The 57,671-nt window shown below is 59.4% G+C and carries 47 protein-coding genes (2 of these 47 cut by a window edge); 18 read left to right on the forward strand and 29 right to left on the reverse strand.

What is annotated here, in order from left to right:
- A protein-coding gene (locus H0Z09_RS08115; protein ID WP_186689459.1) for a UvrD-helicase domain-containing protein crosses the window boundary here: on the reverse strand, positions 1-406 show its beginning. 2,054 nt of this gene lie to the left of the window's left edge; 406 of the gene's 2,460 nt are visible here — the first part of the coding sequence; its start codon is at positions 404-406; its stop codon lies off the left edge, out of view.
- Between the two features lie 219 nt (positions 407-625).
- Between H0Z09_RS08115 and H0Z09_RS08120 the strand changes: the two genes are divergently transcribed.
- A complete protein-coding gene (locus H0Z09_RS08120; RefSeq protein ID WP_186689461.1) occupies positions 626-1,321 on the forward strand; it encodes a pirin family protein in 696 nt (231 codons plus the stop codon).
- Between the two features lie 152 nt (positions 1,322-1,473).
- On the opposite strand, the gene pgm is transcribed toward H0Z09_RS08120, so the two are convergent.
- The 4 genes from pgm to H0Z09_RS08140 all read right to left on the reverse strand — a co-directional run bounded on the left by pgm (position 1,474) and on the right by H0Z09_RS08140 (position 7,764).
- The gene (gene pgm / locus H0Z09_RS08125) at positions 1,474-3,117 is read right to left on the reverse strand and encodes a phosphoglucomutase (alpha-D-glucose-1,6-bisphosphate-dependent) (RefSeq protein WP_186689468.1); all 1,644 of its coding nucleotides are present in this window, start codon (positions 3,115-3,117) and stop codon (positions 1,474-1,476) included.
- A gap of 105 nt (positions 3,118-3,222) precedes the next feature.
- Positions 3,223-4,629 (reverse strand): PLP-dependent aminotransferase family protein, encoded by a 1,407-nt coding sequence (locus tag H0Z09_RS08130; protein WP_186689470.1) that lies wholly within the window; start codon positions 4,627-4,629, stop codon positions 3,223-3,225.
- Positions 4,626-6,035 carry a hypothetical protein gene (locus tag H0Z09_RS08135; RefSeq protein WP_186689472.1) on the reverse strand — a complete coding sequence of 470 codons (1,410 nt, stop codon included), beginning with the start codon at positions 6,033-6,035 and terminating at the stop codon, positions 4,626-4,628. Before H0Z09_RS08135 ends, H0Z09_RS08130 begins: the two co-directional genes overlap by 4 nt.
- Positions 6,036-6,741: 706 nt before the next feature.
- Complete coding sequence (locus H0Z09_RS08140) at positions 6,742-7,764, reverse strand: zinc-dependent alcohol dehydrogenase family protein (protein WP_186689473.1); 1,023 nt, start codon at positions 7,762-7,764, stop codon at positions 6,742-6,744.
- 268 nt (positions 7,765-8,032) lie between these two features.
- Here H0Z09_RS08140 and H0Z09_RS08145 point away from each other — a divergent pair, with 268 nt between their 5' ends.
- Entirely contained in the window at positions 8,033-8,947 is a 915-nt protein-coding gene (locus tag H0Z09_RS08145) for a LysR family transcriptional regulator (protein ID WP_076954862.1), read from the forward strand.
- Positions 8,948-9,052: 105 nt separating this feature from the next.
- On the opposite strand, the gene H0Z09_RS08150 is transcribed toward H0Z09_RS08145, so the two are convergent.
- The 8 genes from H0Z09_RS08150 to H0Z09_RS08185 form a co-directional block, all read right to left on the reverse strand.
- Complete coding sequence (locus H0Z09_RS08150) at positions 9,053-9,553, reverse strand: hypothetical protein (protein ID WP_186689475.1); 501 nt, start codon at positions 9,551-9,553, stop codon at positions 9,053-9,055.
- A 563-nt stretch (positions 9,554-10,116) separates the two neighbouring features.
- Positions 10,117-11,607, reverse strand: a complete 1,491-nt coding sequence (locus H0Z09_RS08155) for an aldehyde dehydrogenase (RefSeq protein WP_186689477.1) — start codon at positions 11,605-11,607, stop codon at positions 10,117-10,119.
- Position 11,608: 1 nt separating this feature from the next.
- On the reverse strand, positions 11,609-12,511 hold the full coding sequence (locus H0Z09_RS08160) for a dihydrodipicolinate synthase family protein (protein WP_186689479.1): 903 nt from the start codon (positions 12,509-12,511) through the stop codon (positions 11,609-11,611).
- A 90-nt stretch (positions 12,512-12,601) separates the two neighbouring features.
- On the reverse strand, positions 12,602-13,921 hold the full coding sequence (locus H0Z09_RS08165; protein WP_186689704.1) for an FAD-dependent oxidoreductase: 1,320 nt from the start codon (positions 13,919-13,921) through the stop codon (positions 12,602-12,604).
- A gap of 140 nt (positions 13,922-14,061) precedes the next feature.
- Positions 14,062-15,135 carry a helix-turn-helix domain-containing protein gene (locus H0Z09_RS08170; RefSeq protein WP_238340207.1) on the reverse strand — a complete coding sequence of 358 codons (1,074 nt, stop codon included), beginning with the start codon at positions 15,133-15,135 and terminating at the stop codon, positions 14,062-14,064.
- A 95-nt stretch (positions 15,136-15,230) separates the two neighbouring features.
- Positions 15,231-16,256: a glycine betaine/L-proline ABC transporter substrate-binding protein ProX gene (gene proX / locus H0Z09_RS08175; protein ID WP_186689481.1), complete on the reverse strand. Its 1,026-nt coding sequence runs from the start codon at positions 16,254-16,256 to the stop codon at positions 15,231-15,233.
- 41 nt (positions 16,257-16,297) lie between these two features.
- On the reverse strand, positions 16,298-17,251 hold the full coding sequence (gene proW / locus H0Z09_RS08180; RefSeq protein WP_186689483.1) for a glycine betaine/L-proline ABC transporter permease ProW: 954 nt from the start codon (positions 17,249-17,251) through the stop codon (positions 16,298-16,300).
- 46 nt (positions 17,252-17,297) lie between these two features.
- A complete protein-coding gene (locus H0Z09_RS08185) occupies positions 17,298-18,332 on the reverse strand; it encodes a glycine betaine/L-proline ABC transporter ATP-binding protein (RefSeq protein ID WP_186689485.1) in 1,035 nt (344 codons plus the stop codon).
- A gap of 365 nt (positions 18,333-18,697) precedes the next feature.
- Between H0Z09_RS08185 and H0Z09_RS08190 the strand changes: the two genes are divergently transcribed.
- The 3 genes from H0Z09_RS08190 to H0Z09_RS08200 all read left to right on the forward strand — a co-directional run bounded on the left by H0Z09_RS08190 (position 18,698) and on the right by H0Z09_RS08200 (position 22,559).
- Positions 18,698-19,654: a LysR substrate-binding domain-containing protein gene (locus H0Z09_RS08190; RefSeq protein ID WP_186689487.1), complete on the forward strand. Its 957-nt coding sequence runs from the start codon at positions 18,698-18,700 to the stop codon at positions 19,652-19,654.
- 130 nt (positions 19,655-19,784) lie between these two features.
- On the forward strand, positions 19,785-21,131 hold the full coding sequence (locus H0Z09_RS08195) for an MmgE/PrpD family protein (protein ID WP_186689489.1): 1,347 nt from the start codon (positions 19,785-19,787) through the stop codon (positions 21,129-21,131).
- A 192-nt stretch (positions 21,132-21,323) separates the two neighbouring features.
- Positions 21,324-22,559, forward strand: a complete 1,236-nt coding sequence (locus tag H0Z09_RS08200; RefSeq protein ID WP_186689491.1) for an aromatic ring-hydroxylating dioxygenase subunit alpha — start codon at positions 21,324-21,326, stop codon at positions 22,557-22,559.
- 147 nt (positions 22,560-22,706) lie between these two features.
- On the opposite strand, the gene H0Z09_RS08205 is transcribed toward H0Z09_RS08200, so the two are convergent.
- Complete coding sequence (locus tag H0Z09_RS08205) at positions 22,707-23,606, reverse strand: glycine betaine ABC transporter substrate-binding protein (protein ID WP_186689493.1); 900 nt, start codon at positions 23,604-23,606, stop codon at positions 22,707-22,709.
- 201 nt (positions 23,607-23,807) lie between these two features.
- Here H0Z09_RS08205 and H0Z09_RS08210 point away from each other — a divergent pair, with 201 nt between their 5' ends.
- Positions 23,808-25,844: an NADH:flavin oxidoreductase gene (locus H0Z09_RS08210; RefSeq protein ID WP_186689495.1), complete on the forward strand. Its 2,037-nt coding sequence runs from the start codon at positions 23,808-23,810 to the stop codon at positions 25,842-25,844.
- 45 nt (positions 25,845-25,889) lie between these two features.
- Here H0Z09_RS08210 and H0Z09_RS08215 read toward each other — a convergent pair whose 3' ends face one another.
- From H0Z09_RS08215 to H0Z09_RS08235, 5 genes are all read right to left on the reverse strand, one after another.
- The gene (locus H0Z09_RS08215) at positions 25,890-26,678 is read right to left on the reverse strand and encodes a pyrroline-5-carboxylate reductase dimerization domain-containing protein (RefSeq protein WP_186689497.1); all 789 of its coding nucleotides are present in this window, start codon (positions 26,676-26,678) and stop codon (positions 25,890-25,892) included.
- A complete protein-coding gene (locus tag H0Z09_RS08220; protein ID WP_186689499.1) occupies positions 26,668-27,372 on the reverse strand; it encodes a TetR/AcrR family transcriptional regulator in 705 nt (234 codons plus the stop codon). Before H0Z09_RS08220 ends, H0Z09_RS08215 begins: the two co-directional genes overlap by 11 nt.
- A 175-nt stretch (positions 27,373-27,547) precedes the next feature.
- Positions 27,548-28,846: a beta-ketoacyl-ACP synthase II gene (gene fabF, locus H0Z09_RS08225; RefSeq protein ID WP_186689501.1), complete on the reverse strand. Its 1,299-nt coding sequence runs from the start codon at positions 28,844-28,846 to the stop codon at positions 27,548-27,550.
- A gap of 10 nt (positions 28,847-28,856) precedes the next feature.
- A complete protein-coding gene (locus H0Z09_RS08230) occupies positions 28,857-31,967 on the reverse strand; it encodes an efflux RND transporter permease subunit (RefSeq protein WP_186689503.1) in 3,111 nt (1,036 codons plus the stop codon).
- Positions 31,964-33,073: an efflux RND transporter periplasmic adaptor subunit gene (locus H0Z09_RS08235; RefSeq protein ID WP_186689505.1), complete on the reverse strand. Its 1,110-nt coding sequence runs from the start codon at positions 33,071-33,073 to the stop codon at positions 31,964-31,966. Before H0Z09_RS08235 ends, H0Z09_RS08230 begins: the two co-directional genes overlap by 4 nt.
- Positions 33,074-33,280: 207 nt before the next feature.
- Between H0Z09_RS08235 and H0Z09_RS08240 the strand changes: the two genes are divergently transcribed.
- Positions 33,281-34,747 carry an efflux transporter outer membrane subunit gene (locus H0Z09_RS08240; protein WP_186689507.1) on the forward strand — a complete coding sequence of 489 codons (1,467 nt, stop codon included), beginning with the start codon at positions 33,281-33,283 and terminating at the stop codon, positions 34,745-34,747.
- Positions 34,748-34,792: 45 nt separating this feature from the next.
- Here the strand turns inward: H0Z09_RS08240 and H0Z09_RS08245 are convergent, their stop codons facing one another.
- A complete protein-coding gene (locus H0Z09_RS08245; protein ID WP_186689509.1) occupies positions 34,793-35,413 on the reverse strand; it encodes a TetR/AcrR family transcriptional regulator in 621 nt (206 codons plus the stop codon).
- A gap of 298 nt (positions 35,414-35,711) precedes the next feature.
- On the opposite strand from H0Z09_RS08245, the gene H0Z09_RS08250 reads away from it, so the two are divergent.
- From H0Z09_RS08250 to H0Z09_RS08260, 3 genes are read left to right on the forward strand one after another with little or no spacing between them, the layout of a single operon-like run.
- Positions 35,712-36,527, forward strand: coding sequence for a helix-turn-helix domain-containing protein (locus H0Z09_RS08250; protein WP_186689511.1), 816 nt, complete (start codon positions 35,712-35,714; stop codon positions 36,525-36,527).
- Entirely contained in the window at positions 36,527-38,929 is a 2,403-nt protein-coding gene (locus H0Z09_RS08255) for a 7TM-DISM domain-containing protein (RefSeq protein ID WP_186689513.1), read from the forward strand. The genes H0Z09_RS08250 and H0Z09_RS08255 overlap by 1 nt, the downstream gene beginning before the upstream one ends.
- Before the next feature lies 1 nt (position 38,930).
- The gene (locus tag H0Z09_RS08260) at positions 38,931-41,282 is read left to right on the forward strand and encodes a TonB-dependent receptor (RefSeq protein WP_186689514.1); all 2,352 of its coding nucleotides are present in this window, start codon (positions 38,931-38,933) and stop codon (positions 41,280-41,282) included.
- Here H0Z09_RS08260 and H0Z09_RS08265 read toward each other — a convergent pair.
- From H0Z09_RS08265 to H0Z09_RS08290, 6 genes are all read right to left on the reverse strand, one after another.
- Positions 41,266-42,351, reverse strand: a complete 1,086-nt coding sequence (locus tag H0Z09_RS08265; RefSeq protein ID WP_186689523.1) for a diguanylate cyclase — start codon at positions 42,349-42,351, stop codon at positions 41,266-41,268. The two genes, H0Z09_RS08260 and H0Z09_RS08265, sit on opposite strands and share 17 nt — an antisense overlap.
- 131 nt (positions 42,352-42,482) lie before the next feature.
- A complete protein-coding gene (locus H0Z09_RS08270; RefSeq protein ID WP_186689525.1) occupies positions 42,483-42,878 on the reverse strand; it encodes a response regulator in 396 nt (131 codons plus the stop codon).
- Positions 42,875-44,677: a PAS domain S-box protein gene (locus tag H0Z09_RS08275; RefSeq protein WP_186689540.1), complete on the reverse strand. Its 1,803-nt coding sequence runs from the start codon at positions 44,675-44,677 to the stop codon at positions 42,875-42,877. Before H0Z09_RS08275 ends, H0Z09_RS08270 begins: the two co-directional genes overlap by 4 nt.
- 116 nt (positions 44,678-44,793) lie before the next feature.
- Entirely contained in the window at positions 44,794-45,294 is a 501-nt protein-coding gene (locus H0Z09_RS08280; RefSeq protein WP_186689542.1) for a CinA family protein, read from the reverse strand.
- Between the two features lie 23 nt (positions 45,295-45,317).
- The gene (locus H0Z09_RS08285) at positions 45,318-46,403 is read right to left on the reverse strand and encodes a M42 family peptidase (protein ID WP_186689544.1); all 1,086 of its coding nucleotides are present in this window, start codon (positions 46,401-46,403) and stop codon (positions 45,318-45,320) included.
- 131 nt (positions 46,404-46,534) lie between these two features.
- Positions 46,535-47,464 carry a ZIP family metal transporter gene (locus H0Z09_RS08290; RefSeq protein ID WP_186689546.1) on the reverse strand — a complete coding sequence of 310 codons (930 nt, stop codon included), beginning with the start codon at positions 47,462-47,464 and terminating at the stop codon, positions 46,535-46,537.
- Positions 47,465-47,816: 352 nt separating this feature from the next.
- Between H0Z09_RS08290 and H0Z09_RS08295 the strand changes: the two genes are divergently transcribed.
- From H0Z09_RS08295 to H0Z09_RS08310, 4 genes are all read left to right on the forward strand, one after another.
- Positions 47,817-47,993 carry a general stress protein gene (locus H0Z09_RS08295; protein ID WP_003174481.1) on the forward strand — a complete coding sequence of 59 codons (177 nt, stop codon included), beginning with the start codon at positions 47,817-47,819 and terminating at the stop codon, positions 47,991-47,993.
- 295 nt (positions 47,994-48,288) lie between these two features.
- Complete coding sequence (locus tag H0Z09_RS08300) at positions 48,289-48,639, forward strand: general stress protein (RefSeq protein WP_076954898.1); 351 nt, start codon at positions 48,289-48,291, stop codon at positions 48,637-48,639.
- A 53-nt stretch (positions 48,640-48,692) separates the two neighbouring features.
- Positions 48,693-49,244, forward strand: a complete 552-nt coding sequence (locus H0Z09_RS08305) for an ATP-dependent Clp protease proteolytic subunit (RefSeq protein ID WP_186689548.1) — start codon at positions 48,693-48,695, stop codon at positions 49,242-49,244.
- 30 nt (positions 49,245-49,274) lie between these two features.
- A complete protein-coding gene (locus H0Z09_RS08310) occupies positions 49,275-49,514 on the forward strand; it encodes a DUF2934 domain-containing protein (RefSeq protein WP_186689550.1) in 240 nt (79 codons plus the stop codon).
- Positions 49,515-49,950: 436 nt separating this feature from the next.
- On the opposite strand, the gene H0Z09_RS08315 is transcribed toward H0Z09_RS08310, so the two are convergent.
- The gene (locus H0Z09_RS08315) at positions 49,951-50,220 is read right to left on the reverse strand and encodes a DUF6555 family protein (protein WP_076954902.1); all 270 of its coding nucleotides are present in this window, start codon (positions 50,218-50,220) and stop codon (positions 49,951-49,953) included.
- Between the two features lie 453 nt (positions 50,221-50,673).
- On the opposite strand from H0Z09_RS08315, the gene H0Z09_RS08320 reads away from it, so the two are divergent.
- Both H0Z09_RS08320 and H0Z09_RS08325 read left to right on the forward strand, forming a co-directional pair.
- The gene (locus H0Z09_RS08320; RefSeq protein ID WP_186689552.1) at positions 50,674-51,507 is read left to right on the forward strand and encodes an SRPBCC family protein; all 834 of its coding nucleotides are present in this window, start codon (positions 50,674-50,676) and stop codon (positions 51,505-51,507) included.
- Positions 51,507-52,676, forward strand: coding sequence for a zinc-dependent alcohol dehydrogenase (locus H0Z09_RS08325; RefSeq protein ID WP_186689554.1), 1,170 nt, complete (start codon positions 51,507-51,509; stop codon positions 52,674-52,676). Before H0Z09_RS08320 ends, H0Z09_RS08325 begins: the two co-directional genes overlap by 1 nt.
- Before the next feature lie 282 nt (positions 52,677-52,958).
- On the opposite strand, the gene H0Z09_RS08330 is transcribed toward H0Z09_RS08325, so the two are convergent.
- Together H0Z09_RS08330 and H0Z09_RS08335 are read right to left on the reverse strand one after the other, a co-directional pair.
- Positions 52,959-54,299 carry an APC family permease gene (locus H0Z09_RS08330; protein WP_238340208.1) on the reverse strand — a complete coding sequence of 447 codons (1,341 nt, stop codon included), beginning with the start codon at positions 54,297-54,299 and terminating at the stop codon, positions 52,959-52,961.
- A gap of 131 nt (positions 54,300-54,430) precedes the next feature.
- Entirely contained in the window at positions 54,431-54,745 is a 315-nt protein-coding gene (locus tag H0Z09_RS08335; RefSeq protein WP_186689556.1) for a hypothetical protein, read from the reverse strand.
- Between the two features lie 418 nt (positions 54,746-55,163).
- On the opposite strand from H0Z09_RS08335, the gene cyoA reads away from it, so the two are divergent.
- Positions 55,164-56,108, forward strand: coding sequence for a ubiquinol oxidase subunit II (gene cyoA / locus H0Z09_RS08340; RefSeq protein ID WP_076954908.1), 945 nt, complete (start codon positions 55,164-55,166; stop codon positions 56,106-56,108).
- A 2-nt stretch (positions 56,109-56,110) separates the two neighbouring features.
- On the forward strand, positions 56,111-57,671 hold the 5' portion of the coding sequence (gene cyoB, locus H0Z09_RS08345) for a cytochrome o ubiquinol oxidase subunit I (RefSeq protein WP_076954909.1). It continues 413 nt past the right edge of the window; the window shows 1,561 of its 1,974 coding nt (coding positions 1-1,561); its start codon is at positions 56,111-56,113; its stop codon lies beyond the right edge, outside the window.

Genomic DNA, 57,671 nt, shown 5'->3' on the forward strand with positions numbered 1-57,671 from the left:
GCGCCGTGCTCGGCTGAGCGTGGGCGGGCAGCAAGCGCGCGACATCCGCCTTGATACGCTTCTTCAACTCGGCGGTAAGCGGCAGGCGCCAATCATCGAACAAATTGTCGTCGATACCCGGCGCACGGTGCTCATCCGGGCGCAAATCGCGGATCAGCAGAACCTGCCGGCCTTCCTCGATGCCCTCGGCCTTGCCCTCGCGATAGCCGTACTCGACGCCCGCTTCATGCCCGCTGCGAAAGCCATCGGCTTGCCCATGCAGCCAGGAAAACCGGTGCTGGGCGCGCAAACGCGTGAGGCCATGGCCAAACAGGCGTGCGGCCAGGCGTTTGAGCCAAGGCATTTCAGCCAGCGGGCGCAGCTCAACGGGAAGATCAGTGGGCAAATCAGGCGGTTGTAGCGACACGCGGACTCCTGCGGTGAGTGTGATGCTGACACAGGCGCCATGGTCGCCGGAATCGACGCTCAATTCCAGCCAATTGCTTTGCGTTCATGCAGTTAGGCGATGAACTGAAAGTCAAAACGCCAGCAACCAATCTAATAGACTGATAGGAATCAGGCAGTTTTTACGCTTTTTATCGATCATCAGCTGCAGGATCATAACTGCCATCCACAGGAGACGATCATGCTTGAACTTCGACCTTTCAATTCCCTGGGCGGCGCCCATCATGGCTGGCTTGACGCCCATCACCACTTCTCGTTTGCCGAGTACCACGACCCCAAGCGCATGCACTGGGGCAACCTGCGGGTCTGGAACGACGACATCATCGCGCCAGGCACCGGCTTCCCGCAGCACTCGCATCGCGACATGGAGATCATTACCTATGTGCGTGAAGGTGCGATCAGCCATGCCGACAACCTCGGTAACAAGGGCCGCACCGAGGCAGGCGATGTACAGGTGATGAGCGCGGGCACCGGGATCGCCCACAGCGAGTACAACCTGGAAGACACGCCGACGAAGATTTTCCAGATCTGGATTATTCCCAACGAAGCCGGTCTGCCGCCGTCGTGGGGCGCCAAGCCGTTTCCCAAAGGCGGTCTGGAAGGCTTTGTGACACTCGCCAGTGGCAAGGCGGGAGACAGCGAGAGCCTGCGCATCCGTGCTGATGCACGCTTGGTGGCGGCGAACCTGAAGGCTGGGGAAAGTGCCGAATATCGACTTGAGAGTGGGCGTCGCGCCTACCTTGTACCTGCGACGGGAGTGATTGAAGTCAACGGCTTACGTGCACAAGCTCGAGACGGTGTCGCGGTTGAAGATGAGCAGGTGTTGCAGGTGACCGCGCTTGAAGACAGCGAGATCGTGCTGGTGGATCTGGCCTGAAACTGTAGTGGGCGGGCTCGCCCCGCGCTGGGGGGCGAAGCCGCCCTAAAACCAGGCACCGCGTTCTGTCTGACAGAACGCGGTACTTTATTGGGGCGGCTTCGCCCCCCCAGCGCGGGGCGAGCCCGCTCACTACACCTTGTATTTCAGCGTTATTGGGTGATGGCGCCGTCCACCAGCACCTGCGCCTCTTCCACCAACTGCTTGAGGTGATCTTCACCGATAAAGCTCTCGGCGTAGATCTTGTAGATGTCCTCGGTACCCGATGGCCGCGCGGCGAACCAGCCGTTTTCGGTCATCACCTTCAGCCCGCCGATCGCCTGGTTGTTGCCCGGTGCGTGGCTGAGAATCTGCTGGATGCTTTCGCCGGCCAACTCGGTGGAGGTCACCTGGTCGGGCGACAACTTGCCCAGCAAGGCTTTCTGCGCCGGAGTGGCCTTGGCATCCACGCGAATCGCGAACGGCTCGCCCAGGGCGTCGGTCAGGCCGCGGTAGATCTGGCTGGGGTCCTGGCCTTTGCGCGAGGTCATCTCCGCCGCCAGCAGCGCGGGGATCAAACCGTCCTTATCCGTGCTCCAGACCGTACCGTCCTTGCGCAGGAACGACGCGCCGGCGCTTTCTTCGCCGCCGAACCCCAAGGAACCTTCGAACAAGCCGTCGGCGAACCATTTGAAGCCCACCGGTACTTCGTACAGGCGACGGCCGATACGCGCGGCCACGCGGTCGATCAGGCCGCTGCTGACCACGGTCTTGCCCACGGCCGCGTCGGCGCGCCACTCGGGACGGTTCTGGAACAGGTAGTCGATGGACACCGCCAGGTAATTGTTGGGTGCCAACAGGCCACCGGACGGGGTGACGATGCCGTGGCGGTCGTGGTCCGGGTCGCAGGCGAAGGCCACGTCAAAGCCTTCCTTGAGGCCGATAAGGCCTTGCATGGCGTAGCTGGAGGACGGGTCCATGCGGATCTGGCCGTCCCAATCGACGCTCATGAAGCGGAACGTGGCGTCGACTTCAGTGTTCACCACCTCCAGATTCAACCGGTAGTGCTCGGCAATCGCCGACCAGTAGCGCACGCCGGCGCCACCCAACGGGTCCACGCCCAGGCGCAGGTCTGCGCTGCGGATGGCGTCCATATCGATCACATTGACCAGGTCAGCCACGTAGCTGTTGAGGTAATCATGGCGATGGGTGGTATCGGCCTTGAGTGCCTGGGCATGGGGCATGCGCTTGACCCCGGCCAGTTGATTGGCCAGCAGTTCATTGGCCTTGGCTTCGATCCACTTGGTCACGTGGGTATCGGCCGGGCCGCCGTTGGGCGGGTTGTATTTGTAGCCGCCACTCTGCGGTGGGTTGTGCGACGGCGTGATCACGATGCCGTCGGCCAAGCCGCTGGTACGGCCACGGTTGTAGCAAATGATTGCGTGGGAAATGGCCGGGGTCGGCGTGTATTCATCGCCTTCGGCCAGCATCACGTGCACACCGTTGGCGGCGAGCACTTCCAGGGCGCTGGCACCGGCAGGCGTGGACAGCGCGTGGGTGTCCAGGCCAACAAACAGAGGGCCGTTGATGCCCTGGGCTTCGCGGTACAGGCAGATTGCCTGGCTGATGGCCAGTACATGCCACTCGTTGAAGCTCAAATCGAACGAGCTGCCACGGTGCCCCGAGGTACCGAAAGCGACCCGTTGGGTTGAGATTGCTGCATCAGGCCGGCCGGTGTAATAGGCCGTGACCAGTCGCGGGAGATCCACCAGCAACTGGGCTGGTGCCGGCTTGCCCGCAAAAGGACTGATTGTCATGCATGGACCTCGCAAAGAAGAATTCGGAAATGAAGGCAGTTTACTGAGAGTTCGACTGCTGCGCGACGTTATCGATCCTACAAAATTAAGAGAAACTTCGCGCAATCATTCCGTCTGTGCCTGACGCAGCGCTTGGCTTATCGCCGCAAGGGCAATATCCAGGTTGGGCTGCCCGTGGAAGGTGTGGCTCAGGCGCAAATGCTGTTGATGCAGGCCGCTGACGCTGAACAGCTCGCCCGGTGCGATCACCACCTGCTGGGCGAGTAGACGCTGGAACACCTGGCGCATATCCACTGGCCTTGTGGAGCCCAACCAGAACGTCGCCCCGGCAGCCGGCGCGCGGTAGGCCACCTGGTCGCCCAGGTGCTGATCGAGGCGTTGCTGCATCTCCTGCGCCTGCTGGCATAGCTGCAGGCGCAGCGCGCGCAGGTGCTGGTCGATGCGCCCGCTTTGATACAGGCGGGCAATCGCGCGCTGGCGGATCGACGACAGACGGAAGGAGCGCAGCAAAAACTGGCGCTGCAACTCGCTGCTCATGCGCCGAGACAGCAGATAACCATAAGGCGCTTCCGACCCCAGCACTTTCTCGAACGAAGAAAACACCATCAATCGCTCAGGGTTCACCAGCTCATGCAGCGCCGCCTGCGGTTCCTTGAAGCCCAATTCGCCAAAGGTGTCGTTTTCCAGCAGCCAGCAACCGTACTGATCGAGCATCTGCGCGACGGCAAGGCGGTCCTGGGTCGGCATGGCTGCCCCTGCCGGCAGGCTGACTTTGGAGGACAGCAACACCAGATGCACCGATTCATCGCACAGCAATTGATCCAGCATCACCAGGTCCAAGCGGCCCTGGGGCGTCCAGGGCAGCTCGATAATACGCACCCCGGCATCCTGGAGCAGGCGCAACACCAGCCAGTCGCACGGTGATTCGACAATCACCGTGGTGCCCTTCAGGCTCAGGACTTCGATGAGGATGTCCAGCACGCCCCGCAAGTCGGCACCGATGTAGACGTCATCGGCATGCCAGCAGCGCGTGGGCGACGAGGTATAACGCGCCGCCAGCGCCGCGCGCAGCTCCCACACACCGCAAGGCTGGGCCCAGGGTTGCAGTCGCTGCGGGTATTGGCGCACCAGCTCGCGTTCCAGGCGCAGCAAGTTGCTGTCCAGCGATGCCAGCAGCGAAGGGTCGTCGCCACTGAGCACCACCATGCCAGGGCGCCGCGCCGCTGCGTAGAGCCGGTCAAGCAGATCCCCCCCTGCCCCCGCCAGCGGGTTTGCCGACAGAGGCCAGGCGTAATAACCCGACTTGGCCACTGAATAGACCCTGCCTTCCTTCTCAAGCAACGAGTAGGCGTACTGGACCGTCGAGATCGATACGTTCAGGCGCCCCGCCAACTGCCGAAGGGATGGCAGCTTTACCCGCGCATCGGTACTGACGTCATTGATCAGGTTGATCATGTAGCGGTAAACCGCCTGATACGCAAAATCCACCCGCCGTTCGCCGCGCAGCGTCATCGCCCGGACAATTGACAGGCCTGCCCGCTGCCAGGGGCAGTGACGCCGGCACTGCGCAATTTGCCGCCCGCATTGGCCAGCGGCCGCTTGCGATACAGGTGCTGCAACAAGGGCAACGGCAAGCCGCTGGTGTCAGTGGCCCATTGTTGCAGCATGTCGGCGGATAGCTGGCCCTGCAGGACCTTGTGCAGCTCAGGCAAAGCAACCAGCATGCCCGGATGACATTGGCGCAAATAACCTTCCAGTCGTTCACCGTGGTGGATAAACGGCGAAAACAGCAGGCAGATCAATTGAGTCTCGTCCAAGCCAAAAAACTGCTGGGCATAGGCGCTGGATTCGACCCGCCCTTCACGGGTTCCTGCCTGCGCGAGAAACGCCTGCGGCAAATGCCTGGCCGACTGCTGGATAAAACCCTGCACCCCTTCTTCGTAGGTCAGGTCTCGCAGGCACTCGGCCTGGAGCCCGCGAAGATGAGCCATCAGCCGCGGGCTGGAATAGCCTGGATGGCTGAAGTGAAACCCCATCGGGTCAGGGGCAAAGGCCATGAACTCGGTGAGCATGGTCGAGGTTCGCAGGTCTACGTCGTCCAGCAAGTCGGCGACGCTGATATAGGCCAGGTGGCGATGGCTGGTTTTGCTGGGCCGTTCACTCTCGACATAATGTTCGCCGTATACATCGCGGTAATAACCTGTACTCCATTCGTCCATGCGGGCAAACAGCCCAGTGAGCGAAGACGGCCACGCATCAGGCATGGCCACACCCGCACCGCTTGCCATGTTCTTGAGCCAGGCAAGAAAATGACTTTGCTTGCGCGGTGAGTCACCACTGACCAATGCATGCACCCCGCCATGCCAGCAGGTGACACGCTGGTAAAAGTCCCCCAGCGCCAGGTAGGTGTCGCTGCACAATGTGGCGCGGCAGTCGCCGGAACTCAGGTGCCCCATCATCAGCATGTTGCGCTGGCTGATTTCCCGGCCGATGGTTGAAGCGGGCCGCAAATGGTTGAAGGGCAATACTTCCTGGTTTTCCACCATCAGCAACTCAACCCTTGGATCGTCGTGCAGAAACAGGCGGCCATAGCCCTGATTGAGGCCGTCGAGGGTGCTCTCGGTCATTCCCGCATGCCTCAATGTCGCGACCCGCAAGTGGAAGGTGCGCGGGGCTCGGCCAGCGATGCTCAACTGCGCGGCACGCAACAGCGCCAATGTGTAGTTGCTCACTTCGCCGCCGCCGTGGGCCACCAGCACTTTGTACCCGCCTACTTGCTCCATGCCTCCGGCCGCGACAATGATTCGCTGGACCAACAACTGCAGGGCCGTTCGCTCTTCGCGAGTAAAATGCCCGATCAGACGTTGCAGAACTTGCTGATAAACATAAGTCATTGCCTGCTCGTGAATAGTGCTCATCATTCGATTACCTGAGTTCAAATATCAATTCCAAGCAACTGCTGACAGTATTTGCTCGACCTGTTACGCGTGTAAGAAATGTGCACGCAGCCTTGTGCGCCGATGACTAGACACTAGCACCCCACAACACACCGGCATGGATGCCTTGCGTGCAGAGCCGCCCCCGCAAAAATGCCGCTATGCGCCGTTTTTACTGGGCTTGAATGAGCCCGCATCTAGTCCTAGGATCTTTCCGACCCACTCTTACACACCGTTAACCAACTATTAAAAGAAGCGTCTTACAAGTAACCACGACAAACTTTCCCACTTATTGTATTGACGCCGTTCACGAGCTCGCCTATTTCCCAGGCGCCCAGTAACATCGCAACATTAATTTCATACGCTCGTGACGCAAGTGTCAGACAGTCGATCATTGCTCAGTCCTTGAGATGAAAGTGAAGGCGCAATTATCGGTGCTGGAATAATGATTAATAGATACAGAACCCTGCCGAAAACCCATGCAGATGAATAACGTCCGCTCGGTAAATCACGCGCACACAAAGACGCCGCGCTGGAATTCAGGGCGGCGTCAGTGAAAAACTCAGGATTCAGGGGTTAAAGTGCCAGCTTGGCACCTGATGGGCACTCTAAGTTAAGCCCTGTCATATGGCGCATTTGCCCCCTGTGCCAGCGACGAGGAATGCTCATTTGAGAACATTCCTACGCCCTAAACAGCTTCAACCTGCAAGGCAACACGCTCGCGACACGGGCATTCGTCCATATAGCGGTGCGCTTCGACGAACTGATTGAAGGGGAACACGGTGGTTTTCAGCGGCACCAGCACGCGGTCGGCTGTCAGTTGGTTGATATCCTGCAGGGCCCGCTGCAAGGCCACTTGGTCCTGAACGATGCCGAGCTCCGGTTTGCCGGTGAAATTACCGATGCAGTGCACGAAGAACTGAATATTCTTCTGAAACGCCGCACAGGCGGGGAATGGCGTGTGGTTGCCGCCTTGCAAGCCATACAGCACCAGGCTGCCGCGCGGCGCCAGTACATCGCCGAGTAACGACATCTGTGGGCCACCCAAGCCATCGAACACCACATCGACACCGCGGTTGTCGGTGAACTTGTTGATTTGCATCAGCAGGTCCTGCTCTTCGGTGACGATGACTTTTTCGGCACCCAGCGACAGCAGGTAATCGCGCTCGGCGCTGTCCTTGGTGGCGGCAATCACCCGCGCCCCCAAGGCCTTGCCCAATTGCACAAAGGACGGACCGGCGCAGTGGCTGGCGTCAGTTACCAAGGCAAATTGCCCGGGCTTGACCCGTGCCAGGTCCATGTACGCGAAGTAGGCAATCAGCAGCGGCGTGTAATGCACGCTCGCCTCGATGGGGCTCAAGACATCCGGGTAACGGGTCAAGGCCGAACGGGGCAGAACGATCTGCTCGCCATACACCGGATAATCATTGGGGCTTTCGGCCGGAAAACTGGCCACTTTATCGCCCACGGCCAGGTCATCCACACCGTCGCCGACAGCGACTACGACCCCGGCCATCTCATGGCCAAGGCCGGACGGCAAGCGAGCATGGGACGACGCCAGGTTCTGGCGCCACAAAATGTCATACCAACTGATGCCTATCGCCTCGACACGCACCTGCACTTCGCCCGGTGCGGGCTGCGCGGCTGCATGCTCTTCGCATTTGAGCACCTCGGCCGGACCAAACTTGTGAAAACGAATCGTGCGGGACATCGCAAACCTCGTCAAAGTAACTTCTAATGCCATGAACTCTATCTGGGCTTTGCGGGTAAGACCACCGGTCGCCGTTAATAGTCAACATGTCCATCATTGATTCCGCCTCTGCGGAATAGCCTTCATGTATCGTAGGAAAACTCAATTTTCCGGTGCAGAGTAACAGCCTTTCCCCGTAAGATTCATGCCGGTCATGCTTCCAGATGGAATCTCCGGGGTTCTTATATGATCGCTTTCGTCAAGTCAGCTGACTCCTCCAGGACACAAGATGAACCGTAACGACCTGCGTCGTGTCGACCTAAACCTGTTGATCGTATTCGAAACCTTGATGCATGAGCGCAGCGTGACCCGCGCCGCCGAGAAACTGTTCCTCGGCCAGCCGGCCATCAGCGCGGCGTTATCACGCCTGCGCGGGCTGTTTGATGACCCGCTGTTCGTGCGCACCGGCCGCAGCATGGAACCGTCGGCCCGGGCGGTGGAAATCTTCGCCCTGCTCTCCCCGGCCCTGGACTCGATTTCCACCGCCGTCAGCCGCGCCGCCGAATTCGACCCTGCCACCAGCACGGCCGTGTTCCGCATCGGCCTGTCCGATGACGTCGAATTCGCCCTGCTGCCCCCGCTGCTCAAACGCCTGCGCGCCGAATCCCCCGGCATCGTGCTGGTGGTGCGCCGCGTCAACTACATCCTGATGCCCGGCCTGCTCGCCTCCGGCGAAATCTCCATCGGCGTGAGCTACACCGCCGACCTCCCGGCCAACGCCAAGCGCAAAGTGCTGCGCCGCAGCCTGCCCAAACTGCTGCGCGCCGACAGCGTGCCGGGCTCCCTGAGCCTGGACGACTTCTGCGCCCGCCCCCACGCGCTGGTTTCGTTTGCCGGTGACCTGAGCGGGTTCATCGATGAGGAACTGGAAAAGCTCGGCCGCAAACGCCACGTGGTATTGGCCGTGCCGCAGTTCAACGGCCTGGGTACGTTGCTGGCGGGCACCGATATCCTGGCGACCGTGCCGGATTACGCGGCGCAGGCATTGACCTCGGCCGGTGGCCTGCGAGCGGAAGACCCGCCGTTGCCGGTGCGCAGTTTCGAACTGCACATGGCGTGGCGTGGGTCGCAGGATAATGATCCGGGCGAGCGGTGGTTGCGGTCGCGGATTCAGATGTTTTTTGGGGACCCCGAGAGCTTATGATCCGAACGTCGAGACCATAAATGTTATGTATTTAAATCAGTCGCTCTCGACAATCAAAACTGAATGATGAATGTCGTCCCCCTTTGGCGGCAGATCTTCGAAGAGCTATTTACTGGCTGCTGCTAGCTTTGGGTCTTTCAAAGTTTCTTCGCCCAACGCCATCATCACGCTAAGTAAAGTGAGACTGAAAACCATGACAAGCGTACGAATTACATTCTCAGCGCTCAACGAGTCCGGTTCGACCCAGTGCCAAACCGTCAAAAATCCCAGTATCGCTCCTAGACCCGTTCTGCCTGCGGTCAAAAAACTTCCACCAATGTCACCTAAAAAAAGATGCACAGCGTCGAGCCAACGCTGATACCGAGCGGACATGAACCTCCACTTGTATTTAACAATTGCAGCCACCGCGAATGCTAAACACAGCCATGCGTAGTAGCCCATCAAAAAAGGTGCCGCGAGTAAAAGGTCCAGCATTGCCTTGAACTGTGCTGACGACTCTGAATTTAACAGAACTGGCACTCCTCCCAACGCGAAGGCGAGTGCCAGCTCCCGGGATGCCCTCACAACAACGTGCAACTTTGGACGTGTTTTTTTAACCTTGAACATATAAACCCTCATCGTGCGTAGTCGTTGGATCTGCGCTGGCTTTGCTCGGAGCGGCAACGATTAATGAAGACAACGAAAGCAGGCAACGGAGCTTACCGGGTTCATAACTGATATGTTCTGCCGAAATAGCCAAGCCGGCAGCCGTAAGCAACTGATCTATCGATCTCTCCCCTTCTCAAAAGCCCACCTCCAGCCAGGACATAGCTCTTGCCAAGCAGACGAACGACATGGTTTTTAGATTCGCAGAGCGGTGGGTCATCCGCGGTTAGGCTCCACGTAAGATCCGCTCAAGCAAGCGCAAGTCCAAAGACGTGGTCGCCCACCCTTTCCGCAGGCCGTGCACGAACACGCTTGCGAAGGTCTTGCTGTTGGCGCTGGCGTCGAATTGACCCATTGGCCAATGCCATGATGTTCCAACAGCAATCCGCAAAAAACCAGCATTGGTAACGGTTCATAAGGTAGAAGCTTGGATCAGTAAGAAGCCTTTAAAACCCGCCGTTTGGCGGGTTTTTTCGTTTGTGGCCTTATCTTCCTTCTGGTGCAGCCCAACGCTCGCCCAGTACTCAGGAGGCGTCGATCCAGATGGTTTTCAGCTCGGTGTACTGGTCGTGTGCCCAGATGGACTTGTCCCGGCCGCCGAAACCCGACTCTTTGTAGCCGCCGAAAGGCGTGGATGCGTCACCCTCGCCAAAGCAGTTCACCGTCACGATGCCGGCACGGATGCCGCGCGACAGCTTCAGTGCGTTGCGCAGGTTGCCGGTATAGGCCGATGCCGCCAGGCCGTAGGCGGTATCGTTGGCCAACTCGATGGCTTCGTCGATCGAGCTGAACGTGGTGACGCTGAGGACCGGGCCGAAAATTTCCTCCTGGAACAAACGACTGTCACGCCCTACTCCATCCAGGATGGTCGGTTCGACGAAAATATCGTCGATGGTATTGCCGCCCGCCAGCACAGCCAGATTTTCATCCTTCGCATGCTCGATATACGAGCGGACCTTCTCAAAATGCGCCTTGCTGATCATCGAGCCCAGGCGATTGTCCGGGTCGAGGGGGTCACCCATTTTCCAGTCCTTCAGATGCACCTGGATACGCTCGAGCAACGCTTCCTTGATGTCGGCATGGACGATCAGCCGCGAGGACGCCGAGCAGTTTTCGCCCATGTTCCAGAAGGCACCGTTCACGACGTGCTGCGCAACCTGGTCAATGTCTTCGGCATCGTTCATCACCACTGCCGGGTTTTTACCACCGCACTCCAGCACGATGCGCTTGAGGTTTGATTCGCTGGAATACTTGAGGAAGAGCCGCCCGGTGTCGGTCGAACCGGTAAAGCTGACCATCGCAACATCACCATGCCGGCCCAATGGCTCGCCAGCCTCCTTGCCACCACCCGGCACCACGTTGAACACGCCGGCGGGAATACCGGCCTGATACGCCAGCTCGGCGACACGCAGCGCGCTCAGGGTCGTTTCCTTCGCTGGCTTGACCACGATTGAGCAACCCGCGGCCAACGATGGGCCGATTTTCCAGGCGAGCATCAACAGCGGGAAATTCCACGGCAGCACCAGGCCGACCACACCGATAGGCTCACGCACGACCATTGTCACTGCACCCGAACCGACCGGCGCGGTGGCGTCGTAGATCTTGTCGATCAGCTCGGCGTGCCAACGCAATGTGTTGATCGTTTCCGGCACATCAACGGTCTGGCACTCGCGGATAGGCTTGCCGCTATCCAGGCTTTCGAGCACGGCCAGTTCATGCGCGTTGTCTTCCAGTAGCTCGGTAAAACGCAGCAGGATACTTTTACGTGCGGCCGGTGAAAGGCCTTGCCAGCGTGCATCTTCAAACGCGGCCTTGGCCGCAGCCACAGCCTCGTCTACATCCTGGGCGTCACACGCGGCAATCTCAGCCAGCACGTCGCCAGTGGCCGGGTTGGTCGTGGTGAATGTGCGACCGGATCTGGCGGCCCGAAACTCGCCGTTGATAAATGCCTGGGTGCGAAATTCAAGCGTGCGAGCCAATACACGGTAGGCTTCTTTACTCAGCAAGTCGGCCATTTCATGCTCCTCCAACGATGTGCGCAACGTTTTGCTTGAGCGTCTGGATCACCGCCTTGAGCTCATGCTTTTCAGATTCTTCCAACGCCTGCAAGGGCGCACGTACGCCACCGCTGCGCAAGCCGCTCAGCTCACTGCCATGCTTGATCGATTGCACAAACTTGCCGCCTTCGAGGAAGTCCATCAGCGGCAGCAGGGCCGCCATGATGCGGCGTCCTTTGTCGAAGTCTTTTTCAATCACGCAGGCTTCATACAGCGCGACGTGCTCGCGGGGAATGAAGTTGGAACCGGCACACACCCAGCTGCGCGCGCCCCAGGCGAAGAACTCCAGGGCCTGGTCATCCCAGCCGCACGAAATCTGGATCGAAGGATGCGCGCTGGCCAGGCGATGCAGGCGATTCATTTGCCCCGAGCTTTCCTTGATCGCTTCGATATTCTTGCATTGCGAAATCGCTTCGAAGAACTCATCGCCCATGGCAACGCCCATACGCGCCGGGTAGTTGTAGAGCATGATCGGCAGGCCCGCAGCCTTATCCACGGCCAGCACATGCGCGGCGATTTCTTTCTGGGTCGGCAACGCGTAAGGCGGCGAACCTACCAGGATCGCGTCCGCTTTGATGGCCTTGGCATGCTCGGCGAAATAGACCGAATCCTCAGTCCTGATACCGCCCGTGCCGACTACCAGTGGCAGACGATTGTGCAGGACGCTCTTTGCACGCTCCGCCACGGCCAAGCGCTCTGCAGGCGTATGGGCGTAATACTCGCCCGTGGAGCCGCCAATAATGACGCCATGCACCTTGGACTCGACCAGGTACTCAAGCACTTCATCAAAGGCCGAATAATCTATTTGGCCATCCAAAGAAAGCGGAGTAATTGCGGGGGTAAAGATGCCGTCAAAGTTCATGGTTCGTTCTCCAGTGGTTCCAATGTTAGTGCTAGTGCCTGTTAAACAACGCACTCAATCGCGGTTAATGACACGCCTGTCTGATTGAAGTCAGCTCTCTCGCCCAGCACGAAACTGCCCCCATTTGAGGTTCGCATTGACACCCAAAGAGAGAAACGGCTCAGGCGGATTGCTGTTAGGTCCGGGGGCGTTCAATAGAAAGTCAATAGATTCCCGGCGTTGACCTGCGAGCCAATCGGCAATTAATTGCCCGGTGACTGTGCCGCGGGTCACACCCAGCCCATTGCAACCCAGGGCGCCATAAACGTTAGGCGCCAATTCGCCAAAGAAGCCGTTGTGGTTGCGGGTCATGGCCAGTGCGCCGCCCCATGTATATTCGAACTTCACATGGGGCAGCATAGGGAAGCGTTTATCAAACGACGCTCTATGACGTCGTTCGAAGCGGTCGTTATAGCGGCAGTCACTGCGTCCGTCCGGATTGAAACTGAAGCTGTTTCTAATGAGTATGCGGTTATCTGGAGTACGCCTTACGGTGGTACCAAACGGGTCCGCCGGGATGGCGCCCCAAAAAGGTTTACCGCCCAGTTGTGCCTGCTCTTCTTGCGTCAGTTGTCGGGTGATACTGCCGTAGGTATAGATGGGGAGCATACGGCCCTGAAGAAAACCAAAACGCATGCCGAAGGAGTTGTTGGCCAGGATCAGCTTGTCGGCGGTAATACTTCCGTTGGCATGTTTCAATACGGTTTTTGCGCCGTATTCCACCTCCAGAATCGGCGTGCGCTCATACAAGGTCACATTCGCCGGCAAATGGTCGGCGAGCCCCTTTACCAGCGCCGAGGGCTGAAGCAAAACGGCGCCCGGCGTGAATAAGGCCTTGCGGTAAAAGTGCGTACCTAAATGACTGGGCAGTTCATCCTGCTCAATCATCTGATAGGGCTGATCCAACTTATCCAACCCACGCCGATAGGCGTCAAGCACCGCGATACCCCGGTCTTCCACCGCTGCCTGGTACTTGCCGCAGGCTTTCATCTGGCAATCGATGCCGTGTTGATCGACCAGTTCGCGCAGGATGGATTGCCCTGCCAGATTCAGTTTCAGGCTGGTTTTGGCGAGGCTGATATCACCGATGTAGTCCTCAGCGCCGATATCATGGGGAAGGTCAATGGCAAAGCCGGCGTTTCTGCCGGATGGCCCCAGCCCTACTTCCTGCGCCTCAACCAGTACGACCTCGTCATGCGGAAAATTCAACGCAAGTTGCCGCGCAGCAGCCAGCCCGGTAAATCCCGCGCCTATAACTACCCAACGGGCGGTACGGTGGCCCTGGTGGGCAGGTCTGGGTTCACGAGGCCGGCTTAAATGAAACCAGCCACAGCTATTATCGTCGGCAGGTAACGAGGTAACTTTCATAATAGTATGACCGTAAAGTTAAACATCCAAGCGAACCCAATACACACCTGGCACAGGCGTGTTATTAACTCGAAAACTAACAAAGCGAAACGGTGGGCGCGGTGCGATAGCAATCCTGTCTAACTCAAGTTTTTAAACCCGGCTCAAAAACCTGCTGCAATGGCATAGCGTTCCGAACCGCCGAAATCGCTGGAGTAATAGTTATCCCTGAATGCCATTGGCGGTAGGCCAAACAAATCCTTGAAGCGCTTATAAAAATGCGGGTAGCTGACAAAACCCGTGGCCAATGCCACGTCTGTCAACGATCGATTACTTTGAATAATCAATTGCCTGGCGCGGGTAAGGCGAAGTTCCAAGTAATAACGGTTGGGTGCCGCATTCAAGTAGCGCGCAAAACGTCTTTCCAGTTGTCGACGCGAAACCCCTACATGGCTGGCGATCTCGTCGATTTCCAAGGGTTCCTCGATGTGATTTTCCATCAGCGAAACCGCTAGGTTGAGCGGACGAGGAATCGGCCTGGGCAGGATCGTCGGCCCAGGCGGCACATCATTGACCTGCAGACTCTTGGGTTGATGTACCCGTCTGATTTCATCGACCAAGTCAGCATCGCGCCGGGTACTCAGGTTTTGCATGATCGCCAGCACCATGTCCAACGCAGAAGAAGCCCCAGCGCACGTTGCGCGGCGATGGGCGAAGGTGTGCTCAGCCTCCACCGTTTTAACCTGGGGGAAGTATTCGTTCATCAACGCACAACTGTCGGTATGGCAGGCGCAGTCCTGGTCGTCGAGCAAGCCCGCATCCGCCAGATAAAACGCCGCATTCCACACGCCAGCGACGATGCCTTTGCCACCTGCCGTTTTCTTTAACGCGCGTCGAACGGTCGGGTGGCTGGACAGCCTTACGCGTTGGCCACCGACCACCACCACGGCATCGTGATTGATGGTCTCAACGTTCAAACGCTGCGATGACAGCGGTATGCCAATATCACTTTCAACCAGGCCGCCCAACAGCGAATACGTTGATACTTTGTAGACGGTATTACTGTTGATCAGGTTGCCGGTGGCCAGCGCGTCCATCGCTGTTGACAGTGCAGTCAAGGAAAAGTGATCAAGCAAAATGAACGCGACGCGCACTATTTTTTCATTACCGGTCGAGTCGGTAGTTTGCCGAAATCCGATGTTCTGGAACTTCAATGCGCTTTGGAAGGTATCCATCATCTTCGCCACCTGATCACGCTATTACATAAAACACATGCAGCCGGCCCCGTGTACGGCCAACTTCAATCGAAGCTGACCGTACGTTTGCTCATTACTTATTGCTTGGCGGCGGCGCGGGCATCGCTCAACCAGCCATCGTATTGCGCCTGGTGAGCCTTGATCCATTCGGCCGCATGACGCTTGATGTCAGCCAGTGATTTTTCACCCTTTTGCATGCGCAGGTTCTGTGCACTTTCGTCATCGGTGGTGATACTGACTTCTGACAGGAACTTGCGAGCCACCGGGTTTTCCTCGGCGAACTCTTTATTCATCACAGCGTTGACGGTGTCCACTGGGAAGCCCAGGTTTTTGCCTTGATAAAAAGTGTCTTTACTGTCCTTGCCATCGGGCAACGAGGTGAACGGGACTGGCAGCCAAACCACATCGCGCCCTTCCACCAGCACGCTGGAAATCCATTGCGGTACCCAAGTGAAATACAGCACAGGTTTACCTTGCTGGAACCTGGCGATGGTATCGGCCATCAACGCAAAGTAGGAGCCTCGGTTATCCACCACGGTCGGGCCCAAGCCGTACGCCTTCATGTGGTGCTCAACCATCACTTCACACCCCCAGCCCGGGTTACAGCCGGTCATGTCCGCCTTGCCATCGCCATTGGCATCGAACAGCTTGGCGATCTCCGGTTTCTTCAAGTCCGAGAGATCCTTGATGTTGTAGGCCTCGGCTGTCTTCTTGTCGATCATGTAGCCTTGCAGCACACCCTTCATGACCGGCCCGACTTTCACCATCGTGTCGTCGCCACCGGCTTTCTGGTAGAACGCAGCGTGCAGGTTTTCCCATTCGTGCACGGTGAAATCCGCGTCGCCGTAGGAGAGCGCCAGGAACATTGCCGGGTAATCCACTTCCTTGGGCGCCTTTACGTCGTAGCCAAGGTCCTTCAACCCTGCAATCGCCACCTCGCCTCGAAAACGCTCTTCGGCAATGGTCGGAAAAATAGGCGTGATGGAAACACCGTCACCCGGCTTGTTTGCATCAGCGGCATACGCTGCCGAACACGCAGTCGCGCCCAACAAAGACGCGATCAAAGTTGCAACTACGGTGTGCTTAAGGTTTGCAAGTTTCATATTTCACCACGCTTGATTTTATAGTAGGTGAGCAGACGTGCTTAATGAGTCACTGGGTGTACTACGTTCTTGTTCTTTTTGAGTTTCAACACCAGCCCAACGGGCCCGGTTTCGTACCAGCGCTGGCCTGTCGCCAGATCACTGCTGCGTTCACCCATCGCTTGCGTCAAGCGATCAAGGAAGACCGCCAGGAGTACCAGGCCCGCGCCGCCGACGCTGGCCAGGCCCATGTCCAACCGGCCGATGCCGCTCAACACCATCAAGCCAAGCCCGCCGACAGAGATCATCGACGCGACGACCACCATTGAAAGGGACAGCATCAGCGTCTGGTTCAAGCCGGCCATCATGGTCGGCGCGGCCAGGGGCAACTGGACCTTTAAAAGCATCTGGGTAGCCGTGCAGCCAAACGCGCGCGCGGCCTCGACTTTATCTGCCGGTACTTGGCGGATGCCCAAGTTGGTCAGGCGCACCAATGGCGCCACCGAGAAAATAATCGTCACAATGACGCCGGGGACGTTACCGATGCCAAACAACATCACCACCGGCACTAAATAGACAAAGGCCGGCAGTGTTTGCATTGCATCCAGCACCGGGCGAACGATCACTTCCATCCGGTCGCTTCGGGCACAAAGGATGCCCAAGGGAATACCGATGACGGCACAAAACAGCAGCGATGTGAGCACCAGGGCCAGGGTGACCATGGCATCGGCCCACACGCCGATCAGGCCTAAACCGGTCAGCGTAGCGAGGCTGAAGATTGCAATGCGTTTACCGCCTATCTGCCAACTGATCAATCCGGCAATAATAATGAACACTGTCGGGGGCACGGAAAGCAGGCCCCACTGAATACCATCCAGTACTTGGTCAACTGGCCACCGAATCGAACGAAAGACTTCCCGAAAGTTATGCACCAAGTAAGTAAGCGCGCCTTCGACCCAAGCACCCAATGGAACAGTGAAACTCTGGAACGGGTCCAGATAATTAAAGTCCGACATGATGTTTCCTCACCCTCAGAACTTGAGACTGCTCTGATTATTAAAATTAACTATTATTCAGGCAGCTCAGAAGATGGCCTTGGGAAATCGAGCCTTTGTACAGGCCAACCTCATCCACCACCGGCATAGGCGTCACCGACGCGGCAACGATATGAAGAATTTCCCTGAGCGAAGCTTCTGCTTTTAGAGGGGTGTGACGACCTGGCTCATAAACGATGCTGGCGTCTTGTTGAGCAATATCGCCGGCCTTGAGGATTCGACTGGTATCAAAGCCGTTGAAGAAGTCGCGGACGTAGTTATTGATGGGGTTACACAACAACTCACGGGGCGTGCCAATCTGCACCACCCGTCCGCCTTCCATGATGGCAATGCGATGCCCGATCCGGACAGCTTCTTCAATATCGTGGGAAATAAAGATGATGGTGCGGTTTTGCTCGGCTTGCAGCTTGATCAACTCGCCCTGCATCTCGCTGCGAATCATCGGGTCAAGTGCGGAAAACGCCTCGTCCATCAGCAGGATCGCGGGATCATTGGCCAGGGCTCTGGCCAGCCCGACACGTTGTTGCATACCGCCGGACAGTTGATGGGGAAAGCTGAACTCCTGGCCTGCAAGCCCAACCTGCGCCAATGCGCCCATGGCGCGGCAGTAACGCTCTTTTTCGGCGACGCCGCTGATTTCCAGGCCAAAGCTGACGTTGTCGATGACGCTCATGTGCGGCATCAGGGCAAAAGATTGAAAGACCATACCCATGTCTTTCCTGCGCACTTGCAGGAGGTCTTTGTCCGCCAACCCGGTAATTTCCTTGCCATTGAGGAAGATCGAGCCGCTGGTGGGCTCGATCAGGCGATTGAACAAACGCACCATGGTGGATTTACCGGATCCCGACAGGCCCATGATCACAAAGATCTCGCCACAGCGGACCGAGAAGTTCGCATCAAAGACGCCAATGGCTTGCCCGGTCTTTTTAAATACTTCCTCTTTAGAGGCGCCCTCACCCAGCATCTTCATCGCAAGATCCGGCTGAGTACCGAATAGCTTATAGACATTCTTGACGGAAATGATTTCGTCGAAATTAGTCATACCTTGCCCCTTCGTGTTCAGCACGATTCGCATTAAGCGATGCGCAAACGATCGAAATTAGTTTTAAACGGCAGTGGTTATGAATAGAGAGTTTCACGACGGGTTTCCTTTTATTATTTTTGGCCCCTAGGAAAGAGGGACGTTTCAAATTTATTAGTAAGCCCCTGTCAAAGCCAACTACATTTACAGGGCGCATTGGATAACGTCGGGTTATGGATTGCGTAAAAATGCCCGCATTTGTCCCCGCGTCAACCAGGTGCGACCCGTTATGTCTCAAAAACGACCCCGGCAGCGCTGTTACCGCTTGGCTTCAGGTACCCTCGCGTCGCTTCGCCGGGCAGCGGCTGCATTAGGAGAAGGTAAGGATGTCAAAGCACGTCGACCCTGACAGCATTCTGCTGAAAATGCCGTCCTTGAGGGCTGTGAAGGCTTTCGTCGCGGCCGCCAAGTACGAAAGTTTCACCCTCGGCGCCGAGGCGCTGTGTGTGTCGCAGGCGGCTATCAGCCGGCAAATTCGCGAGCTGGAAGGCTATCTGGGCGCCCAACTGTTCACCCGTGCCGGGCGTACGGTCGAACTGACGCCCGCCGGCGCGGTGTTCTTTGATGCCGCACAACTGTCGTTCGTGAACATCGCACAGGCGGCCGAAAGAATCCGCAGCACCCAGTCGCCGAAAAAAATGCTGACCATCTGCTGCTCGCCTGCATTCTCCGCACTGTGGCTGTCGGCCCACTTGCCAGAGTTCATCCAACAATACCCCGGCATCGAGCTGAACCTGGTCACGACGCAGAACTTCCTGACCATGGAGCCTGGGGTTCAACCGGATATTTTCATTACCAAGATGGCCCGCATCCGGGACGATTATAAAAGTTACCCGCTGTGCCATGACGTTATTTACCCGGTTTGCAGCCCGCAGTTCCTGGAGCAACACCCCGAAATCTCGACCCTTGAAGGCCTCAGAAACTCGACCCTGCTTAACCTCAGCCCCTACGGCCGGTCGCAGGTGGCGGAGCATGTGGACTGGGGCGTCTGGTTTGCCTTCCAGTCGGTGGACATTGACGATCGCCCTAAAGACAGCCCGCAGATCTTCAATGCCAATGACTACAACTTGCTGATCAGCATGGTGCTGACCCACCAAGGCATCGCCCTGGGATGGAACCATCTGGTGGTGCGCCTGGTGGAGCGCGGGGTGCTGGTGCGGCCGATCCAACAGCAGGTACAGCTGCGCAATAGTTCGCACTACCTCAGTTGCCGGGAGAACGCCGAGAACGAACACGAGCTGCGCCAGTTTCGTGAGTGGCTCTTGTCCAAGTTCCCCCGCTGACACGGCCTGCCTCGGCAGCGCGATTGCTATTTTTGTTATCGATTGCCCTACGAAAATGTTGCTGGAGCGGTAAGCCCTCGCTGGGTCATCGTGCAGCGACACAATAATGATTTCGCAGGGAATACCCAGGATGTCACTGTTCGAATTTTGTCGTGATTTCGAGTTCCAGCAAGCCCCCGCCCACACCCGGTCAATACTTAAAAACAGTCTGTTGGATATCGTCGGGGTCATGGCAGGTGCAGCCTGCAACGACACCAGCAAAACGATGCGACGTTTCGCCCTGCTGCACTATCCCGGCGGTACCTACACCAGCCGACTCCCGTTCGATGGCCAGCGCGTCAGTGTGCTCGGCGCAGCCTGGGCCGGCGGGTTTTGCGCAGACAGCCTGGACGCCCATGAAGGCCACTTCAAATCCAAGGGGCACGCCGGCGCAACCGTCGTTCCGGCTTTGTTGGCTTTGGCCGACGCGCTGCACCATAACGGCCAGCCGATCAGCGGGCGCACGTTTCTGACGGCCCTGTGCATTGGCTATGAAACCGCCCTGCGCGCCGGCACTGCATTGATGGCGACCTCACCCACTTATCATGCCTCCGGCGGTTTTTCCGCGATTGGCGTGGTGTGCGCCGGTGCCCGGCTGCTCGGGTTCGATGAGCCGACATTTCGCCACGCGTTGGGCATTGCCGAGTATTTCAGCGCACGTTGCCCAATGATGCGCGTGGTGCTGTCACCCACAATGTTGCGTGATGCCCATGGCGCTGGCGCCTACGTTGGCTTGAACGCACTGTTGATGGCACAGGCGGGCATGACCGGCGCACCTGCAGAAACAGTGGAGGACCACAGCGTGGCAGTGCACTGGGCCGACATTGGCCAGCGCTGGGAAATAGACAGCCAGTACTTCAAGCCGTGGCCTGTGTGCCGATGGGCGCAGCCCGCCTTGACCGCGATGCTGGAAATACAACGCCAGCATCCACAACTCAACGCTGACGCGATCGAAACGATCCGCGTGGAAACGTTCTACGAATCTATGTGCCTGCAGGGCCATGCACCCCGCAACGCGGACGAAGCCCAATACGCCTTGGCGTTTCCACTGGCGGCACTCATTGTCAGGGGCAAGCTGGGGCCTGCCGAAGTCACAGGTGATTCAATCACCGCGCCGGATATTCTGTCACTCAGTGCGCGCATCGAAATCCACGAAGCGGCGGATATTTCTGCGCGTTTCCCTGAGGAAATTCTGTCCAGGCTTACCCTCACTTTGAAAGAGGGCACCCGCATCGTCAGCCCGATCACCGCCGCGAAAGGCGATCCGGAAACCGCAATGACGGCAGATGAGCTGGACAGGAAATTTGATCTGTTCTGTACGCAACTGGGCGTTGAAAGAAGTCGCGCTGTAAAACAGGCGATTCATTCGCTTGAACATTCGTCCTCAGCCATCGCGACGCTGGCGCCGATATTTTCAACCGGCTCATCTGATGGATAACCTGAAATTATCGATTGCCCCTAGCAAATGTCGTTTGCGAGCGCTGCATCAGCCCCTATAGGCTGTCATCTATCTAAAAAGAATATGAAATTGCCGCACTTCTTAAGCTGCACACCGATGCCGAACATCTGCGCCCTATATAAAGTCACCGTTAAAGGTGAGCGCTCACGTTAGTTATCCTGGGAGGATAAGATGGATAATAAAGAAACCGTTTTTGACCTGATTGCGCAACGCAAACCATGGCACTCACTCCCAGGGGCGCTGTACAGCAACGAAGGTGTATACCGCCAGGATCTTGAGCAAATCTGGCACAAGGACTGGATTTTCGCCGGGCATACCTTTGAACTGGAAAAGCCTGGCCAATACTTCACGCTGCAAGTGGGTGACTATCCCGTGGCGGTGGTACGTGGCAAAGACGGTCAGGTACGCGCCTTTCACAATGCCTGCCGCCACCGTGGCGCAAAAATCTGCGAAGCCGACCACGGCAAAGTCGCCAAGATGGTCTGCCCTTACCACAAATGGACCTACGAGCTGGACGGCAACCTGCTGTTCGCCGGGAACATGGGGCAGGACTTCGACAAGTCCGAATACACCCTCAAGAGCGTCCATTGCGAAATCGTGAATACCTTCATCTATGTGTGTGTCGCGAGCAAGGCACCCGACTTCGAGGCCTTTCGCAACGCCGTAACGCCCTTTCTCGCCCCGCACAACCTGGATGACTGCAAAGTGGCCTTCGAATCCAACATCGTCGAGAAAGGCAACTGGAAATTGGTCTTCGAAAACAACCGTGAGTGCTACCACTGCGACGGTTCCCACCCTGAACTGCTGCAATCGTTCGTGGACAACCTGTCGGTAGGTGGCACCAGCGGCGATGACGACCCGGAGCTTTCCGCCTACTGGAACAAATGCGAAAAAGCCGGCTTGCCAAGCCGCCTGGTAATGGATATCAAAGGTCAGTTCCGCATGACCCGCATTCCATTGTCCAAGGGTGCGGTGAGCTACACCATGGACGGCAAACCAGCGGTCAACGGCCGCCTGGATACCACTGGCGAAGCGGATATTGGCGCACTGCTGTATTTCAACTACCCCTCTACCTGGAACCACTTCCTGGGCGATCACGCCTTGAGCTTTCGAGTGCTGCCGATCAGCGCGACAGAAACCTTGGTCACCACCAAATGGCTGGTACTCAAGACCGCTGTGGAAGGCGTGGATTACGACATCGATCGCCTGACCAAAGTATGGATCGCCACCAACGATCAGGACCGCATCCTTGTGGAGGGCACGCAGCGCGGTGTGACCTCACCGTCTTATGAGCCAGGCCCGTACTCCGAAACCGCCGAGACCGGCGTCTGCCAGTTCGATGATTGGTATTGCGCCACCATGATGGAAAGGATCAAAGGACCTATTCCGTTGAAGTCTGTGGGCTGAGAACGCAGTTCACCCGGTCGACCGCTCAATCCAGGGAAAAGCGACGATGGCTGTGGTCATCAAGGGTATCGCCTGAATAGGCGTTCGATGCGTCCGACGCCCGTATAAAGGGCACCAGACGGCAACGCAACTAGCGGATAAGGGTTATTACTGGGCCGGTGTCGCGGAGCCGGCCTGGCTGCCGAACATCGCTTCGAAACGGGGCTTGTTGGCAGCGTAATACTCTGCAACGACCTTGTCCGCCGAACTGTCACGGGCGGACGCCATCAGCTTCTCAAGGTCAGCCTTGGGAATCTTGAAGTTGGAGAAGAACCGGGCGACATCGGGGTGTTCGGCACTGAAGCCTTTGCGAGCAATCGCGTGAATTTGCTCGGCCCCACCGAAAACCTGCTTCGGATCATCCAGGTAGCGCAACGGCCATTTGGCGAACATCCAGTGTGGGCTCCAAGCGTTGACCAACGACCATTTGTCACGCTTGAGGTTGCGATCCAGCTCGCTCAACATGCCGGACTCTGAAGAGGCGACCATCTTGTAGCCGTCGAGCTTGTAATCCTTGATGGCCTTTTCCGTCAGTTTGTACTGACCATTGCCCACTTCCGAAGTCAGGATCTTGCCGCCAAGCTTTTCCCGCACTTCGGGCTTGTTGAGGTCTTCGACACTGGCGATCTCGCTCACGGGAATGGAGGTTGGCACGGCCATGCCGATCCGGCCTTCATACAGCACGCCGAGGTCTTCGAGCTTGTCTTTGTATTTGTCGTAGAACGACTTGTGTGTGCTTGGCAGCCAGACCATTGGGATCAGGTCGATATTGCCGTTAGCCAAGGCCTGGAACTGAATGCCAATGTCGGCCAGCACCAATTTGACCGGTTGCTTCAAGTGGTCGCGCAATGCCGTATCCGCCAGCTTTACAGCGATTTCGGTATCCGACCAATTCACCCATCCGATACGGATAGGCGTGGGTTCCTCGGCGTGGGCCATCAGGCTACCGGCAGTCATCGCCAGGCCTGCAAGCCAACCGATACACGTCTTACTGGACAACGTTGTCATGGTGCATCTCCGCGTACTGTATGAATAGTTATTGGCAGGGCAGCAGAAGAGTAAATGTCCGATCTTAAAGCAGGGTAATCCCGGGTTTTCCGTCACGCAAGAAAAATGTACACCTATGTCTCAATCATTGACATGTATGAACATTGAACCTACCGTTATGTCGAAACCAAGCCTGATGTTCTGTTCCCGGAGCGCAACACCATGTCCAGCGATCCCCTGCTGCAGCCCTATAAGATCAAACACCTGACCCTCAAGAACCGGATCATGACCACCTCCCATGAGCCTGCTTATCCGGTCGACGGCATGCCGAAGGATCTTTACCGCGCCTATCACGTAGAACGTGCCAAGGCAGGTGTGGCGTTGACTATGACGGCAGGCTCGGCCGCGGTTTCCCGCGACAGCCCGCCGGTGTTCAACAATGTGCTGGCGTACAAGGACGAAGTGGTCAAATGGATGAAGGACCTGACTGACGAATGCCACGAGCACGGCGCGGCGGTGATGATCCAACTGACTCACCTGGGGCGCCGCACGCGCTGGGACAAGGCTGACTGGCTGCCGGTCGTATCGTCGTCCCATCGGCGTGAAGCGTCCCACCGGGCCTTTCCGAAAAAGCTTGAAGAATGGGACATCGACCGGATCATCAAGGATTACGTGGACGCCGCCGAACGCATGAAGGCCGCCGGTCTCGATGGCCTGGAACTGCAGGCCTACGGGCACCTCATGGATCAATTCTGGTCACCGCTGACCAACGACCTCGACGGGCCCTACGGCGGGTCGCTGGAAAACCGGATGCGCTTCACCTTCGACGTCCTGCGCGGCATCCGCCAACGTTGTGGCGAAGATTTTTTGCTCGGGGTTCGCTACACCGGCGACGAAGACCTGCCCGGCGGCTTCGGTGCCAGCGACGGCCTGCAGATCTCCCACATGCTCAAGGACAGTGGGCTGGTGGACTTCCTCAACGTCGTGCGCGGGCACATCGATACCGATGCCGGCCTCACCGACGTGATTCCGATCCAAGGCATGCGCAACTCGCCGCACCTGGATTTTGCCGGCGAGATCCGCTCGGCCACCGGTTTCCCGACGTTCCATGCGGCCAAGATTCCGGATGTGGCCACGGCGCGACACGCCATCGCCTCCGGCAAGGTGGACATGGTCGGCATGACCCGGGCGCACATGACCGACCCGCATATCGTGCGCAAGATCATCGAAAAGCGTGAAGAGGACATTCGCCCCTGCGTCGGCGCCAACTATTGCCTGGACCGTATCTATCAGGGCGGCGCCGCGTATTGCATCCACAACGCCGCCACCGGCCGCGAAACCACCATGCCTCACGAGATCCCCAAGGCCGCGGTCAAGCGCAAGGTGGTGGTGGTCGGCACGGGCCCGGCGGGCCTGGAAGCGGCACGGGTGGCTGGTGAGCGCGGCCACGCTGTTACGGTGTTTGAAATCGCCGATCAGCCAGGCGGGCAGATCCGCTTGACGGCACTGAGCGAGCGGCGTCGCGAGATGATCAGCATCATCGATTGGCGCATGGCGCAATGCGAACGCCTGGGCGTCAAGTTCCACTTCAACACCTGGGCCGAAGCCGACACCGTCATGGCCGAGGCACCGGACGTCGTGATCGTTGCCACCGGCGGCTTGCCCCACACCGAAGTACTCAAGCACGGCAACGAGCTGGTGGTATCGACCTGGGACATCATTTCCGGCGACGTCAAGCCCGGCCGGAACGTGCTGATCTTCGATGACGCGGGTGACCACGCGGCGCTACAGGCGGCTGAGGTCATCGCCAGAAGCGGCGCACAACTGGAGATCGTCACGCCGGACCGCTCGTTTGCGCCAGAGGTGATGGCCATGAACCTGGTGCCTTACATGCGCAGCCTGCAAGACCTGAATGTCACCTTCACGGTCACGTACCGGGTCGAATCCGTAGAAAAGCGCGACGGTCAGTTGGTGGCCAGCTTCGGCAGCGATTACGGCCAGGTGCACAAACAGCGCGTGGTCGATCAGGTGGTGGTCAACCACGGCACCCTGCCCCTGGAAGACCTTTACTTTGAACTGCGCCCGCACTCGAGCAATAACGGCGCGGTCGAACAGCACGACCTGATCGCCGGGAAAACCCAGAACATCGTGACCAACCCCGAGGGCCGTTTCCAGCTGTTCCGGATCGGCGACGCGGTGTCGGCGCGCAACACCCACGCCGCCATCTACGATGCGCTGCGGTTGCTCAAGGACATCTGACCGCATGCGTGCCCTCCCCGACGCCCCTGTGAAGGGGCTTTCGGTTCATCCGGCTTGAAGCCCTCGACGGGCAACGGCAGCACCCTCTCGCAGCGCCTCGCCGATCTGCTCCTCGAATTGCCCATGGATCATCACTTTCAAGGCAGCGGCCGTTACCCCACGGTAGGCTACCAAGGCGTCGATCATCTGCTGAGCATCTTGACTGGCCAGCAACTGGCTGCTGTTGACCACCACACTTTTAGCGGCACGTTGCGCGATATCGGCGGGAATGCCGGCTGCCATCGCCTGATTGGCCAGCGCCGTCATCAACAAGGCAGGGAAAGCCGGGCCCGTGCCAGAGAGCGCCGACAGGTAGTCGATGCAGTCTTCCTGCTGTACCTCTGCGGCCGTGCCCACGCATTCGAACACGCTCTGCACGAAGCGTTTCGTCGTAGCCGCGACCTCTGCAAAACAATACCAAGGCGTAAAGGATTGCCCGATCTCCACCGCCGCGTTGGGCATCGCCCGCACCACTGCCGAAGCCGAGATCTGCGCGACAATCGTCTGTGCGCTAATCCCGGCCATCAGGGAAATAACGGTCTTACCCGTCGCGTTGATATTCAGGCTGGCGAAATGCTCGGGGCGCACCGCGATGATCACCACGTCGCTGCGATCCACCAACGCCTGGTTGTCCGTGACCAGGCGAGCGCCCTGCTCAGCCAACGGGTGATTGCCCGAGCGATTGGAAATGATCAGGTTTGCCGCCGGCACCAGCCCCTTCGCCAAGACCGCCCTGGCAATCGCGCCGCCCAACCAGCCGGTGCCGCCAATAATCCCCAGGGTTTTATTGATCATCGCCATTGCCTTCGAAAGTCTCCGCCAACGGAACAAAGAGCCCGGGCTCTTTTTCGGCATAGCCGAACTTCCCGTAGAAACGATCCAGCTCACGCTGCTTGGGGACTTTGCCGGTGAAGATGCTCACGTAATGAGGGATGCGCTCAAAGCGCACAGTGATCAACTCCGTCGTGTTCATGGTGATGTAGCCGATCTGCGTCAGATAGATCGTTCGGGCCCGAGCATCAGCGCCCTGGCTGTCATAGCCGAAGCGCTTGAACATGTTCGCCAGGGCATTCATACGCTGCTCGTCAACCACAGCGACTTGCTGGGCCACTTCAGCGGACTGAAGCGCCCAACTGCGCACGGCAAACTCGAATTGCGAGTCGAACAATTGCGGGTTCAGCCAGCACTCGAACACATTCAGGATCGCCTCGGAAATGCTTTCGGCATAACTTTCACTTTGCCGTATCAGCCCCCCTGTATTGGTCTCGCGCCAACGCGACAGCAACGCCGCCAGCAGTTGCTCGCGGTCCTCGAAAAACCAGTAGAAGCTGGTGCGTGACAAGCCCAGGCGCTTGGCCAGCGGCATGACCCGCACGGCATCGATGCCCGACTCCTTCAGGGCCTCATAGGCCGCTTCCAGCCAGCCGTCCGGCGAGCCGCGCCAGCCCGCGTCCTTGGCCTTGCCACGTGCCTTTTTTAACTCGGGCATCCCGTTTACCTTCTATCAATAATGCGTAGCCCGAATGTACGTGGATGACCGCTGGATGTACACCGAGGTACATTTACCTGCGAAAGACCTGCCGCCGGTAAATCAGAGTGCGCGTCGCATCTGCCTTGCTGCCTTTACAGCGACTCCTCTGCTGCCTCCTGGGTACAACCTGCCATTACCCTTCAGACTCAGGCGCCCAGCGACGGAACAGCACGCTCGCGTTAACGCCGCCAAAACCGAAGCCATTTGACAGTGCGTGCGTGATCGCCATCTCTCGGGACTTGAGGCTGACCAGGTCAAGCCCGGCAGCCGCCTCATCGGCATGATTCAGGTTGAGCGTGGGCGGCACGACCTGGTCACGAAGCGCCAAGACGGTAAAGATCGCCTCGATGCCTCCGGCCGCCCCCAAGAGATGCCCGGTGGCAGACTTGGTCGAACTGATTGCCACGCCAGAACCGCTGCCGAACACCGCGCGAATGGCGGCCAGCTCGCCCTTGTCACCGACCTGGGTGGAGGTCGCGTGTGCGTTGATGTGCTGAACATCCAGGGGGCTGACAGCAGCCTGACGCAGTGCCTGCTCCATGGCGCGGCGTGCGCCGCTGCCGTCCTCGGGGCCTGCGGTCAGGTGATAGGCATCCGCGCTGGTGCCATAACCCACCAGCTCGGCCAGTGGCGTGGCGCCACGCGCGAGGGCGTGCTCCAGTGACTCGATCACCAGCAAACCCGCGCCTTCGGACATCACGAAGCCATCGCGATCCCGATCAAACGGCCGTGAAGCCTGCTGCGGGTGCTCGGCAAAACCGGTGGACAGCGCACGGGCCGCGGCAAAACACCCCAGGGTCACACGGTCGATCGCCGCTTCGGTACCGCCGCACAGGGCGATATCAGCCTCGCCACTTCTGATGATTCTGGCCGCATCGCCGATGGCCTGGACGCCGGCGGCACAGGCCGTTACCGGGGCGCCGAGCGGCCCTTTGAAACCGTGCCGGATGGAAACGTGCCCCGCCGCCATGTTGGCCAGAAAAGACGGCGCGGTGAAGGGCGACAATCTGCGCGGGCCACGTGTGTCGGTGGTCCGCACAGCATCGGCAATCACACCAAACCCGCCCACGCCGGATGCAATAATCGTCGCGGTCCTTTCCTGATCTGCCTCCTCGGTCGGGTGCCAGCCTGCCTGCTCAAGCGCCTCATGCGCCGCCACAAGGGCAAACTCGATGAAGCGATCCATCTTCTTGCGGTCCTTGGCCGAAATGACGCGCTCCGGGTCGTACCCCGCGATGGCGTCTTCTTCCAGTGACGGCACCTGGCCGCCGACTGCAACACCCGTTCCCTCGGTAACCTCGGCCGGTAATTGGCGGATGCCCGAACGCCCAGCCAACAAGCGCTTCCAGACCTCCTCAACGCCGCACCCCAGAGGCCCGACCATGCCGACGCCCGTGACGACGATTCGCTTTTGACCGTTGAGATTATTCATTGAGCCCTCTTCATTTATCAGTCGAAAGTGCTTGGGTGGGTTTCGCCGTATGCGTGCTGCTTTCAGACTCAGGACGGATCTTGAACCAAATGGAATACATCGCGGGCAGGAATACCAGCGTCACAATGGTTCCGACAAACGTGCCTCCGATCAAGGTGTAGGCCAGCGTCCCCCAGAAGACGGAATGGGTCAGCGGGATGAACGCCAGGATTGCCGCCATCGCTGTCAGCAAGACCGGTCGGGCCCGCTGTACCGTGGCTTCGACCACCGCATGGAAAGGGTCCAGCCCTTCTTGTTCGTTGTGGTGGATTTGCCCGATCAGAATCAGCGTATTGCGCATCAGGATGCCCGAGAGCGCAATCAGCCCGACCAGCGCGTTGATACCAAAGGGTTGTTGAAACAGTAGCAAGGTCGGCACCACGCCCATCAACCCCAGCGGTGAGGTGAGAAACACCATGATCATCGCGGAGATTGAGCGGACCTGCAAAATGATGACCAGCAGCGTCATGGCGATCATGATCGGGAACAGCGGCAACATCGCCGTACCGGCCTTGCCCGACTCCTCGATTGCACCCGCTTGCTCGATCCGATAGCCGTCCGGCAGTTTGTCGATGATCGGCTGGAGCTCCTTCACAATCACACTCGACACATCCGGCGGCTGCAAATCCTCGGCAATGTCGCCGCGTACGGTGATGGTCGGCGTACGGTCACGACGGCGAAGGATCGGGTCCTCCATGCGTACATCGACTTCCCCTACCTGAGACAATGGAATCCGCTGACCCGCCGTGCCGACCAGGGTAAAGCCTTCGATTTTGGCGGGATCAAGGCGGATATCACCTGCCGCGCGCCCGACCACCTGCACCGAACGAATGTCCTCGCGCACCGCCGTGATCGGTACGCCGGCCAGCAGGAACTGCAGTTGCTGTGCTACCGCGCTTGAGGTCAAACCCACGGCCTGCAAACGATCCTGGTCCAGCGTGAAATGCAAGGTCGGCGTCAGCGGGCCCCAGTCGGTGTTGACGGTTCTCATCATCGGACTGGCCTGCAACACGTCCTGCACCTGACCGGCAATTTCGCGAAGTTTCACCGGGTCAGGCCCCATCACCCGGTAGGCGACCGGGAACGGCGAGTACGGACCAAACACCAGTTGCGTGACCCGGACCCGCGCTTCTGGCGCAAGGCCTTCGGCAGCCGCCTCGCGCAGACGCAACTTGAGGGTTTCACGGGCCTCCTGGCTGTCCGTCAGCACCACGATTTTGGCGAATGACGGATCCGGCAGTTCCGGTGCCATCGCCAGATAAAAACGCGGCGCACCTTGCCCGATATAGGCCGTGACGATTTTTGCCTCCGCCTGCTGTTGCAGCCAGGCTTCTATCTTGGCGCTGGTGGCGCTGGTCTGCTCGATGGAGGTTCCATAGGGCATTTGCACTTCAATCAGCACCTCGGGACGGTCCGAGGTTGGGAAGAACTGCTTCTTGACCAGGCCCATGCCGAGGATCGACACCACAAACAAAACGATGACGGTGCCGGCCACCAGCCATTTGCGCGCAATGACCTGCGTCAACACCCGACGGAAGCGGTTGTAGTGACGGGTGTTGTAGATGGCGGCGTGGCCACCTTCGACTGTCTTGATGTTCGGTAGCATCTTCACGCCCAGATACGGGGTGAAGACCACGGCAACCACCCATGAGGCAATGAGCGCGATGCCGACAATCCAGAACATGTTGCTGGTGTACTCGCCGGCGGTCGATTGCGCGAAGCCATTGGGCATAAAGCCGATCGCCGTCACCAGGGTACCGGACAGCATCGGCGCCGCCGTATGACTCCAGGCGTACGCGGACGCCTTGATGCGGTCGTAGCCCTCTTCCATTTTCACCACCATCATTTCGATAGCGATGATGGCGTCGTCCACCAGCAGGCCAAGCGCCAGGATCAATGAGCCGAGGGTAATGCGGTCAAAGTTCTTCCCCGTGGCCTCCATCACCACAAACACCACGGCCAGTGTCAACGGCACAGCGGCCGCCACCACAACGCCGACACGCCAGCCCATGCTGAGAAAGCACACCAGCATCACCACGAGCAGTGCGACGAAGAACTTGACCATGAACTCGCCGACGGCCGAATCGATATTCACCGCTTGATCGGTGACTTTGGTAAGCGCCATGCCCAGCGGCATGCCTTGGTTGATCTTGACCGTCTCCGCATCCAGCGCCTTGCCAAGGTCCAGCCCGTTCCAGCCCTCGCGCATCACGATCCCCAGCAGCAACGCATCTTCACCGTTGTTACGCACGAGAAAGGTTTTGGGATCTTCGTAACCGCGTTCGATCGTCGCCACATCAGAGAGCTTGAGCGTGCGTCCCTGGAGCGTAATAGGTGTGTCGCGAATTTTCTGCAGCTTATCGAAGGCGCCATCCAGGCGCAGGAAGACTTCGGGGCCTTGGGTTTCAATGGAACCTGCGGGCGTGAGCACATTTTGATTGTTCAGCGCGGCAAAAATGTCCTGGGGCGATACGCCCAGGGTGGCCAGGCGATCATGGGAAAACGAGACAAAGATACGTTCGGGCTGCTCCCCGATAATATTGACCTTTTTCACACCCGGCACATGCAGCAGGCGCTGGCGCAACGACTCGGCATCGCGCACCAACAGGCGCTGTGGCTCGCCTTTGGCCTTCAGGGCAAACAGGGCGAATGTCACGTCCGAGAATTCGTCGTTGACCATCGGCCCGATGACACCGGCCGGTAGCTTGATGGCCTCATCATCGAGCTTTTTACGCGCCTGGTAGAACTCCTCCTGCACCTGCGACGGCGGCGTGCTATCGAGCAATGACAGCATCGTGAACGCCAGGCCTGGGCGGGTATAGGTTTCCGAGCGGTCGTACCACTTCAGTTCCTGCAGGCGTTTTTCAAGCGGCTCTGCCACCTGGTCCTGCATCTCCTGGGCCGTCGCCCCCGGCCACGCGGTGATGACCGTCAACTGCTTGACCGTAAAGGGAGGATCCTCCGCGCGCCCCAACTGGAAGAACGACAGGATGCCCGCAACGGCGATCAGGAAGATCAAGAACACCGTGATCGAGCGCTCGCGCACGGCGAGCGCCGAAAGATTGAAACGACCCTCGCTCATGGATGAGTCCCCGCAACCTTGGCGTCACCCTGTTGAGCCAGCCGCACCGCTTCGCCATCGCGCAGCAGGTGTGCGCCCAAGGCGACGACAGGCTCGCCTTCCTTGAGGTCGCCTGCGACGCGTGCCGAGTCGTCGCTTAAACCCAGGACCTGCACGGGCCGCCAGCTCACTTTCGCCGGTGTACCGACGATGACCCACACCCCCGTCCCCTTGCCGGGGTCATAAACCGCTGCGATGGGTACTTGCAACACCGGGCCCTGCGCCGCACCGTCTGCAATCCTGAGTGTGACGGTCGAACCCAGTGGCGCATTCGCCAGTGCGCCCTCCAGCACATACCGCGCCTCGAAGGTGCGAGTCATACGGTCCGCCGAATCCGACAGCAGCCTGAGCTTTGCGCTGACAGCACCGCTGGTGCTGCCATAAAGTGTCGCTTGCGCGGAAGACCCGACTGCCGGGCGCACGGTCTCGGGCAGGTGCACGATAGCCTCACGCTGCCCTGCCCTCGCCAGGCGAACCACCGGCTGCCCCGGGCTGACGACTTGCCCAGGCTCAGCGAGCGTCTCCACCACGACGCCGTCGGTATCCGCCACCAGCACCGCATAACCCGACGCATTGCGTGCCACGTCTGCCTGCGCTTGCGCGGCGCCCAGTTGTGCCTTGGCGGTATCCGCCGCTGCTTTGATCTGGTCATAGGCCGATGCGGAGACCGCGCCTGCAGCGACCAGGTCACGGTAGCGCGCCTCGTCATCCGCGGTCTGCTTGGCTCGGGCCCGAGCGGCTGTGACCGACTCTTGCTGTGCCCGCGCCTGCAAACCCAGGTCAACCGGGTCGAGGCGCATGAGCGGCTGGCCACGCTTTACGGTCTGGCCGGTGTCAACCAGACGCTCAAGGATCTTGCCGGACACTCGAAAGCCCAAATCGCCCTGAGTACGGGCAGCGACCACCCCGGTAAATGAACGCGAGATCGCGGAGGACCCCTGAACGGCTGCAGACCTCACCAGCGGGGCTTGCGTGCGCGGATCTTGAGCGGTGGATGACTCGCCACAGGCCGTCAGGACAAGAGGCAACAAGCAAGCGGCAATAGGGACAGGTCGAAGCCGGCGCATAGATTCCCTTGATTCAATAATAGGATGGAAATCATATTTTTAGACCTGTGACCATATTTGTCAACGGTCACAATCTTGGTACTTCAGTCTGAAACCAGCACACGTGCTTGTTATCGGTCGCTCTGGCCGCGACTCAATAGTGCCAATTGACAGATAGTGACCATGTCGTAATATGGTCACACACAATATTCGATTCAAGGAATCTCAATGCCCTCCCTTCGCCCCCTCGCTCTCTTAGTGAGCGCCAGCCTGATAGCGGGTTGCGCGGTCGGTCCGGACTATCAGCGTCCTGACGCGCCGCTTTCCGGTGGATACATGGGCCAGGCCGCCGTTGAACAACGGCCTGGTGCGCCGCGGGCAAGTCTTGTCGCGTGGTGGGAAGGCTTTGGTGATCCACAGTTGGCCGACTTCGTCGCTAAAGCGCTTGCGCAGAACCTGGACCTGGCACAAGCGACGGCGCGCGTTACGCAAGCGCGCGCAGGACTGGGCGCCGCCAATGCCGCTTTGCTGCCCTCGGGAAACATCAGTGGCCAGGCTGCGCGTTCCTATCAGTCAATCGAGACGCCACTGGGCCAAGTGTTGAATTCAACCCCTGGCTTTGATCGATACGGAAGTTCCTACGAGCTCAACCTTGATGCGAGCTGGGAGGTGGATGTGTTTGGCGGCCTGCGACGCGGGCGCGAGGCCGCACTGGCCGAGTACCAGGCCTCGGAGGCTGGCGCTGCCGCCACACGCCTGGCCATCGCTGCGCAGACGGCTGATATCTACATCACGGTTCGTGGATTGCAGGCCCGGCTGGACATCGCCAACCGACAAGTCAAAACGCAGGAGCAACTGTTGGAAAAAGTCCAACTGCTGTATGGCAAAGGCCTCGCCGCCAGCTATGAGGTTCGCCAGACGGAGGGTGCGCTGTCGCAGGTGCAGGCGACAGTACCGGCCTTGCAAACCGGCCTGGATGCCGCCATGAACGCGCTCGATGTGATTCTCGGCACCCCCCCAGGCACGCATCGAACGCAATTGGCGAGTCAGGGCACGATTCCTCTGGCGCCACGATTGAATGACACAGGAACACCCGCCGATTTGCTGCGCCGCCGGCCAGATCTGATTGTGGCTGAGCGCCGGCTTGCGGCCTCCAACGCGCGCATCGGGGAGGCCACCGCCGAGTACTACCCGAAGTTTTCACTGAGCGCATTGCTCGGCAGCGCCACGGCCGTATCCGGCGGCAACCTGTTTACCGGCGGTGCCAGCCAGTCGGCAGGCGTCTTGGGCCTGCGCTGGAGGCTCTTCGACTTCGGTCGCATAAACGCGCAGATTGACCAGGCAAAGGGGCAGGAAGCCGAAGCCCTGGCCGCTTACCGCCAATCTGTATTGCGCGCCACCGAGGATGTCGAAAACGCCTTCTCCGCCCTGGTGAACCGGGAAGCGCAGGCAACCACCCTCACCACAGGCGAGGACGCCCTGACACAGGCCCGCCAATCGTCGTTCACGGCCTATGAAAAGGGCACGGCCAGCCTGATCGATGTGCTGCACGCCGACGAAACCCTGCTGCGAGCTTCCGATGCTCGCGCGCAAGCTCGAACAGAATCGGCACGGGCGGCGGTCGCCGCCTTCAGAGCGCTCGGCGGTGGCTGGCAAGCGCCTGAACCACAGCCTGTTGCGACTAGTGACCAATAATATTGATAGTCACATAAGGATTGACCGCGAGGCCTCAGCCAGCACTCATGGCATGAGGCTACGCAATATCAGGTTTGAAGTGAGGGTGGGCGCCGTCTCAACGAAGTCAAGATTGTATTGAAGCAGCAAAGGATTGACGAAAGGCCGCAACGCAAAATGGATGGAATCTACCGTTTCATCCAACGGCGTCTTGCGTTCAAATTCTCCGCTTTCCCGCCCTTCACGCACGATTTGCAGGACGAAGCGCTTGATCTGCGCGTCGTATACCTGTGAACTCGGCCAGCTTTCCGACGCCGAAAACGCGGCAATATCGTAGAGCTTCCGGTCATTGAAAAACAGGCTTGCACCGGTGGAAATCAAGGTTTTGACCAAGCGCCGAAAGCGCTCTGTCGCCGAAATACCCTCGACACCAATGGCCTGTTCAACAGCCGCAACGATTTCAGCCAGGCAGTTCGCGCAGATCGCTTCGCCGATCGCCTGCTTGGAATCAAAAAACTTGTAGATGTATGCCTTGGAAAAACCGATGGCCTTGGCCAGGTCGGAAACGGTTGTCTTGCTGTAGCCGTACTGGCTGAAATGCTCGTTGGCCGCCGCGACGATCTGATCCCGAATGTCATGTTCGGCAGGACCCCGAACGCCGGGCGAGGAATTTGATGGCTGGTTCATGTCGGTAGCTTACGCATCCCCCTTACGGTTGACAACTTGTGACCACTTAAATGAACGGTCACAACTTCTTAGAATAAAATTCAGCAGCCCGACATTATGCCTTCTTGACGCCGGTATTCCCGGAAACCACGGACGAGACCCGATTTTACCGCCCATTGCAAATTTGGGCGCTTCAGTTCTCGCTTCATCTGCCGCTATTGCTGTATCAATTTGTCGCCGGCCCGCGACCTGACTTAATCTTTGCAAAAGTGTCTATCCCGGCGAAGACTTGGCGACACGCAATGAGAGAACCTGGCGAATGAACAATGGACACTACGAAGGGCATGCAGCGACCGTGGGCGGCGGCGAGTCCGACGCGTTGCCGCATATCCTGCTGATCGACGATGTCCCTGAAGATATCCGCGCCACGCTCATGCTGTTGAAGACCCAGCCCTGGCGCCTTTCGGTGGCCAGCGACGCCCATCAGGGCTATCAACGGGCACTCGCGCTGCGTCCGGATCTGATCGTGCTGGATGTTCATATGCCGCACATGGATGGCTTCAGCCTGTGCAGGCTGTTGCGCGAGGCGCCGGCCACCCGGCATACGCCGATCCTGTTCCTGTCGTCGGCAAACACGTCATTGGAACGCCTCGAAGGGCTGGCCGTGGGCGCGGTGGACTACATCCCCAAATCCTACGCGCCCGAGGAAGTGCTGGCGCGCATCCGAATTCATCTGCAATTGACCTGGCGAGCGCCGCCACCCGATGAGGACCGCCTGGCCGAACCATTACCACAGGGCGATGAAATCGTGTTGAGGGCGGCCATGCGATTGATTGAACACCAGCTGGACGATATACCCTCCCTGCCCTGCCTTGCCCAAAAAGTCGGCACCCATGAAAAACGCCTCTCCGCCATTTTCCGTGAGCATTTGGGGCTGACCGTATTCGCCTACATTCGCGATGCCCGACTGCGTCGTGGCCAGGCATTGCTCTGCGAAAGCACCCTGAGCGTGCAGGACGTCGCCGAACTGGTGGGCTTTCGCAATGCATGCAACTTCGCCACCGCCTTCCGCCAGCGAATCGGCATGACGCCCAGTCAGTTTCGCCAGCAATCCCTGGGCATCGAGCACGCCTGATGCGGCTTCTACAGTTCCTGTTGCTGATGATGGCCGTGTTATCCGCAGGCCTGCTGCGCGCTGCCCCCGTGGAAATCTGCCAGGTTGAGCACCTGGATCTGATGCCCGCGATACATATTTTCGAGGACCCCCAGGCCCGCTTGAGCCTGGAAGACGTTGCTCAGTTGCCCGAAGCGCGTTTCAACACCATGACCCCAGGCTGGCCGACCCAAGGCTATAGCCGCTCCGCGTTCTGGTTGAAAGTGCAGCTCACCAATTCGAGCGACGTGGCGTGCTCGCGCCTGCTGGTCGTCGGGGCGCCGCGTCTGGAGGATATCCGCGTCTACCAACACACCGACGGACGCTGGCGCGCGGCGCACGCCGGCAGCGCCCATCCCTTGACCGAATGGCCCCAGCCCCCCACGCGTCAGCCTGCGTTCCCGGTCTCGCTGGCCGCTCGGGAAAGCGTCACCGTATTTGTCCGAGTGACGAGCCATTTCCAAATGCTGCTGGAGCCGCAACTGTGGTCCGAACCTGCGCTGCTGCGCAGTCAGCAACAGACCTACCTGAGCGACGGGCTCACCCTGGGCATTGTCCTGCTGGTCGTGCCGTTCGGCCTGATCGTTGGCTGGATCCTGCGCTCCCGATTGCTGACCGTGAACGCCGGCGCGGTCCTCAGCTACATCCTGCTGACCTGCATCCTCAACGGCTACCTGGTCTACTGGCCCGCCACGCTGGGCTGGACGCGCGAGTGGCTGACCTGCGCCAGCGCGGTCTCGTTCGTCCTGTTCCTGGCCTACATGCGCGTGCTGCTGCAGGTATCCCGCCTGCCCAAAACCATTGGCTGGAGCTACTGGGTGCCCCTGTCGGGCTGCATCCTGGGCCGACTCTGGTGGCTGAACGTCGACTCCGTCCAGGGTGCGCAAATAGTCCAGGTGTCGCTGATGAGTTTCTACGCAGTGCTGCTTGCCACGTTATTCATGGCCTGGCGCAAACGCCTGAGTTACAGCGCGATGGCCTGGCTGGTGCCGGGGCTTTTGCTGGGCCAACTGTTGATGCGGATGTTTTTCCCGCAGGAAGAGTTGCCCTGGCAGTCACCGCAAAGCAAATACAGCTTATCGTCCACCCTGGCGGGCGTGGCGCTGCTGGTGTGCACCCTGATCATGGAAGTCGCCCGCAGCCGCGACCGTGAAAAGCACGCGCTGTCCAGCCTCGACCAACAACGCCAGGCCGAGCAGGAACGCCTGGAAAGCACCGTCGCGCTGCGCACCGCGCAATTGCGCGAATCCCTGGCGGCCCGCAGTGCGTTGATGGCGCGGATCAGCCACGACCTGCGCTCGCCGCTGGTACGCATCATCGACTATGCGCGCCTGCTGCACGCGGGGCCGAACCGCGATTATCCCGCCACGATCGAACGCAATGCCCGCCAGCAACTGGAACTGATTGATGAAATGCTCGAATTTTCCCGTGGCGAACTGGAGCAAATGCAACTGAGCCTCGCGCCGGGTTATCTGTACGGCTTTCTCAAGGAGATCGCCGATGAGGCAGGCTTTCTCGCCGCACGTCAGGGCAACACCTTCCAAGCAGTGCTAGCGGATGACCTGCCGCCACTGGTCGAGGCCGACTTCAAGCGTCTCCGGCAAATCCTCATGAACCTCCTGGCGAACGCGGCAAAGTTCACCCGCGACGGCCAGGTTCGTTTCGAGGTGAGCGCTCACCCGCAAGCGAGCGCTGAGGACGTGGTGCTGCGCTTCAGCGTGATCGACACCGGCATCGGCATTGATCCACAAGAGTTCGAACACCTGCTGCAACCGTTCCGCCGTGGCCGCAATGCGCAGCGCCATGACGGCAGCGGACTCGGTTTGTCGATTGTCACGCAATTGCTGGCGCACATGGACAGCCGGCTCGAACCACACGCCACTGCACGGGGCGGCAGCCACTTGAGTTTCAGCCTGCGCCTTAGATGCGCCGGGGAACAGGATCTGGAGCTTGGCATCGTCGACAATAACGCCGCGCCGCTCGACGGCCGGGGCAAACATGTTCTGCTGGTAGATGACATCGACCAGAACAGCGAATGGCTGTATGACCTGTTGGCCGGCTACGGTTTTGACGTGAGCACGGCGGCGAACGGCGAAGACGCCTTGATCTGCCTGGCCGGGCAATCGGTCGACCTGCTGATCAGCGACCAGATGATGCCCGGCATGGACGGCTGGGAACTGCTGTGCCAGGTGCGCAAGCGCTGGGGCCATCTGCCCGTGATGCTGTATTCGGCGGTTCCACCCCGCAGGCCGCAGCAGTATCCAGACGCTCTGGCGTTCGACGCGGTACTGCTCAAGCCCGCCGACAGCCGCGAATTGCTGGCGTGGGTCAAGCAACTGGCCTGCCCGGACACGGTGCGTCGCGAGATGGCCCGGGAGGTTTAGCATGCCGTGGTCAGGTTATCGGCTGCTCTGGCTCGGCTGCCTTGCGGCATTGCCTTGGACGTTGACGAATGCCGCACAAGAGGCACCCGGCACTCTCACACTCGACGAATCAAGCGTCACCGCTCGACGCCGCGAGGAGGCGCCGCAAGACGTACCGATCCCGATCAGCGTCCTCTATGGTGATCAATTGGACGCGGCCGGCCTGCACCGGCTTCAAGACATCCAGCAACGGGTGCCCGGCCTGGTGGTGTCCGGTCATGACGCCCGCTTCGCCGGCGTAGGCTTGCGCGGCTTCGGCGCGACCGCCTACAACGATGGCCTGGAAGGCAGCGTCGGCACCTACGTCGATGGCGTTTACCAGGCGCGCCAGGGCATGGCCTTCACCGAGTTGATGGACATCGAGCGCATCGAAGTCCTGCGCGGGCCGCAAGGCACCTTGTTCGGCAAGAACACCACCGCCGGCGCGCTGAGCATCATCACTCGCGCGCCGACCTTTGAACCCGAAGCCGATCTGGAAGCCAGCTACGGCGAACACGGGTTGCGGGAATATCGCGGCGTGGTTTCCGGGCCGCTGCGGGACGACGTACTGGCCGGGCGCCTGAACGTGTTCAACAGCTCGCTCGATGGCTCGGTGCACAACCTGCAGGATGGCAGCCGCCTCGGCGACGCCGACAGTCAAGGCCTGCGCGGGCAATTGCTGTGGACGCCAAACCCTGATTTCAGCGCGCGTTTAATCGCCGACCATGCCGAACAAAACGAGGCCGGCAATGTACTGTTGGCCAATCATTACAGCGCCCAGACCCGTCAGCGCGCCAAGTTCCTCGGTTATCCGCTGGCCGAACCCGCGCCTTACCAGCGCGAGACACGCATCGACGCACCGGGCCATCCGCAGACCCTGCAGAACGGTGTCTCATTGGAATTGAACCAGGACGTCAACGAGGCCATGCGTGTTACCAGCATCACCGCCTACCGCGACTGGGACTACCGCGCTACCCGCGACGGCGACAGCACCGCGCTGTCGGTGGCCGCGTCCGACACCGCGTTGGGTCATCGGCAGTTCAGCCAGGAATGGCGTCTGTCCGGCACCGCCGGCTCGTCCATCGATTATGTCGTCGGGCTCTATTACCTGCGTCAGCAGCTCGACCGCAAGATCGACGTCGCATTCGGCAAGGACGCCGCGCCGTGGTTCGTCGGCGATCAACTGGAGGCGCTGAAAAAACGCTATGGCATTGCCTTCACCGCGCCAAACCAGGTGCCGGCCATGCTGCTGGAAGGCGCCCGGCAACGCTACGACGGCGAGCAGAAAGGCGACAGCCGCGCCCTGTTCGGTCAGGTTTCCTGGCGTCCGGTTGACCCGCTGGAACTCACCGCCGGTCTGCGCTACAGCCAGGAGCGCAAGGACGGCTGGGTCTCGCGCGATGTCAGCAACCTGGCCCCGCTGAATGGGTTGCCGCCGGCTTTCCAGGCGGGCGGGCAATTGTTGCGCGGCATCGCACTCGGCGGTGGTTATTACCGTGAAGATTCGATTGAAGAAAACAACGTCTCCAGCCTGCTCAGCGCCAGCTACCGCTTCAACGATGCGGTGATGGGCTATGTGAGTGGGTCGCGGGGCTACAAGGCCGGCGGGATCAACTTCGACGTGGTCGGCCCGTTCACCGCACCCACGTTCGAGCCGGAGCGCGCCACCTCCCTGGAACTGGGCCTGAAGACGCGCTTTTGGGAGGACCGCGCAATGCTCGACCTCGCCGTCTACCAGACCGACGTCGACAACTACCAGGCGCTCACCTACAGCCCGCCGACCTCGCAGTTCGCGCCGCCGCTGCGGGACAACCTGATCAACGTCGGTAAAGTCCGCCTGCGCGGTATCGAGCTGGATTCCGCCTGGCAACTGCGCCCGCAACTCACCTGGCGCCTGGGCCTCGCCTGGAGCGATGCGCGCTACCGCAGTTTCCTCAATGCACCGTGCCCACCGGCCTCGGGCCAATGGACCTGCGACCTCAGCGGCGATCGTCTCTACAATGCGCCGCAATGGAGCTTGAGCAGCGGCCTCGACCACAGTCACCCGCTGGCCCATGGATTGGAAGCCTACAGCGGCATCGACTACAGCTTCAGAACCGGTTACTACGGCACCCTTGAAGGCGGCGAAGGCAGCTATCAACCCAGCTATGGGCTGACCAATCTGCGCCTTGGCTTGCGCAGCCAGGACCGTGCCTGGGAAGTGGAAGGCTGGGTGCGCAACGTCTTCGACCGCCAGTACATCACCGCCGTGTATTCATTGCTCGGCGCCGGTGACTACGGCGTCATGACCGGCAGCGAACGCACCCTGGGCACCACCGTCAGGCTTCGCTATTGAGCGAAACAAGCCGCGTCGGACAAAACGCCAACCGATTACCGCCAGCCTTTTTCGACAGGTACATCGCCTGATCCGCCTTGCTGATCAGGCCATCGATCTGCGTCCCATGCTCTGGATAAAATGCCACGCCGATACTCGCGGCGATCTCAACTGTCTGCGTGCCAATCAAAATCGGTGCGTTGGCCGCCTGCAGCATCCGCTTGAGCAAAGGTTCGCTGTCTTCCACCGCCTGCAAACCCACGAGCCCGGCGACAAACTCATCGCCTCCGAGCCGCGCCAACGTGTCACCTTCGCGCAGCGTTGCGTTGATCCGCGCCGCGACAATCTGCAACACCCGATCACCCCAATCATGGCCATAACTGTCGTTAAGCGCCTTGAACCCATCAAGGTCAATAAACACGATCGCTACCTTCTGCTGGTCCACAGCCGCCTGGCCCAGCGCCTGGCGCATCCGCTCGGCCAACAGCAAGCGATTGGGCAACTGGGTGAGCGCGTCATACCGGGCATCCCGTTCCAGCAACTGGAGGCGCTGCTTCATCTGCGTCATGTCGCTGAACAGCGCCACATAGTGCTGAACATTGCCGTGACGGTCATGCACCGCACTGACGCTGATCCGCGAGGTCATCTCCCGTCCATCCTTGTGGCTGCTTTGGATCTCACCGGACCAATGCCCGTGGAAATCCAGCGCGTTCTTCATCGGTGCATAAAACGTTGCGAGCCGACGCACCATGCGATGGGAATTCAACGCCCGCCCCAGCACTTCGTCGCGCCCATAGCCGGTGAGCCGGCTGAAGGCCTCGTTCATGGCGATGACGCGGCCGAACGGGTCGACCAGGATGATCCCGTCGCGGGCGTTGCTGAATACGGTGGCGGCCAACTCGGGGCACAGGGTGTTGATGCGACGATCGAGCGCGGCCTCGTCACTGGTGGCCGGGCATGTGTTGGAATCGAAGCCGCGCCGGGCCAGATGAGCGGCCAGGGAAGACAGCAACTGATGCAGGCGGATCAGTGCATGCGTGGCGAGCCTGGAGTTCAGGCAGTGGCTACGGATGAAGGTGCGCAGGTTCATGGCGGGACGCGGTGCTCGTTGCAGCGGTGGGGTTGAGTGCAGGGATTATCAAGGCACTCGCCTGCCGGAACCTTTGTTCGACCGGACAGAAGCTTTGCGGGAGGGGATGAATGGAAAAGATTTCGCGGGATTCAGACGGGACGGTCAGTCGCGGGTTTTACTGCCTGATATTCCAGTGTCAGTGCGACTTTCAGCCGAAGGTCCACCTCGGCAAACGGCTTATGCAGCACCGGGCAGTCGGCAAATTCTGCCGGCAGGCCGCTGACGCCGTAGCCCGTACTGAATAAAAACGGAATGTTGCGCTCGCGCAGAACCCGGGCTACCGGAAATACGCGCTCTCCAGCCAGGTTCACGTCGAGAATCGCCACGTCTGCCTCCACCCCATTGGCCACTTGCAACGCCTTCGCAAGTTGGGCCACGGAGGCAACCACCGTGCAGCCCATGTCTTCGAGCATTTCCTCGATCAACATCGCAATGGCGCCCTCGTCTTCAACCAGGAGCACCCTGATCCCTGTGAACGAGGTCATGTTTTGTTCTCAGCGACCATGAACGAGAAGCGACAGTGAACGCCCTCTTGGGCGAAGTCGAGCTCAAAGGAACCGCCCAAATCGCGTTCGATGCAGCGCTTCATCAATCGCGAACCCAAGCCTTCGCGCACAGGCGTCAGCACCGTGGGGCCGCCCTGTTCGCGCCAGTCCAGGCTCAGTAGCGCGCCGTTCGGTTGGGGTTGCACGCGCCAACTGACGGACAGCGTCCCGGCCTCGGTGGACATCGCGCCATATTTAAGGGCGTTGATTGCCAATTCATTGAGGGTCATGGTGAGGCTCAAGGCCATGCGGGTGTCCACCTCGACAGCATCACCGGTGATCGTGATGCGGGCAGGCTCGGCGCCCACCACCGGAATTAACACTTCATGGGCCAGCACGCCCAGCGGCGTAAAGCCCCAATGCCGCTTCGTCAGCAGGTCATGGGCACGCGACAACGCCAGCAGTCGGCCTTCGAACCGGGTATACCCGTCCTTGGCATCCAACGCATTGCGCGCTGTCTGGGCCGCGAGGGACTGGACCGTCGCCAGCGTGTTCTTGACCCGATGATTAAGCTCGTCAATCAGGTTTTTTTGTCGGTCTTCGGCCTGCTTTCGCTCGGTAATATCCACGAGCATGTTGATGGCGCCGATCAGGTTGCCGTCCGCATCGTGCAGAGGGGTCGGGTACGGCGCAAAGGGTACGCGGGTGCCATCCGGCCGCTGCGCGATGGCCTCGACGCCCCGTATGGACCGGTTTTCCTTGAGCGCCACGGCCATCGGGCATTGGTCGTGAGGAAGATAGGTGCCATCGGTGTTGAACAGTTTCCACGTTACGCGCCACTGGTCGCCCAGTTGCGGCGTGCGCCCCGACAACTCGACTGCCGCACGGTTATAGAACGTGATGCGCCCCTCGGCGTCGGTGGTGTAAACGGCCGCCGGCAGCGCCTCCAGCAGATTGCGCATGTGTCGTTCGCTTTCCTGGCGCTCGATTTCGGCGTCATGCACGCGGGTCACATCGATCGTGAAGCACCGCGTGTTGAAGAATTTACCGTCTTCAAATCGTCCATTGGAGGTGATGGCGACGTGTTTGATGCTGCCGTCCCTGGCCCTCAGACGCGCCGGGTAACTGTTGAGGCAATCACCGCTGCCGAGCTTGTTGAGGATGTCGCCGATGACCGGTTCATCCACATGAAATTCGGTGATGTGACGACCAATGTACTCGTCTGCGCAATAGCCCAGCAGCGACACCTCTGCTTTGTTGGCCCGCAGAATAATGCCCTCGCCGCTGACGATGTGGAGGCCCACGGCGCTGTTTTCGAAAAAGTCTTCGAGATCGGTGCTTTTACGTCGCAGTTCTTCGGCGATGGCGTGATGCGCCGAGACGTCCTGAAAGCAGTTGATCGCGCCCCGGATAGCGCCATGCCGGTCTCTCAGCGTGCGGATATTCATCAGCGCTACGAACCGCGACCCGTCCGGGCGCTCAATCAAGACTTCCTGGTTACGCGCATGCAGGCCTGCATTGAGCGTCGAGGCCATCGGGCATTCGTCGACGGCTAACGGCGCGCCGCCTGTGGTGTAAAGCCGATACGAGCCGCAAAAACGGTCCCCATGCTCACCCAGGGCAGGTGTTCTTCCCCACAGGTTGACCGCTTCGCTGTTGAACCTGACCAGCCATCCGTCGCGATCACAGAGGTAAATAGCCCCCGGAATGGCATTGAGCGAGTGAGTGCCCATTGCGAGCAGGCTCTCGTATTCACTGGGTTCCCCTGTTTTTGTGGGGAACTCGTCGACTTGCAACATACCTGCTCCTCAATGCACGGGTGTTGAAACGCGCCTGTTCTCGACGTCTTTGGCTCTTCCCTGAGTGTATAAGCTCAAACGCATTCCACTGCGATAAAAATGTTGAAAACGGCTGCTCAGCCTCTCTCCCCCGCCACCGCCCGCTCATAAAAATACGGCAGACGCTCCAACGCGTGAACCGCCGCATACAGCTGCACCTGCTCGCGCGAGCCGATAAATCGCTCCTTCCTGCTGAACAGGCACAGGCCCTGCGGGCCGCGGTACGCCCAGGCAAAGCAGACTGTGCCGGCGGGTATGCCGTCCATGTCATCCGGGCCGAGGATGCCCGTGGTAGCCACAGCGACGTCGGCCTCACTGTCACGCAATGCGCCCTGGGCCATTTCCCTGGCGACTTCGCAGCTGGTCAGGTTGAACGTTTCGATCGTGTAGGCGCGCACGTTCAACAACCGCTGCTTCGCCTCTGGCGAGTAGACAACGTAGCCGCTGTCGATGAACGCGCCGCCCCCGGGAACTTCCGAGAGCAACGTGACTATCTTGCCGGCGGTGCAGGATTCAGCGGTGGTGATCACCAGGTCGTTGGATTTGAGGAACTCGATAGTTGCCGCGGCTGTGTTCATACCAATATCTCCCTGAGTAGCGATCAGCAGGTGCCCAGGTACTCGCACAGCGACGCCGAGCACGCCTGGATGGCCCCGTCCAAAATCAATTCATAACCATGCGTGTTTTCTGTCGGTATCGAGATGCACCCGGCCCGGGCCGATGAACCATTGCTCAACACTGCGCTGGCATCCGACGCGAAATCAACCAGCAATGCATATTGGGGCGTGTAACCACAGCGCTCTGCGGCAGCGGCCAGGGACGCTACGACCGTGCGGGTGTAGTAGCCTTTTTCGTCGCCGGTATTGATGATCGGATTGATGCTCAGCTGTGTTCCGTACTCGGCCATCACCGGGCCGACCTCGACCGCGATGGTGGTATCGCCGGGCAGCGTCGCCGAGGCGTACATCGCCCCGGCGTTGCACTCTTCTTCCAGAGTCGTAAACACAAAGTAGGCGTCGCAGGCCAAGTCATCGCGACGTTGGCTCAATTGGTGCGCGGCTTCGATCACAGCGGCTATCGGTGCGCGGTCATCCAGAAAATGCGCCGCGATGGCATCACCGACGCGAAACGGTTCACGCCAGTGGCGACTCAACACCACCCGTGTTCCCGGCCGCACGCCATGGGCACGCAACGTGTCTTTGCAAGCGCGGGTCACCACATGCACGTCGTTCCAGTGCACGTTTCCGGACATCACATCAGCACCTTGAGGTGCATTTTGGGTCGCATGCATCGAACCGAAAGACAAAACCCCAGGCATGATGTCTTGATCGCCCAGGATGTCGACCGGACACATGCCGAAATTCACCGGATTGGCGCCGCCGAGGGCCGTGACTCTCAAGGTGCCGTCGTCATCGATGCATTTCACAACCATGGCGATTTCATCCATATGCGCCATGACCCTGATCGCACGCTTGGGTTCGCTGCGCTCTCGCCGGCCCCTGATCAAACCCACGACGTTGCCGGCGGGATCAACCCAGGTTTCGTCGCAAAGCGGTGACATGGCATGCAGGCAGATTTCGCGGACTTCGTCCTCTTGCCCGCCTGGCCCACGGGCCATCAGGAGCTGCTTCAATAATTGACCATGTTGGGTGGCGTCGCCGCTGGCTTCGCTTCGTATATCAGACATTCTTGGCTCTCGATCACGGGCGGGTGAATGACAAATGGCGCCATCGCCTCGGCGCCTTACACATCAAAAATGACTGGATGCGTTGTACGCTTGTTCAGATTATTTTCGCCGCTCGCGATGCCGTCGCCCCGTCACCCCAACGCAGTGTCCAGGAACATCATCACCGCGAAGCCGAGCATCAAGCCAAGAGTGGCCGGGGTTTCGTGACCGTTGCGGTGGGTTTCGGGAATCACTTCGTGCGAGACCACAAAGATCATGGCGCCGGCTGCAAGCCCCAAGGCAATCGGGTAGCCGAGGGCGAACCCGCTGGAAACGCCCAGCCCCACTATCGCGCCCAAGGGCTCCATCAGCCCCGAGCCGATTGCAATCAGCGCGGCGCGAACGGCTGAGACCCCGGTGACGCGCAGCGCAAGGGCCACCGCCAAACCTTCCGGGATATCCTGGATCGCAATGGCGGTGGTCAGGGGCATGCCGACGCGAAGGTCGCCATTGGCAAAGCTCACACCGATGGCCATGCCTTCCGGGAGGTTATGCAAAGTAATGGCGAGTACAAAAAGCCAAACGCGATTGAAGCGTTCGGTCTGGGGGCCTCTGCGGCCGGACTTTGAATGTTCATGGGGCACGAAGCGATCCAGGCCGATCATCAGCGCGACGCCGAGCCCCAGCCCCAGGACGACCACGCACGCGGCCCACATCGGGTTGGCCGTAATGCCCTGTGCCGCCTCGATACCCGGCAGGATCAGGGAAAACGAACTGGCCGCCAGCATCATGCCGGCGGCAAAACCGAGCAGGGTGTCCTGGGTGCGTGAACTGATGTCACGCAGCACCATCGCTGCCGTCGCACCGAGGGCCGTCGCCGCGAAACCGCTGAGGCCTCCCAGTAACGCATAACGCAGGTTGGACTCATCGGCCCCGACGATGGCGCTGTACCCGCTGACCAACAGCAACAGCGTCACGGCAACCGTGGTGGTCCAGAACAACGCGCCGGCCCATCCTTGACTGGACACATGGCTCAGCCAACTGCGCGGAGTTGCCTCATCGGGTGTCGACAGGTCAGGCATCATTTCCTCCTTCTCAGAAATAGGGACCTGGCATGCAGCACCTCCAAGTCTTGGCGTACGTTAGGGTGTCGGCTCGTCCAAGAGGTTCCTTATTTAACGGCCCCTTCTATCTCTATAAGCCAAGCGGCGAGCGATGCTATTAACTTAATATCATCTCCTCCCTTGTCAGCGTGCAAAACTTATACGAAGCGGCAATTAAATCCTCCACTTGTATAAGTTTTTAGCGACTAACTACCGTTCATCGCCCTTTTTAAAAACTCTCAAAACATTTCGAAGGCTGGCCTTATCGGAACATATGTCCGTTGCAGTAAACGGGCGTCAGCGAAACCTCAATTACAGTTGGAGTACTACTATGACGACCAGTAATAAAAACCCAGGCAATTTCGCCAACGATCCCCAGAAAGCATCAGAGGCGGGAAAGAAAGGTGGCCAGGCGTCTGGCGGCAACTTTGCCAACGACCGTGAGAAAGCCTCGGAAGCTGGCCGTAAAGGTGGCCAGAACAGTCACGGCGGCGGCCGCAAGTCGTAACGATATAAAGAGGCAACTTACCATGCGTACGTCAGTGGAACATCAGCGAAGCGAATTGCATCATCGGCCCAGTATGCAAGTGCGCATTGACGCAAGGGTCATCGAACGGCCCAACGCGTCCCCGTGTTACGAGCATCGGCGAGTCGTTGAACTGGCTGAATCAACTATCGGCGGATCGCAAACGCGCCCGCTGTGTGAAAGGCAGTTATAACCTGCGCCATGAACTGCGCCAGGTAAGTACCCGCTAAATCGAAATGAAAGTTGTATAACCGACATAACGACGAGGTAACTGAACATGAGCACTAAAGACAATGATGGCAAAATGAGCGTCAGCGAAGCCGGTAAAAAAGGTGGCGAAGCCACTTCGGCTTCCCATGACAAAGAGTTCTACCAGGAGATCGGCAGCAAGGGTGGCCAAAACAGCGGCGGCAACTTCAAGAACGACCCCGAGCGCGCCGCCGAAGCGGGTAGCAAAGGTGGCCAGAACAGCGGCGGGAACTTCAAGAATGATCCCGAGCGCGCGGCCGAAGCGGGTAGCAAAGGCGGTCAGAACAGTGGCGGCAACTTTGCCAACGACCGCGAGAAAGCCTCCGAAGCTGGCCGTAAAGGCGGGCAGAACAGCCATGGTGGCGGACGCAACAGTTAATGTGCTTGATGCAGGGGAGCCATGCTCCCCTGCCTTGATTGATGAGGGACACCATGCCTTTACACATTATTAACTTTACCGGACCGGTCACCGCCTCAACCTGCAGCCAACTCATCGAAAAAGCCTCCCTGGCCGTGCAGCAGGACGCTTCGGGCCTGGTAGTGAATATCGCCACCATGGGCGGCGAATGCAGCTACGGCTTCACCATGTACAACTTCCTGCTGTCGCTGCCGATCCCGGTACATACCCACAACCTGGGCACCGTGGAGTCGATGGGCAATATCATCTTCCTGGCCGGTGAACGCAGGACGGCCTGCAGTCACAGCAAATTCCTGTTCCATCCGTTCCATTGGCATGTCCAAGGTGCCGTGGACCACTCGCGCATGTCCGAATATGCCATGAGCCTCGACTACGACCTGCAGCTGTATGCACGCATCGTCGCCGAGCGCACGCAAGACGCCAGGGAAAAACTCGAAACGGAAAAGTACCTGATCGCGGCGCCGCGCATTCTTGACCCGCAACAAGCCATGTCCGCCGGCCTGATCCATGCAATCGAACTGCCGGTCGTCAAAGCCGATTTTGTAAGCAGCTTCATTCACTCCTAGCGCCTTTAAACCAGAACGGGAGCAACCTCAATGGACGAAGAAACGATTCGACTCACCGCCTACCGCATTTGGGAACAGCAAGGTAAGCCTGACGGCCAGGATTTTGTGCACTGGTTGCAAGCCAGGGACGAACTGGTGCCCGCACAGACCGATGGTTTGTCGGGCTCGATCGAAAGCAGTGTCACGCCCCCCACGCCGGACCGCTCGAAACGTCAGACGGCGCCCTCGTCCGCCGCGCAAAAAACTCGCAGCAAAAAACTCAAGACCTGAACCTGCCAGACCAAGCGTTCGGCAGCTGTCCGAACGCTCCCCCTTTGAAACTCCAATACTGGCGTTTAAATATCAACTAAGCGCTCGTTTGAAAATCTTCCCTTTTTTTGTTGAAAACAATCACGTCATAATTGATTGTGGGTGACCGTTTCAATTCAAGGAGGAATCGATGTGTCTGATCTACAAGCGAACCGCGGATGCGCTCAATGCAAACAACCTTTTGAGCCTACGACTGACGAACCCGCCTACCTGGTGTCCACGGCCTCCGACATGCTCTGCCCGACATGCAGGCAACAGTATCTGGCCGACGTGATGAAGGACGCACTTCAACGCAGCGTCCTCAAGTTATGTATGTTGCAGGAACGTCGAAGAAAACAGTAAGACTTACGTTCAACTAACGCTAAACCCAAACGAATGTACTCTATTAACGTTACACTCAATCGGGTGGCGGCGGTACATAGGGCTGCGCAATAAACGGAACGCTGCCGGAAGGACGCCACCTGACATTCTCCAGGCCGTAGCGTTCCGCAAGAGGTTTGCTGACCCGCTTGATCTTTTCATGGCGCGACCGTGGAATTATACCGATTCCCGCATCGCAGGATGCCCAATGCCACGCCTCGGCATTGTTCATGGCCTCAGCTCTTATAATGAAAGACTTCGGCTCATGATGGTATTCATATTCGATGATGTATAAAGAATTTTTCATATGCGCTCCTGATAATTTTTTTGTTATTTGCGCAGTACGAAGGTTCAGATTTTTTTCCCCTTATAAGTCTTTTTAGTTGCACCAGATTGCGGCGCCCTTGCAATACGACCATTCGTCGGCAGTTCATGAAAAAAACAAAACCGTTTCCACTTTTCTTGTTTCTCACTACTGAGTCTGTTCACTCCAGGCTCTGGTAAAAACTCCTGTCTTGCCCGTACTCCGTACGGGCTTTTTTTCGCCGTTTATAAGGCCACCCTTCTTCAGCGAGACCGTGACCAGTGCAGGCACCCCTATATACGCAAGGGTTGTTTATTCCAAAGTGTAAGCATGCATTACAGCGGACAGCGTGAACTTGAAGAGCGCGACACCTTTCATCCCCAATTCTGAAATGCGGCGGAACCTCAAACGGCGCGCGATTTTCTATCGCAGACACACCCATCGGAGGATCGAACCATGACTGACCAGCCCCTGATATCGACCCACACCCCGCCTGACGCGCACCGAAGCGGCACGATGACCAAGGCTGAGCGCACGCTGTCGCTGACGGCCGGCGCTGCCCTTTTACTGCGCGGCTGGCGCAAGGGCGGGTTGAGCGGCGTACTGCAGATCGCGGCGGGCGCCTACGGCGTGTTTCGCGGTGCAGCCGGGCACTGCGCGCTGAAGCAGGCGTTGACGCCCACCCCCTACGAAGCGCAATTCAGCAGCGAACACCAATGGCCGATCAGCGAGGCGATCACGCGCAGCATTACGATCATGCGTCCATTGGAGGAAGTGTCTGCCTTCATCGCCAGGCCCGAGAACATCGGCCCTTTGCTGCGTTGGGTCGACAGCGTTGAACAACTGACCCCGGACACCGCGCGCTGGAACCTCCGCGCGCCGGCCGGGCGGCGCCTGCAATGCACGTTGGTGCAGAGCGACCCCCAGGATCCCAATGTGCTGCATTGGAAAACCCCGGGCGACGCGCGCTGGGCGCACGACATCAGCGTCTCCGTGACACCGGCCCCGGCCGGCCGTGGAACCCAGGTCAAGGCCGTGGTGGTGTGCAAGCCGGCAATGGGCACATTGGGTTATGGCCTGGCCCGTGCGATCAGCCTGTTCAGCGACAAAGCCTTGCTCAACGCCCTGCAGGCGGTGAAGCAGCAACTGGAGACCGGCGAGGTCAGCAACAATCGCCTCAGGCCGGACCAGGACGACGACTTTTTTTACGTACACGCCGGCACTGACCAGGTCACGACCGATCAGCCGTCAGCCAAGACCGGCGTGGTTATTGAAGGAGGACATCACTGATGCGCGCACTCACCTGGCAAGCCCCCAACCTGCTGCAAGTCGACAATGTCGCCGACCCTGCGATCCTCAACCCACGGGACGCGATCATCCGCGTAACGCTCTCCTCGGTCTGTGGTTCGGACCTGCACTTGCTCGGCGGCTACGTACCCGCCATGAAGCCCGGCGATATCATTGGCCACGAATTCATGGGCGAAGTGGTCGAGGTCGGCAAAGGCGTCACGCAGCTGCGCAAGGGTGACAAAGTGGTCACCATCTCGATCATCGGCTGCGGCAACTGCGAGCCGTGCCAGCGCAGCGATTTTTCCTGTTGCGACAACTCCAACCCAAACCCGTCGGCGACGGACCTGATGTACGGCCAGCCGTGCTGCGGCATCATCGGCTACAGCCACGCCTTTGGCGGTTACCCCGGCAGCCACGCGACCTATGTGCGGGTGCCGTTTGCCGACGTCAACCTGTTCAAGGTGCCCGAAGGCGTGACCGATGAACAGGCGCTGTTTGTCTCGGACGCGGCGCCCACCGGTTACTTTGCCGCGGACAACGCCGATATCCAGCCCGGCGACACCGTGGCAGTATGGGGCTGCGGTGGCGTTGGCCAGATGGCGATCTGCAGCGCCTACCTGTTGGGCGCCGAGCGGGTGATTGCGATTGACCGCTACCCCGACCGGCTGCGCCTGGCCGAAGAGCGCGGCAAGGCCATCCCTATCAACTACGAGAAAACCAATGTGCACGACGCCTTGCTGGAGCTGACCGGCGGCCGTGGGCCGGACCGCTGCATCGACTGCGTGGGCATGGAGGCGCATAGCACCGAGATCGACTACGCCTATGACAAGGCCAAGCAACTGCTCAGGCTGCACACCGAACGCGGCAGCGTGCTCAGGCAGGCCATACGCGCCTGCCGCAAAGGCGGCACGGTGTCGGTGGTCGGCGTGTACGGCGGGTTGCTCGACAAGTTCCCCATGGGCGCGATCGTCAACAAGGCATTGACCCTCAAGTCCGGGCAGCAACCGGGGCAGCGTTACGCACCGACATTGTTTGAGCACATCCAGAAAGGCGAGCTCGACCCTGCCTATCTGCTGACCCATCCCATGAGCCTGGAAGACGGGGCGCAAGGCTACAAGCTGTTCAAGGAAAAAACCGATAATTGCCTGCGGGCGGTGTTCAAGCCCTGAGGGTCGTGCGTGTGGTTTCAGGCTGATGCTCGTCGGAAGAAAGATACGGTTATCTTCTTCCGATGAGCCCAACTCGCGATCCCCTGTGGGAGTTGTCGAGCTTTAGCGAGGCTGCGAAAGCGGAGTGTCAGGCAACAAAAATGCCAGCAGTGCCGCCGCCTTCGCAGCCTCGCTGGGGCTCGACAGCTCCCACAGTTGATCTTCGTCGCGACTGAGATTGGGCCAGTCGCTGCACCGCAAATCTAACCCGCCCCCCCGATCCCCTGTGGGAGCTGTCGAGCTTCAGCCAAGACGCCCAGGCTCGGCAACCGGTGTCGCCAAGCGGTTGCACGCGTACAGTGCAATGCCCAGCAGCATCAGCGCACCACCGCGCAACCAGGTGTCCAGGCTTTGCTGACTGAGCAGGATCAGGCACGAAACAATCGCCAGCACCGGCACCCAGGTCGGCACGCGAAAATGCTGTTCGGTGATGGTGTCGCGGCGCAATACCAGCACCGCCAGGTTGGTGCTGAGGAACACAAAGAGCAGCAACAGCACGACCGTCTCGGCCAGCGCCGCGAGGGTGCCGGTCAAGGTCAAGGCAATGGCCACCAGGGTGCTGGCGATGATCGCGACCCAAGGCGTGCGCCGCTTGGGCAGCACGCGCGAAAGCGGCTCCGGCAACAAGCCCATGCGAGCCATGCCATAGGCCAGGCGGCTGGCCATGACCATGGTCAGCAGCGCACCGTTGGCGACCGCCACCAGTGCAATGAAGGCGAAGAGCTGGGGCGGGATGCTCAAGCCCGAGGCGCGCACCACTTCGAGCAACGGCGCGGAGGTGGCCGTCAGCTTGTCCATCGGCAGCACCACCGACGCGGCGACACCGACCGCCATATACACGATGCCCGCCGTTACCAACGCGGCAAACAGCGCACGTGGATAGACCTTGCGCACGCCGCGTATTTCTTCGGCCAGATTGGCCGACGTTTCAAAACCGACGAACGAATAGAACGCCAACAACGCGGCGCCCAGTACGGCAAGCATCGGGTTGACCCCGGCCTTGAACTCCAGCGCGCGGCCGAGGTTTGCTTCGCCGGACTGTATGCACCAGGCCGCGGCCACCACCACCAACAGCAGCCCGGACAGTTCGACGCAGGTCATGACCATGTTGGCGCCCAACGACTCCTTGATGCCGCGTGCATTGAGCAGTGCGATCACCACCAGAAATATCAGCGCGGCAAGGTGCGGTGATACGTCGACGAACGCCGCTAGGTAGTCGCCGGCAAACGCCAGGGACAGCCCCGCCGCGCTGGTGACGGCGGCGGCGAGCATGCTGAAGCCGACCAGGAACGAAATCAGCGGTGACTTGAATGCCTTCTCGGCGAACACCGAAGCGGCGCCGGCATGGGGGTACTTGGTCACCAGTTCCGCATAGGAGCCTGCCGTGAGCATGGCAAAGAACAACGCCACCAGCAGCGGCACCCAGATCGCCCCGCCCACCTCGCCCGCGATGGTGCCGGCCAGCGCATACACGCCGGCACCGAGCACATCGCCGAGAATGAACAGGAACAACATCGGGCCCGTTACGGCGCGGCGCAAGGACGGTTTGGAGGGTGCGGCTTGGCTCAAGCTGGATTCGGACATGGGCGGCTCTGGCGTGGGTTGCAAAGAGCGATCATCCGGCACGGGCCGGCTGACGCGGGGCTATCTACAATGGAAAATGCCCGCGCCGCCAAAGTTCCGTTTTCTGCTGGAAATCCAGCGATGCGCCCCCGTCAATCGTCGTCGTGCAGGTGCGCGTCGGCGCAGGGCAGCCGTCCCGATTCCCCGCCGGCAATCCGTTCCGCCTGATCGATGCCGCGTTTGAGCGCGTCGTGTACGGACCATTGCGCGCCAGGCAACTGCTGGGTGCGTTCGACCACACATTGCCCCGTGGCGGTATAGACGCTGATCAGCACTTCAATATCGGCGTCTTCACGCTCCCGGGCCCTGACTTCGATATGGCAACCGTTTTCCACTTCCTGGGTAAAGCACTCTTCCTCGAGAGCCTTTTCGGCCCAAGCCTTATAGGTATTACCACGAATAAACATAACTGTTCTCCCAGACCGTTAGTGGGTTGGCCTTCACGTAAGACCTGAATGCTTTAGCAGGGATTCCGTCTTTTTTCCAAGGCCAAGTGCATCATGCGCCTATAAAAAGCTATTGCCGCTTCGCTTGTTAAACCGTTCGTCAGGCGAAGTAACAAATTGTTAAACCAACCCCCGGACGTCTATTCAAAATGTTCGGGAGCGCGGTGAAACACGCCCCGCAGAGCGGCCGAGAAAGCCAACAGATCCGGGCAGTGGATGCAGTTTTTCCACTGGCGGCGCCGTATTGCCTGGCGTTAAGCACTTGACTGCGCCACGCACTAACAAGCGCAGCGCCTGCGTTTCGCTTACTTAACTTGCGAACACCGGCGCCACCGTTTCGGCACCGTAACAACGGAAGTTTTCAATACAGGAGCAAGGCATGAAACGAGCGATTGGTTATTGCCTGGTATATATCGCCAGCATTTTCTTATTAACCGGCTGCAACCTGATTGTGTTCAACCCCAAGGGGCAGGTTGCAACCGATGAACGCGACCTGATTATCCTCGCCACCGGCTTGATGCTGCTGGTAGTGGTTCCAGTGATCGTGCTGACGTTTGTGTTTGCCTACCGCTACCGCGCCACCAATAAAAAGGCCCGTTACTCACCGCGCTGGGCCAGCTCGCACAAAATCGAAGCGGTGGTATGGGGCGTTCCGTTGCTGATCATCATTGCCCTGGGATGGGTGACGTGGAAAACCACCCACGCACTCGATCCCTATCGTCCGCTCGACTCAGAGACGCCACCGATCAATGTGCAGGTGGTGGCGACTGACTGGAAATGGTTGTTCATCTACCCCGACCTGGGCATCGCCAGTGTCAATGAGCTGGCCCTGCCGGTGCATACGCCGGTGAGTTTCACCGTCACCTCCGACGCGGCCATGACGTCGTTCTTCATCCCGGCCCTGGGCGGGCAGATCTACGCCATGGCCGGCATGCAGACCAAGTTGCACCTGATCGCCAACGAGACCGGCGAGTTCAGAGGCATTGCCGCCAACTACAACGGCCCCGGTTTTTCCGACATGCATTTTGCCACGCTGTCCCTGAGCCCCACCGACTTCCAGGCGTGGGTGGCCAAGGTCAAGGGCGCCGCCGCCCCACTCGACCACGCGCGTTACGCGCAGTTGGCCAAGCCCACCACCCGGCACCCGGTGACCTATTTCTCGTCGGTCCAGGAGCGGCTGTTCCTGGACATCGTCGACAAATACGAAGGCATGAACAAAGCCAGGAAACCCGAGCGCAACCAGACCCAATCCAATGGTGCTGAATCGAACGGCACCGGCACGCGCACCGATCAACACCCCAGTCTGCTGGCCGAGGAGCAATAACAATGTTCGGAAAACTGTCATGGGACGCGATTCCAACCACTGAACCCATTGTGATGTACACGCTGGCCTTCGTCGGCCTCATAGGCGTGGCGATGGTCGGCTCCATTACCTGGAAACGCAAATGGGGCTATTTGTGGCGCGAGTGGTTCACTTCGGTGGACCACAAGAAGATCGGCTGCATGTACATCATCGTCGCGCTGGTGATGCTGCTGCGCGGTTTTTCCGACGCGATCATGATGCGTACCCAGCAAGCCATGGCCGCCAGCGGCGGGCCGGGTTATCTGCCGCCGGAACACTACGATCAGATTTTCACCGCCCACGGCGTGATCATGATTTTTTTCGTGGCCATGCCCTTCGTGGTCGGCCTGATGAACGTTGTGGTGCCGTTGCAGATCGGCGCACGCGACGTGGCCTATCCGTTTCTCAACGCGCTGAGCTTCTGGCTGTTCGTGGCCGGTGCCCTGCTGGTCAACGTATCACTGGGAATCGGTGAGTTTGCGCGAACCGGTTGGGTCGCCTATCCGCCGTTATCCGGGTTGGCCTACAGTCCCGGGGTCGGGGTGGATTACTACATCTGGTCACTGCAGATATCCGGTATAGGCACGCTACTGACGGGGCTGAATTTCTTCGTCACGATCCTGAAGATGCGCACCGAAGGCATGACCTTGTTCAAGATGCCGGTGTTCACCTGGAATGCGCTGTGCACTTCGGTGCTGATCCTGGCGTCGTTTCCGATCCTGACCGCCACCCTGCTGATGCTGTCCCTGGACCGCTACCTGGGCATGCATTTCTTTACCAACGAAGCCGGCGGCAACCCGATGATGTACGTCAACCTCATCTGGGCCTGGGGGCATCCGGAGGTGTACATCCTGATTCTGCCGGCGTTCGGGGTGTTTTCCGAGATTGCCGCGACCTTCAGCAGTAAGCGGCTGTTCGGTTACGTGTCGCTGGTATGGGCGACGATCGCGATTACCGTGTTGTCGTTCATCGTGTGGCTGCACCACTTCTTCACCATGGGCGCGGGAGGCAACGTCAACGCGTTCTTCGGCATCATGACCATGATCATCGCGGTGCCGACCGGGGTGAAGATCTTCACCTGGCTGTTCACCATGTACCGTGGCCGGGTGCGCTTCGAAACCCCGATGCTGTGGACCCTGGGCTTTATCGTGACCTTCAGTATCGGCGGGATGACCGGGGTCCTGCTCGCAGTGCCGGGCGCCGACTTCATGCTGCACAACAGCCTGTTCCTGATCGCGCATTTTCACAACGTGATCATCGGCGGCGCCGTGTTCGGCTACATGGCCGGCCTGACCTACTGGTTCCCCAAGGCCTTTGGCTTCCGCTTGAACGACAAGCTGGGCCGCATCGCCTTCTGGTGCTGGTTGATCGGCTTCTATTTCGCCTTCATGCCGTCCTACGTGCTGGGCTTCATGGGCATGACCCGGCGCCTCAACCATTTCGACAATCCGGAATGGCGGCCGTGGCTGCTGCTGGAAGTGCTGGGCGTGCTCATCATCCTCTGCGGCGTAATCTCCCAGGCTCTGCAGCTGTACGTCAGCATCC

It is taken from the genome of Pseudomonas sp. SWRI18 (genome assembly GCF_014268345.1).
In the GTDB taxonomy this organism is placed as follows: Bacteria; Pseudomonadota; Gammaproteobacteria; order Pseudomonadales; family Pseudomonadaceae; genus Aquipseudomonas; species Aquipseudomonas cedrina.

What these genes read in the sequence shown, in the direction of transcription:
- H0Z09_RS08260 (WP_186689514.1), top strand. Translation starts at nt 38,931, where the DNA reads ATGCCGTGGTCAGGTTATCGGCTGCTCTGGCTCGGCTGCCTTGCGGCA.
- H0Z09_RS08230 (WP_186689503.1), bottom strand. Translation starts at nt 31,967, where the DNA reads ATGAGCGAGGGTCGTTTCAATCTTTCGGCGCTCGCCGTGCGCGAGCGC.
- H0Z09_RS08200 (WP_186689491.1), top strand. Translation starts at nt 21,324, where the DNA reads ATGGATAATAAAGAAACCGTTTTTGACCTGATTGCGCAACGCAAACCA.
- H0Z09_RS08120 (WP_186689461.1), top strand. Translation starts at nt 626, where the DNA reads ATGCTTGAACTTCGACCTTTCAATTCCCTGGGCGGCGCCCATCATGGC.
- proW (WP_186689483.1), bottom strand. Translation starts at nt 17,251, where the DNA reads ATGTCGGACTTTAATTATCTGGACCCGTTCCAGAGTTTCACTGTTCCA.
- H0Z09_RS08245 (WP_186689509.1), bottom strand. Translation starts at nt 35,413, where the DNA reads ATGAACCAGCCATCAAATTCCTCGCCCGGCGTTCGGGGTCCTGCCGAA.
- H0Z09_RS08310 (WP_186689550.1), top strand. Translation starts at nt 49,275, where the DNA reads ATGGACGAAGAAACGATTCGACTCACCGCCTACCGCATTTGGGAACAG.
- cyoA (WP_076954908.1), top strand. Translation starts at nt 55,164, where the DNA reads ATGAAACGAGCGATTGGTTATTGCCTGGTATATATCGCCAGCATTTTC.
- H0Z09_RS08220 (WP_186689499.1), bottom strand. Translation starts at nt 27,372, where the DNA reads ATGCCCGAGTTAAAAAAGGCACGTGGCAAGGCCAAGGACGCGGGCTGG.
- H0Z09_RS08145 (WP_076954862.1), top strand. Translation starts at nt 8,033, where the DNA reads ATGAACCGTAACGACCTGCGTCGTGTCGACCTAAACCTGTTGATCGTA.
- H0Z09_RS08275 (WP_186689540.1), bottom strand. Translation starts at nt 44,677, where the DNA reads ATGTTGCAAGTCGACGAGTTCCCCACAAAAACAGGGGAACCCAGTGAA.
- H0Z09_RS08130 (WP_186689470.1), bottom strand. Translation starts at nt 4,629, where the DNA reads ATGACGCTGCGCGGCGAACGGCGGGTGGATTTTGCGTATCAGGCGGTT.
- H0Z09_RS08185 (WP_186689485.1), bottom strand. Translation starts at nt 18,332, where the DNA reads ATGACTAATTTCGACGAAATCATTTCCGTCAAGAATGTCTATAAGCTA.
- H0Z09_RS08155 (WP_186689477.1), bottom strand. Translation starts at nt 11,607, where the DNA reads ATGGCCGACTTGCTGAGTAAAGAAGCCTACCGTGTATTGGCTCGCACG.
- pgm (WP_186689468.1), bottom strand. Translation starts at nt 3,117, where the DNA reads ATGACAATCAGTCCTTTTGCGGGCAAGCCGGCACCAGCCCAGTTGCTG.
- fabF (WP_186689501.1), bottom strand. Translation starts at nt 28,846, where the DNA reads ATGAATAATCTCAACGGTCAAAAGCGAATCGTCGTCACGGGCGTCGGC.
- H0Z09_RS08240 (WP_186689507.1), top strand. Translation starts at nt 33,281, where the DNA reads ATGCCCTCCCTTCGCCCCCTCGCTCTCTTAGTGAGCGCCAGCCTGATA.
- H0Z09_RS08210 (WP_186689495.1), top strand. Translation starts at nt 23,808, where the DNA reads ATGTCCAGCGATCCCCTGCTGCAGCCCTATAAGATCAAACACCTGACC.
- H0Z09_RS08190 (WP_186689487.1), top strand. Translation starts at nt 18,698, where the DNA reads ATGTCAAAGCACGTCGACCCTGACAGCATTCTGCTGAAAATGCCGTCC.
- H0Z09_RS08280 (WP_186689542.1), bottom strand. Translation starts at nt 45,294, where the DNA reads ATGAACACAGCCGCGGCAACTATCGAGTTCCTCAAATCCAACGACCTG.
- H0Z09_RS08290 (WP_186689546.1), bottom strand. Translation starts at nt 47,464, where the DNA reads ATGCCTGACCTGTCGACACCCGATGAGGCAACTCCGCGCAGTTGGCTG.
- H0Z09_RS08315 (WP_076954902.1), bottom strand. Translation starts at nt 50,220, where the DNA reads ATGAAAAATTCTTTATACATCATCGAATATGAATACCATCATGAGCCG.
- H0Z09_RS08305 (WP_186689548.1), top strand. Translation starts at nt 48,693, where the DNA reads ATGCCTTTACACATTATTAACTTTACCGGACCGGTCACCGCCTCAACC.
- H0Z09_RS08330 (WP_238340208.1), bottom strand. Translation starts at nt 54,299, where the DNA reads ATGTCCGAATCCAGCTTGAGCCAAGCCGCACCCTCCAAACCGTCCTTG.
- H0Z09_RS08270 (WP_186689525.1), bottom strand. Translation starts at nt 42,878, where the DNA reads ATGACCTCGTTCACAGGGATCAGGGTGCTCCTGGTTGAAGACGAGGGC.
- H0Z09_RS08135 (WP_186689472.1), bottom strand. Translation starts at nt 6,035, where the DNA reads ATGAGCACTATTCACGAGCAGGCAATGACTTATGTTTATCAGCAAGTT.
- H0Z09_RS08320 (WP_186689552.1), top strand. Translation starts at nt 50,674, where the DNA reads ATGACTGACCAGCCCCTGATATCGACCCACACCCCGCCTGACGCGCAC.
- H0Z09_RS08285 (WP_186689544.1), bottom strand. Translation starts at nt 46,403, where the DNA reads ATGTCTGATATACGAAGCGAAGCCAGCGGCGACGCCACCCAACATGGT.
- H0Z09_RS08250 (WP_186689511.1), top strand. Translation starts at nt 35,712, where the DNA reads ATGAACAATGGACACTACGAAGGGCATGCAGCGACCGTGGGCGGCGGC.
- H0Z09_RS08295 (WP_003174481.1), top strand. Translation starts at nt 47,817, where the DNA reads ATGACGACCAGTAATAAAAACCCAGGCAATTTCGCCAACGATCCCCAG.
- proX (WP_186689481.1), bottom strand. Translation starts at nt 16,256, where the DNA reads ATGAAACTTGCAAACCTTAAGCACACCGTAGTTGCAACTTTGATCGCG.
- H0Z09_RS08300 (WP_076954898.1), top strand. Translation starts at nt 48,289, where the DNA reads ATGAGCACTAAAGACAATGATGGCAAAATGAGCGTCAGCGAAGCCGGT.
- H0Z09_RS08335 (WP_186689556.1), bottom strand. Translation starts at nt 54,745, where the DNA reads ATGTTTATTCGTGGTAATACCTATAAGGCTTGGGCCGAAAAGGCTCTC.
- H0Z09_RS08215 (WP_186689497.1), bottom strand. Translation starts at nt 26,678, where the DNA reads ATGATCAATAAAACCCTGGGGATTATTGGCGGCACCGGCTGGTTGGGC.
- H0Z09_RS08160 (WP_186689479.1), bottom strand. Translation starts at nt 12,511, where the DNA reads ATGAACTTTGACGGCATCTTTACCCCCGCAATTACTCCGCTTTCTTTG.
- H0Z09_RS08255 (WP_186689513.1), top strand. Translation starts at nt 36,527, where the DNA reads ATGCGGCTTCTACAGTTCCTGTTGCTGATGATGGCCGTGTTATCCGCA.
- H0Z09_RS08235 (WP_186689505.1), bottom strand. Translation starts at nt 33,073, where the DNA reads ATGCGCCGGCTTCGACCTGTCCCTATTGCCGCTTGCTTGTTGCCTCTT.
- H0Z09_RS08265 (WP_186689523.1), bottom strand. Translation starts at nt 42,351, where the DNA reads ATGAACCTGCGCACCTTCATCCGTAGCCACTGCCTGAACTCCAGGCTC.
- H0Z09_RS08170 (WP_238340207.1), bottom strand. Translation starts at nt 15,135, where the DNA reads ATGATGGATACCTTCCAAAGCGCATTGAAGTTCCAGAACATCGGATTT.
- H0Z09_RS08140 (WP_186689473.1), bottom strand. Translation starts at nt 7,764, where the DNA reads ATGTCCCGCACGATTCGTTTTCACAAGTTTGGTCCGGCCGAGGTGCTC.
- H0Z09_RS08325 (WP_186689554.1), top strand. Translation starts at nt 51,507, where the DNA reads ATGCGCGCACTCACCTGGCAAGCCCCCAACCTGCTGCAAGTCGACAAT.
- H0Z09_RS08195 (WP_186689489.1), top strand. Translation starts at nt 19,785, where the DNA reads ATGTCACTGTTCGAATTTTGTCGTGATTTCGAGTTCCAGCAAGCCCCC.
- H0Z09_RS08205 (WP_186689493.1), bottom strand. Translation starts at nt 23,606, where the DNA reads ATGACAACGTTGTCCAGTAAGACGTGTATCGGTTGGCTTGCAGGCCTG.
- H0Z09_RS08150 (WP_186689475.1), bottom strand. Translation starts at nt 9,553, where the DNA reads ATGTTCAAGGTTAAAAAAACACGTCCAAAGTTGCACGTTGTTGTGAGG.